Origin of the sequence: Spirosoma utsteinense (genome assembly GCF_014282275.1) — a bacterium.
Classification (GTDB): Bacteria; Bacteroidota; Bacteroidia; order Cytophagales; family Spirosomataceae; genus Spirosoma; species Spirosoma utsteinense.
In genome coordinates, this window is the sequence record NZ_VFIA01000036.1 from 1 (window position 1) to 57,671 (window position 57,671).

The window sequence follows — 57,671 nt, forward strand, 5'->3', positions numbered from 1 at the left end:
ATGTACTCAGGGCGGGTTCATCTGGGCATTCCGCCTGTCGCTCTTCAATGGATTTGTCGTAGATTTGGCGATAGGATTGCTCGAACCAACCCAGTAATTTAGCGAAGCGTTGATGGTCTAAACCGGTGGCCGACCGCCATTGGCGGTCAGTTTTTAAAGCCTTAATTGAGAGATTCATAAAGCAAAATTATGCCATTGCAACAAGTCTATTTTTTGTATTTCTATCATATGAATGGAATTTTCATATTTCTCAACAGCGCAGTTTTCATAATAAACCAGCCGGTAAATTGACAGGAACCAGGTGACTAATAGAAAGTAAATGACTTACGGTGACTTTTCATATTAAATGTTTTACAAGATTTATGATGGTCTATCAAGAGACAGTATATGTAGCTGGAAAATAATCTTCACAAACCTATTTTTAAACTAAGTACATTTCAGATAATTTAGTGCTGTTATTTCTACTCTCTCCTGCATATGAAATCACGTCTAGCTATGAATCTCCACCGTGAGCTTAGTCAAGTGGCCGTCAATGTTTCACCCGTTTCCTCATCTGAAAAAGAAATTGACCGAGTGAATGAGAACCAGAAAGATGATACGTTCAACACATTGTTCCGCCGATACAATCAACTTGTTCGAAGCAAGTACTGGTTTGTTGATGTCTCTTCTGACCCATCCGAAACAACACCCCTACCCCTCCTGTGTAACCAATATACCTTTCCAATTCTAATAGTCGATGACAATCCGGATATAGTATTTCTGATGAAAATGGTTTTCGACCGCATAACCCCCACCATTACTGCTACCTTTCTACCGAATGGCAACGAGTTGATCGATACCTTACAAAAGGCACCGGTTTTACCCCGGATCATTTTACTTGATCTGTTTATGGAGCCTTCCAACGGATTCGAAATTCTGAACAAAATCCGCACCCATGCGATTTACAAGCACTTGCCGATAGTGATATTCACGGCATCAGTCAATGAGGATGATCGTCGGAAGGCGCTGGCGCTGGGAGCCGATGAGTTTCTGATCAAGCCCTATACATTTAATCAGACCCTGGCAACCATTAATCTGCTGGTAGAACGATGGCTATAACAAAGTGACCCTGAAGCAGGGTGTCACGCAGGGCGATCCCTACCTCAGGGGGTTGGCTTCCTTGATGCCAGATTTGGCGTAATCCTAAAATTCGTTTGGTTTACCAGTCCATCATTCTGGAAACTGGCTCGTACAGGCGTGTATAGGCTATCTGGGCCGCCACAATCAGGAAAACAAAGCCAGTCGTTCGGTTGAAGATGGTAACGACACGGGGCGTAAAGAGCCGTTTGAGCCGGTTGGCATAATAAGCCAGTGCCATTTCGGTCACAAACACCCCGAGCAGGCTGGCCCCCATGAATCCGTACTGCTGCGCTACATCGTAATGCAGGTGCGACCGGATGTAGGCAACGATAGTCACCCAGGAAATGAAATTAACGGGGTTCAGCGCATTCAGAAAAAAACCAGTCGTCACGTAATAAACGGCATTACCAAAACGCGTTTTGGGATAAGCCAGACGGGGTGTTCCTCTCAGGATATTGACCAGTCCCATAGCCGTTAGAAACAGGACTCCCACAAAAGCCATCAGGTGTTCGAAGCCCTGTACTTTGGGAATGAACGACGTGCCCAGCAAGGCGGCCAGAATAAATATGGCATCACCAGCGACAACGCCAAACACGATTTTCATACCCGACCGAAAGCCATTATCGACACTGTTCTGGATGAGGGCAAAGAAGACGGTTCCAAACGTGAGGCATAACGCCACACCAACCAGGAAGCCGTACAGAAGAGGTAAAAACACAGGTGCTGAAATTGATTAGTGAGTTGATAAATGAGCCAGACAGTTGCCAGACGAGTTAGTATCTGTTCAACTGACTCCCTGCCGGCTAATTTGTTTAAATACCCCGCAGACGAGCTACCATCAGTAACCCACTAACGCTGAGGGCATCGGTAATACGGCTATCCATAACCATTCCAACGGCGTCGGCAAGGGGCAGCTTCCAGACGCGCAGGTCTTCGGTATCTTCGGGCTCGTGTTCACCCTGCACCAGCCCCTCGGCAATGTAAAGGAAACCTTCTTCGTCGGTAGCTGAGTTCGATGTATGGATACGGGCGATTTTGGTCCACTGGGTGGCTTCCAGGCCAGTCTCTTCTTTGAGTTCGCGTTTAGCCGATTCGAGGGGATCGGTACCCAGGGGGCAGCCACCTTCCGGTATTTCCCACGAGTACTCGTCCAGGGGATAGCGATACTGGCCCACCAGGTAGGTGTTCCCGGCTTCGTCGATGGGGATAACCCCAACGGCCTTATTTTTAAAACTAACGACACCATAAATGCCCGGTGTCCCGGCTGGAGTCAGCACCTCTTCGTGCCGGATGGTCAGCCAGTTATTCTCATACCTGACCGCTGAGTTAAGCGTTTGCCAGGGGTTTTTCGTCACGTTCATGGTGCCGAAAGTACGAACATTTCGGCTACGAATGGTTAACTTTGACGACGAGAAGGGGGATAGCCGACGCCCGCCAATCGTCTTCTTCACCCCATGATTACACCGCAACAAATCAAATACCGCTGGATGGGCGTCTCCCTGGGACTAAGCCTTATTCTGCTGGTTATTAAATTCACAGCCTACTTTCTAACGTCCTCAACAGCCATTCTTACCGATGCCGTCGAGTCTATCGTCAACGTCATCGCCAGCGGGTTTGCCTTCTACAGTATCTATCTAGCGGGGCTCCCCCCCGATCAAAATCACCCTTACGGCCACGGCAAAGTCGAGTTCCTGTCGTCGGGCTTCGAAGGAGCCATGATCCTGTCGGCAGGCCTGGTCATTATCTGGCAGGCGGTGCTGAGCATCTTCGAACCCCGCGAACTGGACAACCTCGACTGGGGACTCGCCCTGATTGGCGTTACCGCAGCGGCCAACGGGTTTGTGGGCTGGATGCTCATCCGGTCGGGACGGCAAACCGATTCACTGGCCCTCACCGCCGATGGCCGGCATCTGCTCACCGACACCGTCAGCAGTATCATCGTCATGGTAGGCGTAGGGCTCGTAGCGATGACGGGCCAGCGCTGGATCGATAGTGCGCTGTCACTGCTGCTGTCGGTCATTATCATTTATAACGGTTTTCAGATCACCCGCCAGTCGGTGGCACGGCTCATGGACGAAACCGACGCGCCGACCCTCGACCGGGTAGTTACGCTGCTGAACGTTCATAAAGACCATAACTGGATCGATGTACATAACCTGCGGGTTCAGAAATACGGGTCCGATCTGCACATCGACTGCCACCTCACTCTCCCCTATTACTGGGAACTGAGCCGGGTTCATGACGAAGTCCATCACTTCGAGAATACCCTCAAAGATGGATTCAAAGGCGAAGTTGAAATCTTCGTCCATACCGATCCCTGTATGAAGGAATGCTGCCACTACTGCCGCGTGGCCGACTGTCCCGTGCGGGCGTCGGCGTTCGTTCGCGATGTCGACTGGACGGCCGCTAACCTGCCGCTGAACCAGAAACATTTTGTACCGCTGTCGGTATAAGGAGCCTGAGCCATAACCTTCGTTTCTCCCCATACCGTTCATCCAAAACTTGAGTAGTCCTATCTACATACAATCTTATTAGGTCTTGTTCGGCCAAACCATTTGGCGAATCAGTATGCTTACTCAAGCACGATGATTACGTATTCGGATCTCATGAGCACCTTAAGTTGGGGCGGCAGCCGGTGGTTTTCTGCTGGTGGGGCCCTTCTGCTCACCGTCATGCTGAGTAGTCAACTGGCCGGTTGCCGCCAAACGGATGAGTTTTCGCCAGCACCCACGACGCCACCCCGTTCGGTAACGGTCACTCCCCCTGCCGCCGTTACCGTTATGCTGCCCGTAGTGTATGTAGGTAGCTTCGATACGTACCTGTATGCCATCGATACGACAACAGGCACTCAGCGGTGGGCCTTCCGGGCCGACACCTCAATTCAGTCCAGCCCGGTGGTTGCCTACGGGTTGGTCTACGTTGGCAGTAACGACTTCAACCTCTATGCCATTGACGCCACAACCGGCACCCGACGGTGGAGCTTCCGGCTGGGGGCCTATGTATTTTCCAGTCCGGTGGTCGTCGATGGCATCGTCTACGTTGGCTGTCAGGATGGAAAATTATACGCCATCAATGCCGAAACAGGTGACCTGCTCTGGCGTTTTACTACCGATTTTGGTCTCTATTCCAGCCCGGCGGTAGCTAACGGGCTGGTTTATATCGGTGGGCAGGATGGGAAGCTATACGCCATCGACGCGGCTTCAGGCAACCCACGCTGGCTGTTCAGCACGAGCAGTTACATCCTGTCCAGCCCGGTAGTGGCCGATGGGGTAGTGTATATAGGCAGTCAGGATTCCCGGCTGTACGCCATCGATGCTGTCACCGGCAAACAGCGATGGGCGTTTAAAACAGGGGCGTCGGTCGACTCCAGCCCGGTGGTCGCTGACGGGCGGGTTTATGCAGGCAGTACCGACGGCAACCTGTATGCGATCGATGCGGCAACGGGCAGCCAGCGCTGGTCATTCAAAACGGGCGGGGTCGTCTACGCCAGCCCGGTGGTTGCCAACGGCTTTGTCTACATTGCCAGCCGGGACCATACGCTCTACGCCCTCGACGCGGCAACGGGCAACCAGCGCTGGTCGTTCACTACCAACTATGACATATACTCCACCCCCGCCGTAACCGGCAGAACAGTCTATATCGGCAGTAATGACTTTAATGTCTATGCCCTCGACGCACTAACGGGTAAACAACGGTGGGTATTCAAAACAAAGGGTATTATCATTTCCAGTCCCGTGCTGGCGCAGACGACTCTAATGACAGGTCGCTACCCATCTATCAGCGGGGCCGGTCAGTGACGTGACACATACATGACTAGATATAGCATCAAATCGCTCCTTCTCTTTTTGGGCTTGCTGGCTGCTCTGTATGCCTGCGTAGACGCCTATGATCCGGAACTATCGGCCAATACCGACCTGATTGTGGTGGAAGGAATCGTAACCGATCTGCCCGGCATACAGACGATCAGCCTTAGCCGCTCGCGGTCCAGCCGCGACAGCATAACCAGTTTACCCATTCAGCGAGCGGCTGTTACGGTCACGGTCAATGGTACATCGTCGCTACGCCTGACCGAAGTTCAGCCTGGCCTATACCAGTTTCCCGCTGGTTTCCGGGGGCAGACAGGCAGCACGTATCAGCTTTATTTCCGAACCGAAACGGGCGTAGCCTATGAATCATCGGTAGAGACAATGGCGTCGGTGCCGCCGGTCTTACGCGCTTACGACGAGTTCAATGAACAGGGCATCCAGACAACGGCCGATAGCCCACCGGTGCCAACCAACGATGTTTATATCGATTTTCAGGACCCGCCCAATCAGACCAATTTCTACCTCTGGCGCTGGCGGCTCTACGAATCGCAGCTGTGGTGTGCCACCTGCGAACAGGGACGGTACACGCTCGTGGACCTTGGTCCCGTAGGCAGCGGTCCCGTCAACGTGCTGGGCTGCGTCCGGGATACGACGCTGAGTGTCTTTAATCTGTTCGATTATCCCTGCCGGGGCCTTTGCTGGGATATCTTCTACAGCACCGGCGTTAACACCTTTGCTGATATCTACGCCAACGGTCGGTTACAGATGGGCCGTAAAGTGGCCAGCATCCCCATCTATCAGCGCGATCAGGCTTTGCTGGTCATCGAACAACTCTCTCTTTCGCCCAACGCCTACCGCTACTACAAGCTGTTTGCCGATCAAACCCAGAATACGGGGACGCTGGCCGACACGCCCCCAGCCCCTACCGTGGGCAACGTACGTAACCTGACCAATGCCAGCGAGAACGTAGTGGGCTATTTCTCGGCAGCCTCGGTAGCGGCACTTCCCTATAAGATCAACCGGAAAAATGTGACGACCGGCTCGTTCCGGGGCCTTTTCTATGCTGTCAACCGACGCCCGCCCAATGTAGAATCGTCCCGTGGGGGTGGTTCGGTGGGGGCAGGCGTACCGTCGGCCTTTTGTATCCCCAGCCGGACCCGCACGGATCTCGTGCCGCCGGGCTGGTAGTGTCATCCGTTTTTCAACCTTCCTATGAATCGATTGGTACAGTTTCTTTTGCTGTTTGCACTGACGTCTGCTGCCCAGGCTCAGGTAGTGGTTACGCTACAGGGAACCGTTCGCGATTCGGTGAGCAATCAGCCAATGGTGGGCGTATCCGTTGTGGTCGACTTCCGCAAGTCACTGACCGGCACCACCACCGATGCCAATGGCCATTATTCCATCAGGCTACCCATCGGTAATCACAGTATCGTATTTCGCAGCGTTGGCTACGTTCCGTTTCGCCAGAACCTGGATTTGACCGACGACCAGACAACAGTCGACGCCCTGATGGTCACCGTATCCAACCAGCTGGAGGAGGTGATCGTAACCAGCAAAGGGTTCGACCGTACTGTTCGCCAACCGCTGCTCGGCGTGAGCCAGATCAACATCACCACCCTGCAACGGCTACCGGCAGCACTCGGCGAAGTGGATCTCTTACGGGGCCTGCAAATGCTGCCGGGCGTAACGAGTGTGGGCGAAGCGGCCAACGGGGTCAACATACGGGGCGGCACCACCGATCAGACGCTGATCCTGCTCGACGACACGCCGATTTTCAACCCAACCCATATGTTCGGGCTGTTTTCGGTGTTCCCGCCCGATGCCATGAACGGTGTAGACCTTTACAAAGGCAATGTCCCGGCCCGGTTTGGTGGCCGGGTTGCCTCGGTGCTCGACGTATCGCTGAAAAACCCCGGCCTCGACCAGTTCCGGTTAACAGGTGGCGTAAGTCTGGTGTCGAACCGACTCATGGCCGAGATTCCGATCGTCAAGGGGAAATTCGGCTTGCTCGTTGCCGGTCGGGGTGCCTTTAACGACTTCCTGCTACCCCTGGCCTCCAGCCGGCTCGATAACATCAAAGCGAAATTTGGGGATGGCGTTGTGAAGGCGTTCTGGCGAATAAACAATCGCAATACCCTGACAGCGATGGGGTATGTCAGCTACGATTTTTTTCAAACTCAACTGCTGGGCAATCTGCCCAACGTGAACGGCACGGCTACGCAGTACGACCATCAGACAACCAACGCCATGGCCCGCTGGCTCCGTGTGCTGACGCCCCAGCTGAACCTGCAAACAACGGTCGTTTATGCCCGCTACGTACCACAGATCCTGTCGCCCGAGCTTAACTCCGACAATAAGGTTACGCTGCGGTCGGGGGTGTTGCAGCGGCAGGCGAAATCGAACCTGAACTACCAGTTGACCAACCATAAGATCGAGTTCGGCGTCGATGCCACGCACTACCGCATTGAACCGGGAACGCTGCTGCCCGGCTCCAGTCCAAGCGTCAACTTTGTGACAACACCTACCGAGAACGCCCTCGAAACGTCGCTCCACGCCGACGATGAGTTTGCCATTGGCGACGATCTGGCCATCTCGGCGGGCCTGCGCTATTCGCGGTTCCTGTCGCTGGGGCCATCGCTGGTGCGGCAGTATGCGCCCGGCCAGGCTGTAGACAACTTCTCGGTGATCGACTCAACACGCTACGGACCGGGAGCCGTATCGAACACGTATGGTGGGTTCGAACCCCGGCTTGGCATCCGGTATGCCCTGGGACCGAATGCGTCGCTGAAGGCAGGCTACAACCTGATGCGGCAATATTTACAGGTCGTCACCAACACAACGACACCCCTGCCCACGGCCCGCTGGAAAACATCGGACGCGAATACGAAACCCCAGATCAGCCAATTGCTGTCGGTCGGCTATTTTCAGACGATCAAACAGAACGCCTACGAGCTTTCTATTGAAGCCTATTACCGGGCCACACAGCACATCATCGATTATAAGCCGGGCGCTAACTTCCTCCTGCAGGCCTATCCCGAGACGCAGCTGTTGCAGGGCCGCAGCAAAGCCTTTGGGGTGGAGACGATGATTACCAAGAAAAAAGGCGAACTAACCGGCTGGCTAAATTATACCTATGCCCGCACGTTCAACCAGGTCAACCAGGGGGCGGGCGTTCAGGAGCGCATCAATAGCGGCCACTGGTACCCCGCCAACTACGACCGGCCACACAGTGTCAACGCATCGGTCAGTATTGTTGCCGACAAGCACAATACGTTCGGATTTACCCTGGCCTATAGCACCGGACGCCCCTACACCGCCCCAGAAGGATACGTTATTAGTCAGGGCCAGCCGTTTCCGTATTACAATGAGCGCAACCAGGCCCGGCTACCCGACTACCACCGGCTTGATTTCTCCTGGAATATCTACAACCCCAGCATGCGCCCCCGGCACTGGCAGGGCAACTGGGTATTTACGGTCTACAATCTGTATGGACGAAAAAACGCCTATTCTGTCTTCTTTCGCACCGAAGGCGGACAGACGCAGGCTTACAAACTTCAGATCTTCGCAGCTCCAATTCTGTCCCTGACCTATAATTTTGTGCTGAAATAGGGTGCCAGGCCCGATTACCGCAAAAAATCCTGCCAGTGGTCCAGACGCCCTGACAGGATTATGAACTACCAAAACAACTATGAAGAAATTCGTTTTTGTTACCGCCAGTCAAAGCCTGACACTGCAACAAATTTATACCGGCAATTTCATGTATAAACATGAGAACAGGCTTAAGATAAAATTAGAATTGGCTTAGAATGGTCAAAACAGCCGGGCCCGGTAAGGCAGCAGGCCACCAGCCGCCGTTCACCGGATACCCTCCGCTTCACGGGTTTGATCAGGCGGATAGAGTCGGCGGATCAGCCGTTCCATAGTTAGCCCCTGCCCCATCACCGAGGCCAGTACGACAGCATAAGTGATGGTCACGATCAGGTCTTTGTAAGGCACACTACTATCAATCGACAGCGCCAGGGCGATAGAAATACCACCCCGCAAACCACCCCAGGTTAGCATAAGCGGGGCTTTATCATCGAGGGTAAGCCATTTCCGGGTCAGGCGGTAGGGAATGATAATGGACACGTACCGGGAAAACAGCACTATTCCTATCGCCAGCAGGCAGATCAATGTATAGGTCGGCTCCAGATCGATAATCAGCAGTTCAACCCCGATCAGCACGAACAGCACGGCATTTAAAATCACATCGATCAGCTCCCAGAACTTGTGGACGTATTCCTCGGTAATGGCGCTCATGGCATCCTGCCGGGACGGAGCGCCCACAAACAGGCCTGCCACAACCATTGCCAGCGGTCCCGACACATGCAGGTAGTGAGCCAGCGCATAGCCCCCCATGACACCGGCCAGCGTAATGAGCACCTCCACCTGGTAGTGATCGACGGATCGCATCAACCGGTACATGATAAAGCCAATGACAACACCAAGAAACAGCCCCCCCACTGCTTCCTGCAGGAACAGCCACACAATTTCGCCCGGCGTGATGCTATCAACGCCATTGAGGACGATCTGGTAGATCGTAGCAAAAACCACGACCCCCACGCCGTCGTTAAAGAGCGACTCGCCCACAATATTGAGCTTGACACTTTCAGGTAGCTGAAACTTGGCCAGGATGCCCAGTACGGCAATCGGATCGGTTGGTGAGATGAGCGCCCCGAATAGCAGACACAGGGGGTATCCGAGCGAGTACCCTACCCAACCGGCAACGTAATACAAGCCCGTACCGACCAGAAAGGTAGAGATTGTCACACCCACCAGCGAAAATAAAATGACCGATCGCCGTTCGATCCGGAGTTTAGCCGCATCGGTGTGATACGCTCCCGCAAACAGCAGGAAGGATAGCATAACGTTGAATAAAATGGCGTAAAAGTCCAGTTGCTGAACCGTCTGCTTCACTACCATGAACCATTCCGGCCGAAACATATTGATGAACAGCAATAGCACCGAGAACACGACCGATACCATCATGATGCCAATCGAATCGGGCAGTTTCAGGAAGCGCACATTGATGTAGGAGAAAGCAGCGGCAATAACGATGAGCAGGCTTAGTAGATTAAGTATTTCCATAAATAGTTAGGTGAGAATCTGGGGGAAAACACAGCCGGCCGACACGTCCCTACCGTAACAGGGCCGGTACGTCGGTCAGGAATGCAATGAGCAGGGCCAGTAAAAACAGGCCGATCATCAGGATCAGTAAATAGTCTGGTTGCCGGGGCGGATTCGGCCCGGTACTCGAATCCGGCTGCTGGCCGGTCGTGCTCATCATTCGAAACATGGACCAAAACTATAGGCTATTACTTAGACCCGCTTAAGAAGCAACTTAGAATTTACTTAGAAAAAGCACAGAACTTGTTCTGGAACCGGATCAGCGGGGAAGCTCCACCAGAAAGATGGTTGGCTCGCCCTCCGCCGATTGTACGCTTAGCCTGCCCCGATGGAGCCGGACAATCTGCTGAACCAGCGACAGCCCAACGCCATACCCCCGTATGTCGGCTGTTTGACGGGCTCGGTAAAAAGGTTCGAAGATATAAGGCAGGTCAGCTTCAGGAATCGACTGCCCATCGTTTTCGATACTGATCCGAATGACCTCTTCCTGAAACCCTACCGCTACCACGGCCCGTCCTTTTGAGGAAAATTTACAGGCATTTTCGGTCAGGTTTTTCAACGCCGTGCGCAGCAGGGCCAGATTACCGGTTATCGTCAGCTCGTCGAAATCGTCGGGAAGCTCGCCCAGGTCGACCACCACATCATAGCGGGCGTTGATCGCGCTCACATCCTGACGAACATCCCAGATCACCTCATCCACCCGCACCGAATCTGTTAATAGAACGGCCGCATCGGCTGCGCTCACCTGCGAGAGTTGTAGCAGCTCCCGGGTCAGCGCCGACAGGTCCTGTACGTCTTCGAGCACCGACCGTATCGTTTGCTGATACGCTTCGGGTTCCCGGCGGTTCAGCAAGCTCACTTCCAGCTGGGAGTTGATCTGGGTAAGGGGGTTTTTAAGCTCGTGGGATACGTTAGCCACAAACATTCGCTGTAGCCGAAACGACTCTTCGATCCGGTCGAGGAGCCGGTTGATAGTAGCCGACAGCCGGCTTAGCTCGTCGTTCTCTCCACTCACGCGCAATCGTTCATGGAGCGTCCCGGGAAAAATAGCGCTCAGCTGGTGCTCAATACGCTGCATGGGTTCAAGGGCGTCGCCCGCATAAAGTCGCCCCGCAAAAGCAACGACACCCACGATCAGCAGAAACAAACCGCCGAATGCCCAAAGCAAGGTTCGCAGAAATACGTCGCCATATACATTTTCTGCACTGGCCAGCACGATGTAATTCCCCGAGGGCAAGCTATACCGGACACCCGTCACGTAGTAATGCTGCCACCGGAAATCCCGTCGGCGCTGTCCCCCGATGGCATTCAGCTCACGGGCTGGCATACCCAGAATGGCATCGTTTGTGGTGAAGATGGGGGTATTTCTGGCATCGTAAATGGTAATTTTCTGACTGGGCAGTTGATCCTTTCGCAACCGGTTGAACTGCCGAAGCACCTTTGCCTCCACCCGCTGTTTAAGAAACAGCTCGCCATAGGTATGGGCCTTCCGGTCGAGTCGCTGGTAGAAATCCGACGAAATATAGTACCAGCAAAATCCATACACACTGGCAAACGTCAGGGCCAGGATGGCCGAGACCAGGCCCGTGAAACGGATCGTCAGGCGCGTACGGATCGTCATTGTTGCGGGATAGATTAGGGATGAGAAGCCACTGGAGCGCACTGCGCTTAGGGGATCACTCATCGCTTTTCAACACGTAGCCCATCCCGAACTGGGTATGAATCAGCTTTTGAGGAAAATCCTTGTCTATTTTTTTTCGGAGGTAATTGATGTACACTTCCACGACGTTTGTACCCGTGTCGAAATTAAGATCCCAGACATGCTCGGCAATATCGGGTTTCGACAGCACCCGTCCCTGGTTGCGAAGAAGGTATTCGAGCAGGGCAAATTCGCGGGCGGTGAGTTCGACAGGCTGACCGTCGCGGCTAACGCTCTTGGCGTCCAGGTTCATTTCCAGACCCGCATACCGAAGCGTTTGCGCTGTCATGGCCACCATAGTACCCCGTTTGGTCAGCGACCGGACCCGCGCCAGCAGCTCTGCAAACTGAAACGGTTTGGTCAGGTACTGATCGGCCCCCGCGTCGAAACCACTGATCTTGTCGGCAGTTTCGCCCAGAGCGGTCAGCAGCAGCACAGGCGTTGACAGGCCACACTGCCGTAGCTCCCGTACCAGTTCAAAGCCATTCAGGCCCGGCAGAATAACATCCGTGATGATAAGGGCATATCCATTTTTCAACGCCAACCGTTTGGCAATCAATCCATCATACGCTATGTCTACTTCAAATTGACTTTCTTCCAATCCCTGCTGGATAGCATGCAGCGTTTTGGGCTCATCTTCAACGACTAAGATTTTCATGACGTAGGGGTATGCTTAGTCAACGTGAGGGTAACACTTCTTGTTTGCAAACGCTACGGGCACGAGCTGACATTTCACCCACAAACCCAGTCTACAACCTTGTAAGCCCATTAATATTTATGCGAATTATTGTATTAATTCTTTTTATTTGCCAATTTTGGTTCGCTTGCTGATCTGACAGACCGGCATCAGACATTACTTTTTTCAATTCAGGTTGTATTCAAAATCGGAAAGGCTGGTCGCACTACGACCAGCCTTTTTCTTTCCCGCGTTTTATTTCGATTAGCGCTATCGGCCACAGATGCCTTTAAAGTCGCAATACTGGCAGGTTTCGATCTGATCTGTTTTCCGAAACGGCCGTTCCATATCGAGCATCTGCTGCACCATCGTTCGCAGCAGGTCTTCTGAATCGGCAATATACTGGGCCGGACTATCGTCGGTTCCAAAGCGGACAGGGTTCGATTTGAACCCGCCACTGACATCCCGAAACGAATAGAAACCAGCTTCGACGGGTAGTCCCTCTGCCGGGTAAATGTTCTTCCGGGCCTTGTCGCGGGGCAGTCCGCCAACATCACTGATATTTTTCAGGGCGAGGTATCGATACAGCCACAACTGCCGCATCTTATCTTCGCTGCCGTCATTCAGTAATTTATCGCTCAGGTCTTTGGGTGTCTTGTCGGTCAGGTCGACCCGACCGGTTTTATAATCGACAATGCGGATCTGGTCGCCGAAGCGCTCGATACGGTCGATCTTACCGGCGATGCGCACGGTCAGGTCCTGCCCATCGATGGGTACGGTCAGGTAGGTCTCAAGCGTTTGCTCGGTGCCAATCACGGTCAGGCCCTTGAGTTCGCTTTGCTGCCGCTGAAACTCGATCATCAGCTTCTGAGCGAGTTCATAAAGCAGCAGATTCATGCCTGATTCGATCACCCGCCCCCGCATCGAACTGGCAAATTCTTCCTGCAACAGCTGAATGACCAACGGTTCATCGACGGGCAGATTCAGCAGCCGGTATTCTTTATCCAGCCGTTCCAGCACTTTGTGCAGCCAGTTACCGAACTCAGCCGCCCCCATTTTCTCCTCCATGTCCTCCTCTTCACTGATGTTGACGATGCGGCTGAAATAGAACGACATCGAACACCGGACATACTGGTTCAGGTAAGACGGATACAGTCCTTTCGTTGTCAGCAGTTTCATCAGGTCGGCCCGGATAGCCTCTGTTTTAGGAACGCTGAGGTCGGTGAGGTTGGCCACTTTGTCGACACCGGGCCGACCGAACCGAACCGTCGGGTGGCTGATGCGGATGAGGCCTTTCGCCCGGGGCACCAGTTCATGCTCGATTTGCCGGATGAAGCGGCTGGGTTCTCCTTTGCTGTTCCCGTACGCATCGGTCGAGGTGGTGTAGAGCAGCACGACCTCGCTGGCCCGCTGGAGCAGGCGGTAGAAGTGATAGGCCATAACCGACTCCTGCTCGCGGTAAGTCGGCAGGCCAATGACAGGGTCGGCGGCAATGTCGAACGGAATCAGTGAATTGAGTTTACGCGACTGAGGTAATACCCCTTCATTGACCGAGAGAATGATAATCCGGTCAAAATCCAGGGCTCTTGTCTCAAGCATACCCATAACCTGCAGCTGGCTTCGTCCTTCGCTCGTAAAGGGAATGCTCGTCTGGCGAATCAGTTCGTACAAAAACTGCTTGAAACTCCGCACCGTCACGGCAGCCTGCCCGTCTGGTCCCCGGCTGCCCGACTCGGCCTGACGGTTCAGAGTCGTTTCGAGTTGGCGCAGGAGGGAAAAGAACAGGTATAGGTACTCGGTCTCGATCGCATCCTGACTATCGCGGTATACGGCCCGCAGCAGGTCGATCAGACTATACAGGGTCCGGATGGCTTTCATCGGCTCCTCATTAGGCCAGCGCGCAAACAAGGTGCGAATCAATGGATCGTTCTGACCCAGTTCGAGCATCTCTTTTTCGGTCAGGTACACCCGCTGCTCTTTCACGATCGTCTTTGCAATCCACTGAAACAGCGGTTCGGGTGGCAGGATCTCTCCTTTTTCCGTGACCTCCCCCGGCCACTGCAAGGCATGGATCCGCTCATACTGCTTCACGAACGGATGGTTGAGCAGCTTGACAACATGGCGGTGGTGAAACTTCGGGATGCGCAGATCACGACCGTCTTTTGTCCGGAACTCATGAACGGTACGCTGCATCTCGAACAGCGTATCGACCAGCGTAAACAGCAGTGACGACCGCAGCGACAGCCCCATCGTTACGTTCAGGTCGGTAACGTTTTCATCCAGCGCATACAATACCGGTACCAGCAGTGTCTCGTCGGCCAGCACGATGGCGGTTCGGGAGGTGGAAGGGGGAGTCAGGGTATTTCCTTCCTCCTGCCACTCCTTATAAATCTTCCCCGCCACCTTCGCCTGCATACTGGCATTGGGAACGCCCACGACGCGGATGTTCTTTTGGGTGCCAAGCAGGTTGTTAAAATTCTCGCGGATATTTTGTTTGTTGTCTTTTGACAGCAGCCAGCCGTTATCGCGGTACCGGCGCAGGAAATCGCCGGCTTCCTGTCGCCGGTCGTCAAGGTAATATGGATCGGCGTCCCAGATCAGTTCGGCTTTCTGCGCTTCTACCAGCACCCGGATAACGCGTTCCTCAGCCGCGCTGAGGGCATTGAACCCAACAAAATACACCCGCTCATAGGCCGTATTGTCCCGAATCAGTGACTCGACATTCTCGGCCAGCTGCCGGTAAGCCATACCCCGGTAGGCCAGCCCCTGGGCCGTCAATCGTTTCTGTAAGGCTAGATAAGCGGCATGAAGGTTTTCAAAGAGCTTAAAATAGCGTGCCGTACCGGGCGTCTCGACCAGGGGTTGCGCCGATGGCGGCATATCGACCTGCCAGCGGTCCAGTGCCTTGGCTGCGGTGAGGTAGCTGAACAGGGCGTGGGGCTCGACCAGGTACTGGTCGATACGGTCGAAGTCGGACAGCAGTATCGACGCCCAGCCGATAAACTGCTCGAACTCGACAAGCGGGTCTATTTCGCGAAATACCTCGTAAAGTTCGAACAGCAGACTAACCGAATCGATCAACTGCACCCCCGCCGACTGCGTAATGAAGTCATCGACAGCCAGGGCATGGGGTGCCAGGAACGGCCGGTCGGAGTGTGACGCCAGCTCTTCCAGAAACACCGCTACGGCCCGGCGTGTGGGCAAAATCACCCATACGTCGCTCAGGCTGGGACCGTGGTTGTCGAATATTCGTTGGGCTGTTTGTTGAAGGAAAGTCATTTGGGTAGGCTGCGCGCCCGGGTCAATACAACAGTCGATGCGTGGGCCTGTCGGTTCGTTAATCAGTAAAGATAACCCACCAATGGTCGACTATTGCCCAAACCGGGCGACAAAATCATTGACCCGTTTGCGCGTTGGCCCGTCGTTCCTGCGCCCATTCCGGGCTAAGACTTTGACCAGCAGGTAGTGTCTGTCATGAATTGATGAGCTTGCCGGACTACCGGATTTTTACCGGCTGATCAGTGCATTCGGTCGCCCCGAACGTCTATCGTAGTCATGATATCCGCTTCAACCGCCAGAAACTCTTTCCAGCGGGCGCGAACACGTTCGGCAGGCACATACAGTTCGGCCAGTTCGATGAACGCCCGGTAGTGTCCCGCTTCGGATACCATCAGTTCGTGGTAGAATTTACGCAGACTCTCGTCGGCAATATGAGTAGCCAGCAGTTTAAACCGTTCGCAGCTTCGGGCTTCGATCAGGGCGTTGATGAGCAGGTTATCCATCATCTGCTCATGCTGATCGCCGATGGACCGGCGGAGCCTGGCCCGCAGTTCATTCACATAGATATCTTTACGCTGTCGCCCCAAGGGAATAGTACGTTTACGCAACTCCTTCAGCACCCGCTGAAAGTGCCCCCACTCCTCCGCTACGATGGGCGTCAATGTCTCTACCAGCGTTACTTTATCGGTATACATCACGATGAGCGATATACACGACGAAGCCGCTTTCTGTTCACACCAGGCATGGTCGATCAGAATATCCCCGATATTCATTCCGGCAATGTCGACCCAACGAGGGTCGGTAGGCAATTCAAGTCCTAATGTAGTCAGCGACATAATTTTCGATCGGCGTCCCCCACGTGGGTGGTGGTATGCCAAAGTTAACGATTGTTAACCCTACAAATGCAACCACCACAGCGGCTATGCTGTTGTTAACGCATGAAATCATTCGCATCGTTTTTATTTCTGCTGGTCTTGCTCACCGGCTGTCGGCAGCGTCCCGGCAATACGGCCGAAAACGCTAAAGACAACAGTCCCGCTAAATTGCCTGCACTACAACCCGGCGAATCCGTGGCTACGTTTGCGGCCGGTTGTTTCTGGTGTACCGAAGCCGAGTTCGAATCGTTGCGGGGAGTTCGGGAGGTCGTTTCGGGCTATGCCGGGGGCGAACTTGCCAACCCGACCTATGAGCAAGTGGGTGCTGGTCAGACGGGCCATGCCGAAGCCGTACAGGTGTATTATGACCCAAAAATCGTTTCGTTCGACACGCTGGTCAAGGCGTTTTTCATTGGTCATGATGCGACGACGCTCAACCGGCAGGGTCCCGATGTGGGCACCCAGTACCGTTCTATCGCCTTTTATCGGACACCCGCCGAAAAAGCAGCCATCGAAACCATTATTCAGCAGGAGACCGCATCCGGCAGGTATGGTAGCCCCATTGTGACGCAGGTAGCGCCGTTTGCTGTTTTCTACCCCGCTGAGGTCTATCACCAGGGCTACTATTACACGCACCCCAATGAGCTATATGTCAGCACCGTTTCAACACCTAAAGTGGAGAAATTCCGGAAACGCATGGCCGATAAGCTAAAGGACAACATTCAGCAGTAACGTTCCGGGTTCGTTTCCAGAAGCCCGGCTGTCTGATAGGCAGTCAGACAGCCGGGCTTGCAGGATTAGTCGGTAAGCAATACTTTACATGTTTGGCGGTCCGTTCCCCGGGTCAAAACAAGGATATAGGGGCCTCGCATCAGGTGCTCTACGGATAACTGAATCAGGTTGTTGCCAGCCGCAACCGGGTGGTTCGACTGCAGTACCGACTGAGCCCGCATGCTGACCAGTTCTATAATTGCTTCGCCGGCGGCTTCGGCATAATAACGCACCTGCACTGTTCGCTGCGCGGGTGTGGGATACACCTGCATCCCCAACTCAGCACGCCACTCAGTCGTCTCAACGCCTACCCGCCCATTCGATACGGCGGGGTATAACCGGTATTGGGGTACAATCTGCTCCGACTGGCCTGGGTATGACCAGTACAGTCTGGACAAAGCACCACCTACATTTTCGGAATACTCCACCCGGATATCGTATAACTGCCCGCCTACTAACGTAACAGGCAGTCCCTTGTTCGTTGTTGGCGGATGATCGTTCCAGTCGTTGATCAGCAGCGTACCGTTCACCCAAACCCGTATGCCATCGTCGGTGTACGTCTTGAAGAGGTAGATGCCTGTTACCGGGGCCTGAACCCGTCCCGTCCATCGGACCGAGAAGTTATCCGTGTTGACCTTGCCGGGCGCGGGTGAGCCCACACCCCAGTCCATATCGATGCTGGCATCTGTCCGGGTTAGTACGATCGGTCCGTTCAGGTTTTTGGTATTGAAATAGTCTGCCCGCAGCCCCGTTCCACTACTTATCGTCGCCGTGGCTGGCGAACCGGCCGCGGTCGATACGCGCCAGAAAGAGGAAGCCGGAATAACCTGCTTGCTTAGTCCCGGTCCGCTGTAGCTTGCCTGGAGGGACTCGTCTCCTCCCCCTTCCATGTACGTCAGGGTAAACGCGTGCCGGCCGGCCTTGAGCCCAATGGTACCCGACCGCTCCTGAACGGGGTGGCCGCCATCGTTATTGACAACCTCGGTACTGCCAATGTATAGCTTGCTGCCATCGTCGGAGTTGGTGAAAAACGTGTAGATACCGTCGGCGGGTACGGTGATGAAGCCCGTAAAGCGGAAAGCAAAGTTATCATTCCGGGAACGCGCCTGTAGGTCAGGTTGTTGAACAACGCCGGATTTTATGGGGCTGAGCGCCTTGAAATCGGGCAAGTTAGGCCAGCTGCCTTCGTAGTAGCTGTAGTCCAGTCCGGCTACGGCATTGGCCGGATTATCGGCCTCGCGCAGTGTCGCCGGTGTCTGGTTGTTGTCCTTCAGCAGGATGATCGATCCAAATGCCGGAAGCGTTACCTGATTGCTGTATCCCTTGTTGCGGACATCACGGTACACCCCGTTCAACGTAATCGTAGTCGGATTGGCAGTTGGGTTAACGAGGCATTTTATGTAGTCGTCGGGGTTACCAGACGGGTAGGAAATTGGGCAAACGGTCGATGTCATATCCATACCGTACCGGCCCTGCCACTGGCTGAGCGAATAGGCAGCACCGATTGTCCGGTTATAAACGGCCAGTATTTTATTGGGTCCATTGAACGGACGAGCATATACGTTGTTATCGAACTGGCCGTAGCTACCCAGGTCATCCTGATACGATTCGTACTTCACATCGAACTGGTTGGCTGGCAAACTCACCAGTATGTTGTTTCGGATGGTATTGGTACGCGGCTGGCATCCGTTGGCACTCATAATGGCCAGTTGGCCCTCGCCGTTGTTACAGGCCGTGTTTCCGCTAACGTTGATGTTCGACGACCCGTGCAGGAATATGCCCAGTCCCCGGCAGTTGTAGACCGTATTATCGCTTACGTCGATGTTCGTGGTACAGTCGTCGAGGTAAATGCCGTGGGCACCCGAAGAGGTTCCGGCAGGCGTTCCCTCCGAAGCTCCGATGCCGTTGAAAATGATGTTCGACACCAGTCTGATGTTGGATTGCGGCTGCTTGTTGCCGTTCCAGATGTACAATCCGCTGCCGTCACTTTTGGTGACACAGAAGTTGCTGATCTGGTTGCGCTGAACAACGGTGCTGCTCGCGAAATTAAGAGCGTTGTAGCCAATATTATCCAGTACATTATTTTCAATCAGCGTATTAGCCGTCGACGTCGACTGAAATCCAACGTAGGTGCCGTCTCCGCTCTTGCCCCGACCCGGAACAAGGCCAATACGCCGGATGGTGTTGCCCCGGACGGTTACGTTCTGATAATTCCCGATGTAGACACCGTTATTGTTGATGTCTTCGATACTGTTGTTTTCTAGTAGCAACTGGTTCCCGTTGCCCCGAATAACCAGCCCATCTTCGCCCGATTGACTAATATCGGTATTGGTTATAGCCAGATTGGAGCTGTTTGTAGCCAGCATACTGGTCGATAGGGCCTGTTTGATCTGAAGGTTTCGAATGCTTACATACGACACATCCGTGAGTTGAACCACCTCGGCATTTACGGTAGCCGTAATCGACTGATCGTTGGGGTTTGCCTGATTGTCGTAGAGCAGGATCGTCTTGTTGGCCGGGTTGTAATACCACTCCCCCTGCTGATCGAGGGTAGCCGGGTGGTTCTGGACAAAATAACCCCAGTTATTGGTAATGTCGTACGAACCGGAACCGTCCAGATTCAGTATGTTACCGATCTGTCCGGTAATGCGGGCCCGGTTCAGTATCCATTGCACCGGGCGGAATACCGCTTCGCCACCCTGCCAGTTCGTTGGTAACGACTGCTGACTAACGAGCTGCGTTTTGCCGATATGGGCTTGTACCGTAAGATAACCTTTGTTGGCTGCGTCTGGATTGGGATATCGACCCAGCGGGAGCGTAACGTTGTCGCGGTACAGACCCGTTACCTGATCGCCACAGGACAGACAGGACGCCTGCCATAGGTTGTTGCCGAGACGGGACCAGCTGGTAACGGGCACCGATCCGGCCAGCACGGGCTTACTTCCCGATCCATACGCATCGATCACGATGGGCTTTGGAGCCGATCCCGACTGACGTAGTTTGAGGCTACCCCGAAAGGTGTCACCTCGTCGGAATAATACCTGATCGCCGGGCTGCAGCAATAAGCTGTTTACCCTGGCTATCGTCTGGAAGGGCGTATCGCCTGAGCGGCCGGAATTACCGTCGTTGCCGGCTGTCGATACATAATAGATTGTCTGGCCGTGGGCCGTTGACAGGCCAAAAATGGCGCACAGGGAAGCGGGCAGGTAACTAGCTACAGCTACCAGACCCTTAACGAAGATTTTTTTCAAGTTACGGTCAAAAAGTTATTAGCTAAGTAACGACCTTTTACTTACTAAAATAACTTTTTGCCAATTTATTATTTACTTTTTCTTAATATTAAATACATTTTGTAATTTTTAGTTATCATTATTAATTTATTGTAAACATAAATAGGTATTTATTTGCTTGACTGGTCGCTTATACGTCAAGGTCTCCCGGGCGATTGAGTCGGGAACCAACCAACACCATATCCCGTATGATGGAATTCCTGCCGAAGAGACGCCAGCGCTTTTTCATGGGCAGGCAGGCTCCTGAAGCATTGCGCTGTCTATTCTGGTAAAACCGTCATTCCCTACAGCAATTTGTCAGTCCCGGCAACCGTTCGGCCAAAACGAATATTGCGGGTTTGGCATGAACCTCGTAACATTGCTCAGTCTTTCACCAACGACTGATACCCATGCCTGAGTCCGATCAATCCATTGGCCGTAAAATTCTGGGTTTCTTCATCAAGGAAGAGTCCGGCACCGAGTCTACCGGCACCCCAGCCACTGGCAAACCAGCTGCCGGAGCGCCACCAACGGGAGCATCAACCCCGGCTGTACCGCGAATACCGGTCAATACGGGGGCATCCAATCCCACACCTGCCAGCCCGGCTTCTGGTGCCGTAGACCCGAAATTTGCCCAGCATTTTGCCGACGTTCTAGCTCAGAACAATCCAGCGGGTCCAGACTATTTTGAGTTCCGGGAAACGCTGCAAAGCCTGGCCAGTCTCGGCTTAACCGAGGAAAAACAGTTTCAGGCGGCCTGGGCCAGCTTCAAAGCACTCGCCGGCACGACCGACGTGTCGAAGCTGACAACGACAGCCAACCAGTATGTGGGCGCGCTCACCAAAGACCGGGACGCCTTCGGTAAAAGTGTCGAAGCGGCCGTTGCCGAACGGGTGGGGGGATTACAAAACGAGCAAAAACGCCTGCAAACCGAAAACGAATCGCTCGCAAAACAGTTATTGGCTATTCAGCAGCAGATCGATGCCAACACGAATCGACTAACGGCTATTGGTGGCGACATCACCGAACAGAGTGCGAAGATCACGCAGAACCAACAGAACTACGAGGTTACCTTCGCGCACTTTACCGATCAGATCAAGGGCGATATTGCCAAAATAACCCAGTACCTGAAATGAGGTGATAAGGTCAGTACACTGGTAAGCTATACACTTGGCTTTCCTGACGATCCTGATACGTATTCACCCTTATCAACAGACAACTATATACCTTTTTCAACATGGCTACTCCTGATTTTTCCCAGATTGGCGGCAGTACAGAGGTCGAAAAACGATCGTTCTGGAGTCGACCCGAGGGTATTCTCGGCATGATCGTGCTGGCCGGAATGGCTGGTTTCGGCTTAGTGTATTTCAACCGGATCGTCGAGTTCCTCATCCGGGCCACCTCCAATCTCCTTGAGCTGGCGCTACTGCTCGGGGCCCTGGGCGTACTGATCTTTCTGTTCACCAGCCGCGATGTACGAACGGCCGTATTCTTTCTGTTCAAGTCGCTGATGCGCTCGCTGACCGGCACGGTTATTCAGCTGAACCCGATTGCGATCATGAAGATCTACGTAGATGATCTTAAAGATAAACGGCAGAAAATGCAGGGGCAGATCAATACCCTGGCGGGTCAGCTGGTCAAGCTTAACAAGAAGATCACGGAGAATAACGAAGCCAGCAAGCAGAAATTCGCTGAAGCCAACAAGGCCAACGCCATGACAGACAGGCCGGGTATGCGCGAAGCGGCTCAGCTGGCAACGATCGAAGGCGCGGGTTTGCAGGAGATGAACGAAAAACTCATGCCCCTCCAGCGGAATATGAAAACCGTACTGGCCTTCATGGAGAAGGTAAACCAGAGCGCCGACTATATCATTAAGGAAACCGAGATCAAAGTCCGGCTCAAGGAAACAGAATACCAGATTGTAAAGGAAAGCTCAAACGCGCTCAAAACAGCCGTCAGCATCTTCAAAGGAGACCCTGACAAGCGGTTTTATTTCGATCAGTCGATGGAATACATCCAGGACGACATGAGCAACAAACTCGGTGAAATGAAGCGGGCGATGGACCTGTCGATGGACTTCATCAACGGCGTCGATATCCAGAACGGTATCCTCTCCGATAAAGGAGAGGCCCTACTGGAAGCGTACAATAAAGGGGAGTTCAAGATGGTCCAGTCCGGCGTGGATTCGCTAGATGGACCCTCCGCCAACCCCATCACCGCGCCCATTCCCGGTCAGGCAGCCCCGGCCAAAGATGCTGGCTACCGGAATCTGTTAGACTAACCTGTTACGTACCAATGAGCCAGTGAGTGAATGAGCGACTAGCCACTCATTGGCTCTTAGTGAACCATTCGCTCATTCACTTATTTTAACTTATAACCCTATGCAACGTTTAACCGTAGCCGGTCGGCTACTTATCACGGCCCTCGTCCTGGCCGCTATCTTCTTCGGATTCCGTTATTTCGGTGGCAATGAAGCGCTGCGCAAGCTGGCACCCAAAGACCAGAAAGAAACGGAATACTCCGAGTCGCAAACAATGCCCCGCGCCGACAACGAGACGGCTGAAGCCGTAGTGGATGAATCGACCGCATCGGATGACAACAGTTCGTCAGGCGGTACCGCCAGTGCTACACCCCGGCAGGCGTTTACCTATACGCCCCCCGCTCCCCAGAATGGCAAGCTGAAAGGTGTGGTGGAACTGGGAGCCAGCGGCTTTAATTCATTCATTATCCGGGTCGACGATCAAAAGCGGTGGAAACTCGAAAAGGCCGAGTTCGGCAATAGCCTCGTCATGGAAAACATGGCGTCGGATGACGACATCCGGGCGGGACTGAAAAGTTACATCGGCAAGATGCTCGACTTCGGTGTGGGCGGGCGCGACATTCATTTCGTTGTTAGCTCAGGCGCTGTCAAAGCGGAGGGTACGCAAAAAATTACGAAAGCGCTGAAAGCGCTGAACTACGTAGTCAACACCGTAACCCCCGAACAGGAAGGTTCGCTGGCCCTGCGCTCGGTATTACCCGCCGATTACGCCGACAATTCGTATGTGGTAGACATTGGTTCGGGCAATACCAAGATATCCTGGAAAGACGGGGGCTCGACCAAAGCGCTGGAAACCTACGGAGCCAAGTACTTCCAGAATAGTACCAGCGACGAAACCGTAGCAACGGAGGTAAAAGCCAAAGCCAAACAAATTCCGGCCGATCATCGTAAGACGTGCTTCATCATTGGCGGTGTGCCGTTCGAACTGGCCAAGGCCGTTCGGAAAGACAAGGAACGGTACACGGTCCTGGATGCTCCTTCGGGGTACACGCTTAGTGAAGCCAAATCGAAAGCGGGCCTCAACATCTACCGGGCCATCGCCGAATCAACCGGCACCAACCAGTTCGTGTTCGACTGGGACGCCAACTTCACCATTGGCTATCTGCTGACGCTTAAATAAGGAGGAAAGGAGGAAGGAGGAAAGGGAGCTGGCGCACGCATTTTCCCTTTCTTCCTCCTTCCTCCCTTTCCTCCTTTCCTCCTTCCTCCCTTTCCTCCTTCCTCCCTTTCCTACTTTCCTCCCTTTACTCCTCTCCTCCTCCCCTCAAATCCTGCTCTGCAACCGCTGGATGAGCAGGGTTGTTATACGCCGGGTAATTTCGGCTTCTTCCCCCTTGTAGGTCGACCACTCGTCGGGGGTAAAATGACCCAGAACCATACCAAGAAGGGTTAACCGAAGACGCGTATCCTCGCGAACGGCCCGTTCGATATAGGCTATTTTCTCCTGGTTGTTAAAGCGGTCGTAGGGCGTTTTCCGCTTGGGCCAGTGGTGGTGCCACAGCGTTTGAATACCACCGTCGAGTAACTTCAATAGTGGTCGGACAGTCTGGTTCTGAAACTGTTCGGCTGTGCTGACAGCCGTGGAATCGGTCACGACCTGAGGCCGGACGGGATTCATGCGTTCGTTCGTTTCCATTGGGTAACATGACAATCAAACGCCGGGAATGGTTGCGCGCTGGACCAATTGTTGCTCACTCGTCTCGAAGCCAGTATCTTGTCGAGTCAGTTTTATCCACCGCACCATGAATAGTTCCGGCGTTCTCACCTGCCTACTGACCGCCCTCATCGCGGGTGAAGCTTGTCAAACCCGCACGGTAGCTCCTGACCCTGCCGGTTACGATTATTTTCCCCTCCAAACCGGTCATTACATTGTTTACGATGTACAGGAGCAACGGTATCTGCCGGGTGCAACGATACCCGTCGATCGAACGTATCAGCTTAAAGAAGTGGTTGGAGCGGCCTATACCGATATTACCGGGCAGCAGGCTTACCGGTTGTTGCGTTACCATCGTCAGGCAGACGGAAAACCGTGGCAAACAGACTCTATCTGGTCGGCCCGGCAGACCGACAGCGAGGCTATCCGTACCGAAAATGGACTGGATTTTGTCAACCTTCGCTTTCCGGTCAGCGATCGGCTTCGCTGGAACGGCAACCGGTACAACGCCCTGGGCAACGACGAGTATGAGGTGCGCAATAGCCAGCAGCCTTACCGCGTTTCGGATAAACAGTTTAGCGAAACCGTTACCGTTGTCGTACAGGAAGACTCAACGTTACTGGCGCAGGACAAACGCATGGACGTTTACGCCAGAGCCCTGGGGTTGATTTATAAAGAACGTATCCGGCTACAGTATTGCGCAACGACGCCGACCTGTATCGGCCAGTACCAGATTGACTATGGCATCCGACAAATTTACCGCATTCGTTCGTCCGGCAGTGAGTAAGACGGGCTGGCTCCTGGGGTTACTCCTGCTGGGCCAGTACACCGGCTATAGTCAGGCCGCTTCCCGTAAGTACCTCGTCCTGTTACGGGATAAAGCCAACACGCCTTACAGCCTCAGCCGGCCTGAGCAGTTTTTATCGCAACGGTCGATCCTTCGTCGTCAGAAGCAGAATATTCCCGTGCTGGAGCGCGACCTGCCGGTTAACCCGGCTTACATAACCCAGCTCCGGCAAACAGGAGCAAAAATAGCGTTCCAGTCACGCTGGCTCAACGCGGTGCTGGTCGAAGCAACCGACGCTGTGATTGCCAATGTCCAGAAACTGGCCGTAGTGAAGGGGCTGGAGTTTGGCCGGTCGCTGTCTAATGCGCGCCTAGAGGCCAGCGTACAGGCCATTCCGGCGGCTACGGCCAGCCAGGCTCGAAAGCTTGGCGCGTTGGAACCCCTCAGCTATGGCACCTCGCTGAATCAGGTGACGCAGCTGGGTGTCGACAGGATGCACGAACAGGGATATCATGGCGAAGACATCTTGATTGGCGTCATGGATGCTGGCTTTCTGAACGCTGATAAAGTTACCTTCCTGAAACCCCTGTTCGACGAACAACGGGTTGTGGCTACTTATGACTTCGTCGATAAAGAAACCACCGTCTACGAAGACGATTCGCATGGACTCTCCTGTCTGTCGGCTATTGCCGGTACGGTCGACAACCAGCTGTATGGGACGGCCTTCAAGGCCCGTTTCGTGTTGCTCCGCACCGAAGACGTAGCTAGTGAAAGCCGCCTGGAAGAAGCGAACTGGGTGTTCGGCGCGGAGTATGCCGACAGCGCCGGTGTCGATGTGATCAGTTCATCGTTGGGGTATACCCAGTTCGACGATGTATCGACAAGCTATACCTATCAAAACCTGGATGGCAAAACCGCCCTCTCGACCCGTGCCGCCCAGGTAGCGGCTGAAACAGGCATGGTCGTTGTCGTGGCGGCTGGCAACGAAGGCAACGACAGCTGGCGTTATCTGTCGGCCCCGTCCGATGCGGCATCGGTGCTGGCGATCGGAGCCGTCAACCAGACCGGACAGCGGGCAACGTTCAGTTCGTTTGGGCCATCGGCCGATGGACGCGTGAAGCCTGATCTGGCGGCCCGGGGGCAGGGAACGGTCATTGGCGATCCGGGGGGCAGCATCGTACTGGGCAATGGCACCTCGTTTGCTACACCTCTGGTAGCCGGTCTGGTAGCCGGGTTCTGGCAGGCCCACCCCCAACTGACCGCTGCGCAGGTGACAACGGCCTTACGCCAGTCGGGTAGTCAGTTTGGCAACCCGGATGATGCATTAGGCTACGGCATTCCCAATTTCGAGCGGGCGTCGGTACTAGCCGAGTCCTTCAGTGAGTTACTGATTTATCCCAATCCGTTCAGTGATGTCGAACCGCTTTCCGTATTCTGGGGCGAAGTAGCACCCAACGTCCCCCTCGATGCGACCCTTACCGACCTAAGCGGACGGGTTGTCTGGCAGAGGCAGTACAACGCAGGGGGGGTAGCTGCTTTTGCCCTGCCAAATTTAAACCTGTCGGCAGGGCTGTATGTCATGACGCTGGTAGCGGGCGACAAAAAACGAACCGTCAAGCTCGTTAAACGATAACGGCTCCCCGGCCGATCATAGATTTTTAACGGGGATTACTCCGGCAACGCGCCTGGCTGGTTTTCGTCAGGAAGTAACCTGCTCCAGCCAGCGCTCGCCCTGCGAATAATGAGCATCCTGTAGCTCGGCAAGGGCCTCCCGGTAGTTGAGCAGTACACCCCATACATCCATAACAAACCGGTTTTCGTGGCGCATCTTCCGGAAAAAGTCGACCGCTTCGGCATGCGACAGCCCACCCACTGTTTTAGCAATATTCATCAATACGGCAAAAACATCGTCGGCCATTTTGGCGTCACCACACACATAGTAGTGGCAGTCGGGCTGCAAAAGCACCTCCCACATGTCCTGGCTCTGCTGACCAATCAAATGCTGTACATACACAGTTTGTTCGCCAAGGCGGGAGAAGGCCACATCCAAATGGGTAAGTACCCCCGCATCGCGCCAGTTCTCCAGTTCCTGCTGGTATAAATAATCGTTCAGATTGCGACAGCCGAAGTACAGCCGGGCCTGACCAAGTTGCAGAGGCTTCGGACTTGTTTCACCGCCAGCAGGCGTCCCATATCCGCGGGCGCTGTGATGCTGTGCATCGCGAAGGGCGCGGAGCTGCACCTCGCGGTGTTGCAGAAAACCAACCAGGGGCGACAGGCCGGTACCCGGTCCTACCAGCAGCATCGGCGCCTGTGGATCGAGGGGGGGGCGGAAGTTGGAGGTTCGCACCGCTACCCGCACCGTCGCTTCGCCCGGTACCAGGCCAGCCAGGTAATTAGAGCAAAGGCCGGGTCTGGTCTGGCCGGCATCGGTGGTTATTTGAACAACGCCCACCGTAACGTGTATCTCGGTGGGATAGACCAGCGAGCATGATGAGATCGAATATAACCTTGGCTTCTGGCTTGGCAGCAAATCGATGACCTGCACAAACGAAAGCGACGCCGATGGAAACGCATCAAGCAGGTCAACGATGGTGACGAACGTATCGGTAATGAATTTCTTTAACGTCTGGCAGGCCGCGTCTTCTTCACCCCGGCTCAGTAGTTCGGTCCATACGTCGAGTTGCTCTCTGTCGACCGGGTCCGATGCGGTGCCCAGGAGGGCCGTGATCAGCTCATTGACGGGCTCCCGGAGCGTCAGGTCCAGGTCTTCGGTCAGCACCTGCCACACCGACACCGGCTGGGGATAGGCATGCTCGCCCTCCACCGCGTTCCCCGCCTGATCGACCAGCGCGGTCGTAAACCAGCCATCGATGTCGATACCAAGCCGGTCGCACAGATGCTGAACCAGCGCGGGTGAATTTTTTGGGTAGATAGCCACGTGGTCACCCGTTTCGTAGATCAGGTCCGTACCCGCGATATCGAACGCCAGGAAGCGCGTCGACCGGCTTCCAACAATAACTTCTTTAAGTAATTCCCGATTGGCCACAATCGGCACGTCAACCCCCGACAACCGGCGTCTGGGCAATTCGTGGACCAAAGCCGGTCGTTGACCACCGTCCAGAAACGAAACGGTCAGGCGCGCAGCATTGGATTGGGAGCCATCGGTACTGGTAGGGTCTTCGCCCAACAGGCGAGCGACCAGATCGAGCCACTGATGGAACGTATCGGCCTGGCCTTTTATCTCATCGCCCTGGTGCATATCAACCATCCGGTTACCACCCACGCGGGCCAGCTCACGGTCGACGGTTGCCCCGGCGGCACAGAAGTGCGGATAAATGGTACTTCCCAACGCCATTACCGAGAAGTGCAGTCGGCTGAGCGTCCCATCGGGCAATTGCTTCAGCCGGGCCAGGAACTTCATGGCGTTACTGGGTAGTTCCCCATTGCCAAACGTCGAGGTGACGACCAGTACGACCCGTTCCTGATCCAGCTTTGTCGTATCATACTCATTGAGGGTCATCACCAGCGGATGATGCTGGTTGAGCCGGCGGGCCGTTTGTCGGGCGTAGCTCTCGGCCGTACCCGTTTCCGACCCATACAAGATCAGTATCCTCCCTGTCTCCGACGACGTTTCAGCTGCGCCGTTCTCTCCCGCAAGCACCATGTCCGTATCAACGACCATCCACTTGTCGGCTGCGTAGTGGTAGCTGGGACTCAGGTAAAAATCGCGCATTTCGTGGTGCCAGGCGGGGGTCGAACTGCCCCCCGCCGAGGGGGTTACCCACGACCACTGTGCCGGGCATTCACGACCGGCCCGCTTTTCGCGCTGGTCATGCACCAGAAACTGGCGGGACGCGGTCTGATGGTCGACCAGCGTTACTTTGGCTTTCGTGAAGGAATGCAGCACGGCTACGTTCAGTTCCAGAAATGCCCGGTCGCGCCAGAGCGTCTGCTCGCTGGATGTATCGATACCCATAGCGCGCGCTACGTCTTCCGCTTTGCCGTAACGCCCTTCTTCCCAGATGTTACGGGCAATTTCGGTTTCCATGAACCAGCCATTGAACGGAATACAGCCATACTGCACCCCGCCAATATTCATCCGAAAATTAGAGATTGCCGGAATGGCACACCATTTCAGGTCCAGGGCCGCGAACGCAGGATAAGCCGGATGTTCGAGCGGCACAGTCAGCACGTCGTCGGCATCGAAGCGGTACATGCGGGGAGCCTGGCCGGGCACATCGATCACCAGCGGCAGGCAGTCGAAGGCCGTTTTTCTGACGGGCGGAATCCACCCCTGCCGCATGAGGGCCTGCGTCAGATCGACATTGGCTTTGTCGCCCAGGATGGTGCCGTCCTCCTGCTGGTAGGCGGCAAACCGGATGTACTGGCCATTCCAGATGCGTGGTCCCCAGCGTTCCTTCGGCTTTTTGGGCCGAAAGACATTCATCACAATTTGTAGATTTCCTCCGTTGGTAGCCAACCGCAGGTGTTCGGCACATTCGCGGAACATGGCATCGGGATCGGTCACGTGGCGCAAGTCGCGAACAATCATGTTTCGCCAGGCAATACGGCCAATGCATTTGGACGCGTTCCGCCAGGCCACCTGAGCCCCGTAAGCCAGTTCTTCATACGTATGCGTATAGGTGCCCGTACTCCGCACCTCCCGCTCAATTTCATTCCACCGTCGTTCGTAGTTGGCCGGTTCCCAGGCCATTTCTTCGGCTACCAACCGTAAAAACTCGCTTGCCTGACCCAGTATGCGATGCTGATTGAGTACGGGTTGCCGCAGCACGTTGCTTACCCGTTCCAGGAGTACCCCCCAGGCATGTTCCTGTTCGCTGGAAAAGTCGGGGATGCGCTGCTTCATGACGCTCAGCAACGGGCCGTTGATCTTCACGTAGGCGTCGGCGGGAACGTTGGCCGCTGCGTGGATGCGGGCCAGTTCGCGCAGTTCGTAGCTCATGTCCCGGCCTTTCTCCAGCGACCGGATGAGAAAGCCAATCGTCTGCATGAGGTGGGTCGCCAGCTCGTCGACATCGGCTCGGCCGAAGTAGGGTATTATTTCGGGATGGGTCTGGAAAAGCAGGCGGTAAAAGTCGATGCCCGTCGCCAGCGCATCGTCGGTGAGCCACTCGCCACCCCGGCGCATCTCGCTGATCATAGCGGGTGTCAGCGCCGTATCGTAGCGGTCAATGGCCGACAGGGCCGGGGGTAAGATATACAGCGTAAAAAACCGGTACGCGGCCGACAGGGTACCTTTGTCCAGGTTTTCGCGATCGTATTCTTCGAGGTGCGGAACGTGGCCCAATACCCACATCCAGACCCGTCGGGCAGTCACCCAGTGATGGGGCCGCATGCCCAGATCGGCCAGTAGCGTGGCAAATTCAACTACTGTTTCCGGCCCCTGAAGCTGAGTGGGATAAATGCCCCGGTAGCTCTCGCGCAGTACCCGTTCGGTATGGGGCAGCAGCTGCCGGACGCTCAGATCGAAGAGCCCGGCAAAGTAGCCGGGTACCAGATCGATGGCATCGCCGAAGCAGGCGGGTAAGTCAGTCTCTTCGTGGAGCAGCCGCTCGAAGAACAGTTCGACAAGCATGTCCTGATACGCCAGGAACTTGTTCCAGGTATCTTTGACGAGCACCTGCTCGGGCTTCGTCAGGGGGGCCAGCCCATCGGTCACATCGGTCTCAATACCCACCGGGGCATCCGCAGGTCGTGTGGGCAGTTCGGGCGTCGTTCGCCCGGCAAAAAACGGGCAGCCCGAAGCCGCCGGTTGCGGTGTCTGAGCAATCGACAGGCGAATCTGCAGCTGAAGATCGGGGGCTTCCGGCCAGCCTGTAACCGGAAGATCGACGACCGTACTGCTCTGGCCGTCGAGGTATGCCTCCGGGTACATCTGAACCGAACCGGCATCCTGCCAGCGCTGCGCGTCGTAGACCCGGTATTGCAGCACCAGCTGAAGCTGTCCCTGTCCCGACTGCCTCACATTGACCAGCCATTCCGGCTTTCGTCTGCCTGGCAGAGCATGTTCTGAGAGGAGGTTTCCGGAAAGGTCGTAAGCCTGAATCAGGCCCCGATAGTCATAACCCGTTTCCGGATAATGGAGCGCGACTACATCCGATATAGATACAGTACGACTGTCAGGTGGAGTAGATGTTGGACTTATGGGCGGTATCACAGATTGGGTTAGCGAAATAGTAGGCTCATAACAGATTCAACCGATTCATCAGCTCCGGCTTGTTGGCCCGGCTAATAGGAATAACCTTATTACTAATGACCAGCGTATTCTCTTCAATGTCAACGATTTTATCGAGGTGGACAATGTAGGAGCGATGCACCCGCAGAAATTGTGTTCCCAACTTTTCTTCGAGATACTTCATCGTTGAATAGACGATATGGGTCTGGCCATTAGTGTGAATTTTTACGTAATCGCCGGTATTCTCGATGTACATTATATTTTCAAAAGGCAAACGAATATAACGGCCATCCGTTTTAATATAGATTTCCTTTCGTTCTGAACTTGGTCCGCTCTTCAATCGGGTGTTCAGTTCCAGCACTTTCTCAACGGCAATATTAAAGCGGGGCACCGATATTGGCTTCTTCAGATAGTCGGTTACCTGGTACTGGAACGCGTCGAACGCATACTCGGTCTTGCTGGTCGTCAGCACGACATATGGTATAAAAGGCAGCCGCTCCAGCAGCTCCAGTCCCGATAAGCCCGGCATCTCCACGTCGAGCCAGATTAAATCGACCATTTGTTCGGCCAGAAAATCAAGGGCTCCCATGGCGTTGTCGAAGGCAGCTACGACGTCCAGCGATCCGTGTTGTTCACACAGGCGCTGTAGTGCCTTGCGGGACATTAGTTCATCCTCTACAATAATACAGTTCAAACTCATGAGTTACACCTGAGACAGCTTTTGGGTTTCTTTTTGGAGCACAGGTATCATTTGATTTACACCCGTGATGATATCAGTACAATACTGTTCGATTATCTCTTTTTCTGCGCCCTGCTTCAGCTTCTTCTGTAGTTCCTCCATTTTTTCTTCGAGCCACGATAACCCCACCATCCCCAGGGTTGGCTTTAGTTTATGCGCCTTGCGGGCCAGCAGGGACCAGTCCTGAGCCCGGCAGATGGCCTGCAAGCCATAGATTTCGGGAACAACGTCGGTTAGAAACAAATCGAACATCTCCAGTGGATACGCTTTGTCCGTTCCGTATAACTCCTGCAGGCGTTTCTGATCCAGGGCTTTAGGTTCGCTGTCATCGGCAGAGACCTTGGGGGCATACCGTTTGAACAGCGCCATCAGCTGGCCCGGATCGAAGGGCTTGGTCAGGAAATCGTTCATGCCCGCTTCCATCGCTATATTTTTATGGTCGAGCATGGCCGATGCCGTGAGCGCAATGATAGGTACGTGCTGGTTAGGGTTATGGGTACTCCGGATGGCAACGGTTGCTTCATATCCGTCCATGATGGGCATTTGAATGTCCATCAGGATCATATCGAACCGCTGATTTTTGGCTTCTTCAACGGCTCGCTTGCCATCCATAGCCAGGGTGTAGGGAATTTTCCATTTGGACAGCAGTCCGCCAATGTACTTCTGGTTCATAAGGTTATCTTCAACAACCAGCACATGACGCATGAGCACCACATCGGAGGAGGCCGACGGGGTTTGGCTCTGAACTACGGCTTTGGCTTCGATCAGAACGGGCGACTTGGCAAAAGGCAGGGTAAACGTGAAGACACTCCCCTCGCCAATTTGACTTTTAACACTAATTGATCCTCCCTGAATATCGACCAGCTCTTTGGTAATCGCCAACCCCAATCCGGTGCCCTTGTGCTTGTGTCCCTGCGGATTCACCTGCTTGAACTTCTGAAACACCAGGTCGAGCTTTTCGGCGGGAATGCCAATGCCGGTATCCGAAACACTGAACTCGATCCAGCAGCCCGTCTCTTCATCCTGTTTGAGTTTGGCCGTAATCTGGATATTTCCCTTCTCGGTAAATTTATCGGCATTACCCACCAGATTCATCAGGATCTGATTGAGCATCACATCGTCGCCGATGAAGTCGCCCGTGATGCGGGCATCCAGCATCACGTCGATGTCGACAGGCCGCCCTTCGAGCTTCATTTCGAAGACCTTCTGGGTAGCGCGCAGCAAGCCAACGAGATCAAAGGGACGGGGGTGTACCTCAACCCGGCCCGCTTCAATTTTTGTCATGTCGAGCAAGTCAGAAATCAGACTATGCAGGAAATCGGCTGATGTTTTCAGAATATCGATATACTCACGCTGCTGACGACTGGGCTGCGTATCGAAGAGCAGGTGCGACATACCGATAATGGCGTTGAGGGGTGTTCGGATCTCGTGACTCATATTAGCCAGAAACTGCTTCTCGGCCTGGCGGGCTTCTTCGGCAATCTGCTTGGCCATAGCCAGCTCTTCTTCGAGCACTTTTCGTTCGCTCAGGTCATAATGGATACCCATCGATCCTACCAGAACCCCGTGCTCATCATTGATGGGAACACCGCTGACCAGCACCCAGATCCGGCTACCATCTTTACGGATCAGCTGCAACTCATACGAACCGGCGCTACCTTCTTCGCGCTGTCGTTGCTGCCGCTCAATTACGTTCTGGAACTCAAGTGGAACCAGTAGTTCGGTGGCATTTTTACCAACAAGCTCTTCTTCGGTATACCCCAGCATGTTGCAGCACCGCTCGTAAGCCCGCATAATGTTCTGCTCATTATCCACTTCGAGCAGCCCCAGCTCCATGTTGTTCATGATGCCCCGGTACTTCTCTTCGCTTCGCCTGATCTGTTCACGCGCCTGGTACTTTTCGGTCACATCGCTGTATCGCCACAGTTGACCCATGTACTTGTCATCGAGCAGAATCGGGATATAATCCAGCTCTAGGATTCGCCCATTGAGCATGCATATCTCCTCGCCAACGCAGGTTTGCCGGTTTTGCAACAGTTCATTCATGCGCTCGATGAACGCGTCTGGCTCAACGAAGAGCCCTTTCACCTGCTCCCGCGCTTCACCACAGTCGTGACCAATGAGTTCGTCGGGCGTAGTCGGAATGTCAAAAATGTCGCAGAATAACTGATTGACCAGGATAACCCGCCGGTTCTCATCTTCTACCATTACTCCCGACTGAAGATTGGTTATGAGCGTCGACAGCCGGGTTTGCGTTGTTTGTAGTGCGGTCTCAGCCTTTTTCCGGTCCGATATATCACGGGCTACAGCAACCAGTTCGAGTACCTCCTCATCTGACTCTATGAGCCGGGCCGTTTGGCCGATCCAGACAATCCGGCCATCTTTGGCAACTACGGGAAACTCGGTATAATTACTGTCCTGTCGGTTTTTAAGCATCAGCAGATAAAAATCCAGTAACTTCTGGCGGTAGCCAGGCTGAATAATTGTCAGGAAATGCATTTGCAGAAACTCCTGCTCGGTATAGCCCAGGAGTTGTTCGATACCCGGACTGACGAACGTAAAATGGCCGTCAGTGGATGTTTTAAAGATAATATCCTGGACTGATTCGATGAGCTGGCGGTAGCGCTGTTCGCTCTGGCGAAGTTCGGCCAGTTTGTCGCGTATCTGCTGCTCCAGATTTTCATTCAGGTGCCGGAGCTGCTCGTTGGCATTGTAAAGTTCCAGCGCCTTTTCTTCCAGAATGACCTCAGCCTGTTTCCGAGCCGTTTTTTCGCGTAGCAGCCGCCTGTTCAGCTGGTCAATATTGTTATCCATATCCTCCTAGGTTTTAACAATATCGAACAGTACAATACTTCCGTCATCGACCAGGTTTCGCTTGGTAATCGTTGCGGTTTCACCAAAATGAGACAGGCAGCCCTCAATGAGCCCATGCGCAAAATCAGATAGCTTCCGCTCCGACTCATAACGCATAGTCAGGTGATTTTCAGAAGGCTGCTCAACCGTAAAATGCGGCAACTCGGCATCTGGATATAACTTTCGAACTTCGACATGAACATGATGATGAACGGATTGCAACAAGGCGAACGCCGAGTCGACACGATCGACAAAAGGCCTGTATCCCCGGGTAAATGACCTGAACATATAGCGACCGTAGATGCGGAGAAGATCTGGAACGGGTAACTGCGTTTTCAGACTCAGCTTATCGACCAGTGTAATCATCTCGGCATGATCGTAGGTACCAATAGCGGTATAGACACCACCCGACGGCAAATTACTTTCAGTTAGTAGCGAGTCGACTAGTCCATAACCATACTGATCCTCGATCATTTCCAACAGTTCAGTAAATACAATTCCTTTCATTAAAATGGGGGGTTGAAGATCGAAGCAATTTACTATAAAAAGTAACAATTTATAGCAAAATATAGGGTATCGGTAATTTAAGTGATTTTTCTATTTGGGTATTACGCCGAAAAAAGGGCAAATCCTGCAGTTCATCGAAATTCCAGGCAATCAACGACAAACAGATATCACCTTTGTTTCATCGAAGGGCACAAAAACAAAGAACAATAACCTAACGAGTTCTATTCCTACCATTATAAGCTATGAAAGTCAACCTGAACGACGAAGAGGTAATCCGGCAGTATCTGAGTACAAGCCCGAACGATTGCTTTGAAACCTTGTACAACCGGTATGTTGGTAAGGTCTACAGCCGGTGTTTATCAATGACGAAAGACACGGAAAAAGCACAGGACTTCACACACGATATTTTTATCCGCATGTTTGCCCGGCTCGACCGTTTTGAAGAGCGTTCCACATTTTCTACCTGGTTATATTCCATCTCGTATAACTACTGCGTCGATCAGCTGCGGGTATCCAAGCGCCTGACAACGACGGCATTGGAAAGAGATATCGACTGCCAGCTCCCACCAACCGACGATGCCGAGCGGGCAGAATACAGCTTGCAGCAGCTTACCCAGGCCATGAGCAGCATTGCTCCGCAGGAAGCCCTTATCTTGCGACTCAAGTATCAGGAAGGACTGGACGTGCAGCAGATTGCGGCCAAACTGGACCTGAAGAACAGTGCTGTAAAAATGAGGCTCAAGCGGGCTCGCGACCGGGTCCGTGGTTTATGCGAAGCTTCCGGCGTTCAACTGTAACAAGCCATTCCACACCAACCATAGCGCATAAAAAAAACCACCCGGTTATCGGGTGGTTTTTTTTATGCGATGGTAACGATCACTAATCGCCTACAGCCGAACTATCGTCACTGCGTTTTTTCCTCTTGTTGGCCATATCCGAACGCGTTGCATTCGTTGGCTGAAAAGGCCGTTGAATTTTGTAGTTACGATCTGCCACATCCGACGATGGCGTGTGATCGACGGTTACCCCACCAACCGGTGCCTGATTAGGAACCTGCCGTTTGTAGTTAGCCAGATTCGTGTTCCCGGACTGGGGCTGCTCAACCACAACACCCGATTTAGATTCCCACTGGCGGGCCGTAGCCGCCTTGTTGGGGTGTTTGTAGTTATGGGTCGAATAAGTTGGGTCTTTGCGCAACTTCGACTGGCTGTCCTGCCCTGATACCTGACCGGCAAAAGCCAGGAGGCCCAGAACAAGAAGGTATGACTGTATCGTTTTCATGATTTCAAGTGGTTTTGTTGTACTGCAAATCTATTGATTCCGTTCACATTAAAAACATATTAAACCACTACTATATTTCTAGTTTTTCACTTTTTTTCGCGCCATTCTCGAAATAGACTCCGAATCAGCATAAGAAATGGCTTCTTTTGCCGAAAACCATCGAATATTCTTAATTTCATCAGAAAAGCCAAATGCTTCTTCAGGGTTGGCTTCGACCAAAAACCGGATGTCATAGTGCAGGTGTTCCGGTATGTCTCCCCGAGCGGGTATAGTGTGAATATCGACGTCGAAAACAGGGACGTTACCCGTGGCGTCTTCAACCAATTGCAGCGAGGTAAGCCCGGTTTCTTCCTGTGCCTCCCGCAGGGCTACGGCCGCTACATCAGAATCACCATCAGCATGACCGCCGGGCTGGAGCCAGCGATCGAGTTTGCGATGGTGGATCAGCAGAACCTGTTGCCGGTCTGGACTTACGATCCAGGCCGAGCCGGTAATATGGCCTATGCGCAATGATCGGTCAAAACAGTTCGGATATTCTTCCACAAAAGCAATGGTAGCTGCGGTCATTCCCTGTTCATCGGCATCGACAGGTGTGTATGATTGGAGTAAATTCAGGAGCGGCTGGCGGTGCATGGGTTGGGGTTCTGCGTAAAAAGCCGCAATTTCGCCCTGTTATCTAACATAATCGTCAATAAAGTAAGTAAGGATCATGCGTAAACTCGTACTCAGTGGTGTTACCCTGTGCCTGGTGGCTCAGTTGGCCACCGCTCAAATTAAACTTCCCTCCCCTAGCCCTGGTGCTACCATCGTTCAGACCGTTGGCACCACCGACCTGACGGTGAAGTATTCACGGCCAAGTCTTAAAGGCCGGACGCCTTTCACTGACGCCTTCGTGCCAACCGGCAAAGTATGGCGCACGGGTGCGAACCAGGCTACCGCTTTTACTACGTCGACCGATCTGATGGTCAACGGACAGACCTTGCCAGCGGGCACCTACGCTATCCTGTCCATTCCGGCCATGGACAACTGGACGCTCATCTTCAACAAGGATATGACCGTAACGGAGCAATCCTACAAGCAGGATAGCGACGCGCTGCGCGTTCAGCTGAAGCCTGTCAAAGGGGGCCAGCCGGTTGAAACATTTACTATTGGGTTCAGTGATCTGACCGACAGCACGGCGAAGATGAATATCATGTTTGCCGACGTCACTGCCGCTGCCGACCTGAAAGTTGACGTTAACACCAATTCGGCCGCAAACGTCGATAAAGCCGTTGCCGAGAAACCTGAAGATCCGGCCGTATTGCAGGCAGCGGCCAGCTACAACCTGTCGAAAGGCCGCAATCTGGAGCAGGCGCTAGGCTGGATCGATAAATCCATCACGGCAAAGGAGACGTTCCGGAACCTGTTCGTCAAGTCGCAAATCCTGGGTAAGATGGGCAAAACGGCCGAAGCGCTGCCACTGGCTCAAAAAGCCCTGACCTTGGGTCAATCGTCGAACGACACCTCATTCCCCTTCTTCAAGGAAGGCATCGAGAAAAGCATCAGCGAGTACACCGCCAAGATGCCTGCTATGCCCGCCATGAAAGGCAAAAAGGGAAAGAAAGCATAACAAAACAGTACCGACAAGCAAAGCCCACTGGATTATATCCGGTGGGCTTTGCTTATTTATATCCCCTCACAACTGTCCACCTGCGGACACTAACTGTACGATTTCGGACGCTGGTATTAGAAGAAAAGTGCCTGACAACCTCAAAAAAGCTTATTATGGAGGCTGGCAGGTTGTTTGCAGTCCAGACAGCATACTCATGTCCGGACTGGTATGCTACGCAACTATTTCAAGATTGCCTTCCGAAATCTGGCCAAACACAAAGGTTTTAGCTTCATCAACATTACGGGTGTAGCCATCGGACTGACGTGTTTTCTGCTCATCTCACTCTACGTGCAGGATGAGTTAAGCTATGACTGCTACAACACCCATGCCGACCGGACGTACCGACTGACAAGAACGTTTCTGTCAACGGAAGGTACCGCTTCGCTGCGACTGGCGCAGGCGGCACCGCCCTTTGGTCCGCTTATAAAACAGGACTTCCCGGAGGCTGAACAAGTCGTGCGAACCATCGACAACGGGGGACTGCTGCGCTACGGCGAGCACTCGTTCAACGAAGAAGACATATTCTTTGCCGAAGCGAATCTGTTCAAGGTGTTTGACATCAACGTGACCAGCGGCAACCCCGAACATGCGCTGGTGAACCCGTTCTCGATTCTGTTCTCCCAACCCATGGCGGAGAAATATTTTGGCCAGGAAAATCCGGTTGGCAAAACCGTTCGGCTGTATGACCAGTTTGACATGACCGTAACGGGTGTCTTTGAGCCGTTGCCCGCGCAGTCGCATTTTCACCCTAGTTTTCTACTGTCGTTTTCCACCTTCAACGACCCCCGCGTTTACGGCGCTGAACAGCTTCGGACCAGCTGGAGCAACAACTCCTTCAATACGTATGTGCTGCTGAAGTCCGGCGACCCGGGCAGTCCGCAGCGAATGGAAGCCGCTTTTCCCGGTTTTCAGGATAAATACGTTCCGGCAGAAGAAGGGCGCAAAGCGTCGTCGTTTTCGGTTCTGAACCTGCAAAAACTCACCGATATTCATTTAAAGTCGCATACCGATTCGGAGGTGGAGCCTACCGGCGACATGAGTTATATCTATTTATTTTCGGCCATTGGTTTATTCATTCTGCTCATTGCCTGCATCAATTACATGAATCTGGCAACAGCCCGGTCGGCTGGCCGGGCCAAAGAGGTTGGGATGCGCAAAGTTGTAGGGGCTTTGCGTTCCCAGCTCATTGGTCAGTTCTTAAGCGAGTCTATTCTCCTGGTGACGTTTGCCCTGGGCATTGCGATCGTGTTGCTGATCCTGTGCTTACCGGTGCTGAATACCTTCACGCAGAAACAGTTATCGTTTCAACAACTCCTTGACCCAGTCTTTCTGAGTATCCTTGTCGGCATTACATTATTGACGGGTTTAGTGGCCGGTAGTTACCCGGCTTTCTTCCTCACTTCCTTCCGGCCACTTGGCGTACTGAAGGGGCAGATTGCCTCGACCATGCGTACCGGCAAACTGCGGCAGGTGCTGGTCATCACCCAGTTTGCCATTGCCATTGCGCTTATCATCAGCACAGCCGTTGTCTATAATCAGATGAAGTACATTCAGAATTACAGGCTTGGCTATGCCAAAGACCAGGTGCTGCTTATGCCCGACATTGGTGATTCGACAACGAATTACGAAACGCTCAAACAGCAACTCGTGCAAACGGGCATGGTGCGCGATATGGGCCGCTCGTCGCGGGTACCGTCGGGGCGGCTGCTCGATTCTTACGGCGGTATGGCCCTGAAAGGCGACAGTATGGCCCCTGTCAAAATCAACCTGCGGGGACTGCGTGTCGATCATGACTTCATTCCGGCCTATCAGATTCAGATGGCGGCCGGGCGTAATTTCTCCCGGGCCTACACTACCGATACGTCGATGATTGTTCTCAATGAAACGGCCGCCCGGCAGCTGGGCTGGACGCCGGAGCAGGCCATTGGCAAACCGTTTCAGTATGGACCTGTCAAAGGCCAGATTATTGGGGTAACAAAGGATTACCATTTTGAGTCGCTGCACCAGCCGGTGGCGGCACTGGCTATGATCCTGGTGCCTGATCAGCTTAATTGGCTCTCTATACCGCTCAAGGGCAGTACACCAGCCGCCATTCGGCAGGTTGAATCGGTCTGGAAGCGTTTCTTCCCGCAGCGTCCGTTCGACTATCAGTTTCTGGACACCCGCTTCGACCGGCTTTACGCCCGTGAGCAAACGCAGCAAACGCTGTTCACCATCTTTGCGAGTGTGGCCATCCTGATCTCCTGTCTGGGGTTGTTCGGGTTGTCGATGTTCATGGCGGAGCAGCGCACCAAGGAAATAGGCATTCGCAAAGTACTGGGTGCCTCTGAGCTGAGTCTGGTGGCTTTGTTCTCTCAGGACTTTATGAAGCTGGTATTAGTCGCCTTGCTGATTGCCTCGCCGGTGGCGTGGTACGCTATGCACACCTGGCTCAGCGACTTCGCCTACCGCACCGACATTCACTGGTGGGTATTCCTGCTGGCCGGTGGCCTGACGGTAGGGATTGCGTTGTTAACGGTAAGCTTTCAGAGTGTGAAAGCCGCGTTAATGAATCCGGTGAAATCATTAAGATCAGAATAAAGACCAATGTTATGCTTACAAACTATTTCAAAATTTCGTGGCGAAACCTGATGAAAAACAAGGTCTTTTCATTCATTAACATTGTAGGTCTGGCCGTCGGGATTACCTGCTGTATTCTGATTGCGGCTTTCGTTACGGATGAGCTTAGTTATGACCGCTATCCGGCGCTGGCAAACCAGATACATCGGGTAGAGCTTCATTTGACAGAGAATGGCGGCATTACGGATTTCTCTACTGTTGATGCAGCTGTTGGACCGGGTATCCGGGCTGCGTTTCCGGAAGTACTGGCGGTTACCCGCCTGGTACCGTGGAGCCAGGTATTTATGCGCTACCAGGATAAGCAGTTCAAGGAGCAATCCATTGCCATGGCCGACTCTAACTTTCTGGAAACCTTCTCCATTCCCATGCTGGAGGGCGACATAAAAACTGCGCTAAAAGAACCTGGTTCTGTGGTGGTTACGAAAGCCTTTGCGCAGAAATATTTTGGTACAAGTCCGGCCATGGGCAAGGCACTCTTCTTCGGCAAAGGGCAGGAGGTGCGAAAAGTGACCGGCGTTATCGACAGAACCCCGGCCAACACGCACTTTCAATTCGACGCATTCTTAAGTATGGCTGATTTGCCCACGAAGTCGCCGACCTGGAGCAATGTCGGGTTTTACACCTATTTAGTCCTGAACAAAGCCGCAGATCCGCAGAAACTGGAAGCTAAATTTCCCCAATTGGTAGCCAAATACGTGGTGCCGGAAATAAAGGCTGATATGGGCGTTAGTATGGCCGAAGCGCATAAATCGGTGAATATATTCCGGTTTTTCCTGATGCCATTGACCGACATTCACCTCCATTCAGCATCTAAATATGAACTGGCGGCCAACGGCGATATTAACTCGGTATACATATTCAGCATTCTGGCGATCTTTATTCTACTCCTGGCCATTGTCAATTTCACCAACTTATCGACAGCGGGGGCCGCAGGGCGCTCAAAAGAAATTGGCATTCGTAAAGTAATGGGTTCGGTCAAAACCCAGTTGATCCGGCAATTTTTACTTGAGTCTACTTTACTGACGTTCATTGCCCTGCTCCTGGCTGTTTTTGCCGTTTGTTTGCTATTACCCTCCTTCAATGAACTGGCTGGGAAAGAGATTTCGATTCGTAGCTTACTGTCGGTAGAAAGCCTTGGTATGCTGCTGGCATTTGGCATTTTCGTCGGCATTCTGGCGGGTGCTTACCCGGCGTTTCTACTCTCTTTTTCAAAAATAACAACGGTTTTAAAAGGCGGATCAGCGGTGCAAACCAGTCGTCGCAGCAACCTCAGGAGTGGGCTGGTAGTGTTCCAGTTCGCTGTTTCCGGAGCGCTGATCGTAGCCACGCTGGTTACGTACCAGCAGTTGCATTTCATGCAGAACAAGAAAGTTGGTTTCGATAGAGATCAGGTGCTGATAATTCAGGATTCGTATATGCTGGGGCAAAACGAGCCCGTTTTCAAACAGCAGCTTCAGCAGGACAGTCGCGTCATTCAGGCCAGTCTTTCGGGCAACATTCCGGTTGGCATGAGCAATATGGATGGGTCAGTGATCTACGCCAAACGGGAGAACGACACGAAAGGCCACGCCGAAATCACTACCCATATTTATCATGTCGACGAAGATTACCTAAAGACGCTGGTTATGGAATTGACCGAAGGCCGGTCTTTTTCCAAAGATTTTTCAACGGATTCCACCGCCACCGTTATCAATGAAACAGCGGCCCGTGAGTTAGGGCTGGGAAATACCAGTCCGCTCGGCAAAACAATTGTTCGTTCCGGACAACACGAGTTCACCATCATTGGCGTTGTGAAAGACTTTCATTATGCGTCGGCCCGGCAAAAAATAGCCCCGCTGATGATGCTCCTAGGGCGTAACTCCGGCGCCATCATCGTGAAAGTTAAAGCGGCCGATATGTCTGATGTCGTCGCGTCGTTCAGGAAACAGTGGGAATCGTTTAACCCGTCGGCTCCGTTCACCTATTCATTTCTGGACGATCGGTTTGCGTTTCTCTACAAAACAGAGCAGAAAACAAGTCAGTTGTTCACCGTTTTTGCGGTGATATCCATTGTCATTGCCTGTCTGGGCCTGTTTGGCCTAGCTGCGTTCACAGCCGAACAACGGACGAAAGAAATTGGTGTTCGAAAAGTACTGGGCGCATCCGTTGTCAGCATCATTGCCCTTTTATCCAAAGATTTCTTAAAACTCGTGCTGATCGCTATCGTCCTGGCCGTACCCGTCGCCTGGTTTGCCATGGATCGCTGGCTGGACGATTTCGCCTACCGGATTGATCTTTCCTGGTGGATGTTTGCCCTGGCGGGATTACTGGCCGTGGGCATTGCACTGTTGACAGTCGGTTTCCAGAGCGTGAAGGCCGCCCTGATGAATCCGGTAAAATCATTGCGATCCGAATAATGTAGAGACGCAACCCTTTGCGTCTCAGCACCCGGATGGTTCAACACCCGGATAATTTTTGCTGACGCGACATATTGCTGACGCAAAAGATTGCCGGTCCGCCGGTGCGGTCTCTACAAAAAGACAACCCCATGCTCACAAACTATCTAAAAATCGCATTACGCATCTTCAGGAAGGATACAACGTTCTCGCTCATCAATGTGGTGGGGCTGGCCACGGGTTTGGCCGTGGCGTTGCTTATTATCCAGTATGTACGCTTCGAGTTGAGCTATGAAAAGACGAATCCGCTGGCGAATCGGATTGTGCGGCTTACCCTCGATTATATGAACGGCGGCACGGTGAACTCCCAGGACACAGAAACCAATCCACCGGTTGGGCCTAAAGCCAGGCGGGAAATGAGCGAGGTCGTCAATTACACCCGCGCTTACCCGATTGGAGAACCCAATGTGACGGTTCAGATTGGCGAGAAGTATTACCTGGTCGATAATGTCTTCGCGGTCGATTCTTCCTTTTTCTCGATGTTCAACTACCCGCTGCTCCGGGGAAGCCGAACCAATCTCTTTACCAGACCACGACAGGTTGTGCTGACCAAAACGATGGCGTTGACCTACTTCAATACGCTGGAAGTGCTGGGCAAAACCCTGAAAATCCCAAAGCCGGAAAACACTGTCCTGCTGGAAGTCGTGGGGGTAGTGCCGGACAGCCCGGCCAATACGCACTTGAAATTCGATATGCTTTTCTCGTACCCGACGATGCTGTCGGACTTTAACGAACGGGAAGATAACTGGGACGGAAACAACACCCTCACCTACCTGCAACTGGCCGATAACGCCAGTTATGAAGGGTTTACAAAATCGCTGGTGGCCTTCAACAACCGGTTGATCAGCGAAAAGAAGGTAAGAAATCATCGGGTGATCGGCCAGAAGATCGGTGACATTCATTTGTATTCCCACAAAAACTTTGAAACCGAACCGAACGGCGAAGCACGGTCGGTGTATTTTCTGCTGGGTGTGGCATTCCTGGTACTCCTGAGCGCCCTTGTCAACTATGTCAATCTGACCACGTCCAAGGCCCTCGACCGGGCGCGGGAAATTGGCATGAGAAAGGTCGTTGGCTCCACCCAGAACCAGATCAGAACCCAGATTTTCATTGAAACGGTGCTGGTCAATGTCGTTGCCGGAGCGCTGTCGGTGGGGTTAGTCGTTGCCCTTCGGCCGGTGTTTGTTGAGGTGGCAGGGCTACCCGAAGGCTTTACCGTTTTCCGGGACGTATTTTTCTGGGAAAGCGTGGGGGCGTTTCTGCTGCTGAGTGTCGTGCTGTCGGGGTTTTATCCGGCCTTCGTGCTGTCGTCGTTCGACCCGATTGCCGTTCTCAAAGGCAATTTCTCGCGCTCTACCAAAGGTGTATTTCTTCGTAAGTCGCTGGTGGTTTTTCAATTTGCCATTACCCTGATTTTACTGGTGCAAACATTCGCCGTTTACCGGCAGGTCAACTTTCTGCGCCAACAAAACCTGGGGGTCAATATGGATCGTACGCTCGTAGTGAAAGCCCCGGTGGGCAACAAAGCCCGGAAGGATTACGATACGTTTCGGCAAATGCTGCTAAACCAGTCGCAGGTAAAAGCGGTATCCCTTTCCGGTACTGTACCGGGCATGGGATCGACCCAGATGAATACGACAACCGGTATTAATCTGTCGGATGTCGTCAAAAAAACCTCCTACAATTATTACCTGACGCAGATAGACACGTCGTTTATCGGGTTGATGGGCATCAAATTGCTGGCGGGCAAAAACTTCGACGCCACGACCCGGCCCGGCTTTGCGGATACAACAGACCGTCAACTCATTGTCAACGAAGAAACCCTCCGGCTCTGGGAAATCCCGACGCCAGAAGAAGCGATCGGCAAGCGGGTAGACCTCTGGGGGCGTAAGGCAACGATCCGGGGTGTTGTCAAGAATTACCACTACGAATCGCCCAAGGCCGCTTACATTCCGATCATCCACATGTACTCGCCTACCTTCGATTCGTTTGCCAGTGTGAAGTTTGCCGGGGGCAATGCCAAAGAACAGCTCGCGACGCTGAAGACGGTTTACGAGGCCAATTTCCCCTATTCGCCGTTCAGCTATTTTTTTATGGACAGTGAGTATGATAAACAATACAAAGCTGACGACCGCTTTCAGCAGGTGTTTGGTGCCTTGACCGGCTTCGCCATTCTGATCTCCTGCCTGGGCTTGTTCGGGCTGGCTACGTTTACCGTTTCCAAACGAACGAAGGAGATTGGTATTCGGAAAGTAATTGGTGCCAGTACGACAAACCTGATGATTTTACTGTCGAAAGATTTCATTAAAACTGCCCTGCTAGCCATCCTGATCGGCCTGCCCGTTACCTATTTTCTGGTCATAAACTGGCTGGCCAATTACGCGGCCCGCATTGAACTGAGCTGGTGGCTTTTTGCGGCACCCGCCCTGTTTATCCTGCTGCTGGTACTTGTATCCATTGGCAGCAAAACGATTGCGACGGCCCTGATGAACCCGGTGAAATCATTACGAAGCGAGTAGAGACGCAACCCTTTGCGTCTCAGCACCCGGATGGCTTTTCACCCGGATGGCTTCTCACCCGGATGGTTTGGGCTGACGTAACTATTGCTGACGCGAATAAGCCGCAAAGGGTTGCGGCTCTACACAATCCCCATAAAATTATGCTAAAAAGCTATCTCACTACCGCCCTTCGCGCCCTGAAGCGTAACTGGAATTACTCCACCATCAATGTATTGGGCCTGACCCTTGGCCTTGCCTGCTGTTTGTTGTTGTTCGTGGCCGTCCGCTATGAACTGAGCTTCGACAAGCACAACGCCAACGGCGACCGCATTTACCGAATGCTTGGTGCCAACAAAACGGACCCTACCGACAAGCCGAATACGGGCATCACGTTTCCGGCGCTGGCTGCCCTCCGAAATGATTTCCCGGAACTGAAACATCAGCTTACCCTGGTTACCCGGATTAAGTCGGCGGTGGTAGCCGTGCCGGGCAAGGCGGGTACCGAAACCAAACGTTTTCAGGAAACGGATGGCGTAATTGCCTTTGCCGAACCGGAGTATTTTACCCTCTTCGATTATACCTGGGAAAAGGGCAGTCCGCAAACGGCGCTCACTAACCCGAATACGGTGGTTCTTTCGGAGCGAATCGCCCATAAGTACTTTGGGGATGTCAACCCGATGGGCAAAACTATTCGGATCGAGAATAAGATGGACTTTGTGGTAACGGGCGTTATTCAGGACCCACTCCCGACGAGTAGTATGCCGTTTGATGTGTTCCTGACCCACGCGTCTGTGCTAGCGTATGGTCTCACCTCGCCCCCCGACGACTGGAAATCGACTTATGGCGGAGCCCAGCTGTATATGATGCTGCCCCCGGCTTCTGCCGGATCGGAGACGCCCGCGGCCCGGATGGAACGTCAATTGGTGGGTTTTGTCAACAAATACCACGCCCCGGAAGATGCCAAAACGCTGGCGTATGTTTTACAGCCGCTGACCAATATCCATTTCGCAACCAAAATCACGAATTACGCCCAGCGAAGCATCAGCATCGAAATGATCTGGGCGATGGTACTGATTGGTCTCTTCATTCTGGGAACGGCCTGCATCAACTTCATCAATCTGGCCACGGCACAGGCCATCCGCCGGTCGAGAGAAGTGGGCGTCCGGAAAGTGCTGGGCAGCACCCGTGGGCAACTGGTTCGTCAGTTTCTGGGCGAAACCAGCGTGTTGACCGGAATAGCGGTTGTCCTTGCGCTACTGGTTGCTCAGGCTGCACTCCCCTACGTTGGTGAGCTGCTCAATATAAAGCCGGGAGCCGTAACCTTATTCAGCCCCATCGTGCTTGGGTTCCTGCTGGCGCTGGGTATACTGACCACCGTGCTGGCGGGCTTTTATCCGGCACTGGTGCTGTCGGGCTATCAACCTATTCTGGCCCTGAAAGGAAAAGTACAGGAAACAGGGACGGGCCGGTATCTGACGCTCCGGCGCGGGCTGATCGTGGGTCAGTTTGCCATTTCCCAGCTCCTCATTATCAGTACGATCATCGCCTACAACCAGATGAGTTTCTTTCGCTCCGCCGATCTGGGCTACGACAAAGACGCCGTTTTGACGATACCCTTACCCGACAATGATGCGGGGAAGATCACTAATTTACGCGCCAAACTTACTGGCCTGCCGGGTGTGCAGTCGATTAGTTTCGGCATGACCAGCCCCTCCTCGACCACCAACTGGACAACGGGTTTCCGATTTGGGAACGACGACAAAGACCCCGGCTACGGCATCCTGATGCGCCCCGCCGATACCGCCTATGTGCGTACCTATGGCCTGAAATTACTGGCCGGGCGGATGTACCAACCCGCCGACTCTATCCGTGAACTGGTAATAAACGAGACGTTCATGAAACGACTGGGCTTCCAGAAACCCGAACAGGTACTTGGGAAGCTGATGACCATAGCGGGCGAGAGCGTGAAAAAGCCCATTGTGGGCGTGGTAAAAGATTTCAACATGTTCTCGCTGCGGGAACAGGTCGAGCCAAGCGTCCTGACCACCCAGTTAGGCAACTACCGGACCATCGCCATCAAACTATCGACCCGGCAGGGCGGCACCGAAGGCATCAGCCAGCTCCTGAAGCAGGTCGAAACCGCATGGACAGCTACCTTCCCCGAATTCGTCTTCAGCTATGAATTTCTGGATGAGACACTGGCGAATTTTTACAAGAGCGAAGAACAGATGTACGCCTTGTTCCGGTTGCTGGCGGGCATCGCCCTGTTTATCGGTTGCCTGGGTCTTTATGGCGTCGTGGCGTTCATGGCCGAAACCCGCACCAAAGAGGTGGGCGTACGAAAGGTGCTGGGCGCATCGACGGCCCACATATTCGGTTTGTTCTCCATTGATTTCATCCGGCTCGTGTTGATTGCGCTTGTGATCAGTTCGCCGGTAGCCTGGTACGTGATGGATAAATGGCTGCAAAAATTCGTCTACAAGATCGACATCGAGTGGTGGATGTTTGCCCTGGCGGGTCTGCTGGCCGTGGGCATTGCCTTATTGACGGTGAGTTTCCAGAGCGTGAAAGCCGCGTTAATGAACCCGGTCAAATCGTTACGATCTGAATAAACCCTCATCAAGACCATGTTCAGAAACTACCTCAAAATCGCCTGGCGGAATCTGATCCGCAACTGGTCGCTCAGCACGATCAATATCGTTGGCCTGAGTGCGGGACTGGCCGCCGTCATGTTTATTATGCTGTTTGTGCAGGACGAATTTTCATTCGACCGGTTTCATGCGCAGGGCGACCAACTCTACCGGGTGGTCCTGAACACGACAAGCCCGGAGGGCAATGAAACCGCGACCGGTGCTACGGGACTACCACAGGGACCGGCGTTTAAGGCAGCACTTCCGGAAGTGGCCGATTTTTGCCGGATGCAGGGCTATGAGATGCTGTTTCGTCAGAAAGACGAAGGCATTTACCAGCAGGTCATGTACGTAGACACGTCTTTCTTTCGATTATTCAGTTTCGAGCTACTGGCAGGCCAGAGCGCCGGACGGGATGCCCGAACGTTACTGAATGACCCCGGCAATGTGGTGGTCACGGATGAAATCGCGCTCAAATATTTCGGCACCACCGACGTACTAAACCGGTTCATGACAATCGACGCGGGTGGCCGTTTCGAAAAGTACCGCATCTCGGGTGTCGTGAAAGCGCCCCCCATGAATTCGAGCATCCGCTTCGATGTGCTGCGCCCATTCGTCGCGTCGCTACCACCCAACCGCAGCGACTGGAATGAGAACGACTGGTCGGACGGCTTTCTGAATACATTCGTGCTGTTACGCTCCGACCGGAACGGCGCATCAGCCAACCCCATTACGGTTGAGGGCAAGATGGCCTCGGTATTCAACAGCCACGCCAGCCAGCAACTTGCCAAACTCAGGAGCGAATCCGGCCCGTTCAGCCTGACGTATCATTTGCAACCGTTCACCGACATGCACCTCAATGACCGCTACGACCTGAGCAACGGGCTAACGCGGGGTTCCTCGTCCGTGTATTCCTACGTGCTGAGCGGTATTGCCGGACTCATTCTGCTACTGGCCTGTATCAACTTCGTCAACCTGACGCTGGCCCGGTCATTACGCCGGACCAAAGAGATCGGCATTCGGAAAGCCACGGGCAGCACCCGCGCCCAGCTCATCGGGCAGTTTGTCGGCGAAACATTCCTGCTCACCCTATTGGCGTTTGTACCTGCCGTACTTCTCGTGTATGCCTTGCTGCCCCAGTTTTCGACACTGGCTAACAAGGCCCTGCAACTTGGTTTTTTGCTTAATCCACAAACGCTCGGTCTGTTTGCCGGTCTCGTCATTCTCGTTACGCTGCTGGCTGGTTTTTACCCGGCACTGGTGCTGTCCGGCTTCAACCCAACGCAGGTACTGTATGGTCGGGTACAACTGGCGGGGCGCAACAACGTAGGTAAATCACTCCTGATTTTACAGTTCGTGATCGCCATCGTGCTGCTGATCGGGACGGCCGTTTTGCATGGCCAGTTTAACTACATTCAAACGGCCGATGTGGGGTACGAACGGGCCAACCGGGTACGCATATACGTTCCCCGGGGTCGTGAAAAACAGGGCGAACTCGTGAAGCAGGCCCTGCGGGGTCAACCCGGCATCGAGTCGGTAGCGCGGAAATCGGGGGGCCATCGATCGAGTACGTTTTACATCCGGAACAAACCCGTTAAGTCGGCCAGCGAGTACATTGACGATCAGTACCTGGCCTTCGTCAATGTGCCCATTCTGGCGGGGCGGGCTCTGAACCACGTCAACCCGGCCGACAGTATCTCCAACATTCTGGTCAACGAAACCTTCGTCAGGCAGTTCCTTTCGGCCGACCAACCCGCTATTGGGCAGGTGGTGCAACGGGAGGACAATACCATCCGCCACGATCTGACGGTGGTGGGCGTGGTGCGCGATTACCAGTACCGTTCCCTGCGCGACAAACCCGAGCCCGTTCTGTTGCAATTGGGTAAGCCCGAGCAGATGAATCAGTTGTACGTTAAGCTAGACCCGAAACAGACATCCGCAGGTCTGCAAACCATCGAGAGCCAGTTCAGAAAACTGATTCCGTACCAACCGTTCAGCTTTCACTTTATGGAAGACGACCGGCTGGAAAGTTACGCTGACGATGCCCGCTGGAAGGAGCTTGTTACCAATGCCGCCTTACTGGCCGTTCTGATTGCGGGATTGGGGCTGTTTGGTCTGGTGTCGCTGATGATCGAACAGCGTACCAAGGAAATCGGCATCCGGAAAGTACTAGGCGCTACAACGTTGGAAATAACCCGTCTGTTATCCCTCAACTTCCTGAAACTGGTGTTGATTGCGTTTCTGATCGCCACCCCTATCGGTTGGTACGCGGCCCGAAACTGGCTCGATACGTTCGTGTACCGAATGGACTTGAGCGGCTGGCTTTTTGGCCTCGTTGGCCTGTCGGTACTGAGTGTCGCGCTGCTAACCGTAAGTTTCCAGAGCATCAAAGCCGCCCTGATGAACCCGGTGAAATCATTACGAAGCGAGTAGAGACGCGAGCGCATCGGCGCCCCGGCCTTCGCGTCTCATACCCCGGATGGCCCATACCCCGATGACTCATACCCCGGATGGTTTTTCACCACTAAAAAAAAGCCGCAACCGGTTGCGGCTCTACATATGATATGATACAAAACTACCTCCGAATTGCTATTCGAAACCTGTGGAGAAACAAGGTGTTCTCCGGCATAAACATCGTCGGGCTGGCGGTGGGGCTGGCCTCGTGCCTGCTGTTGTTCATTTACATTACGCATGAACTGAGCTACGACGACTTCCAGCAGAAAGCCGACCGAATCGTGCGCGTAACGATGGAGTATAGCATGGAAGGCCGAACCGCCAAAATACCCCAAACGGGTACGAAAGTCGTAAAAGAGTTTGGGCGACAGTTTCCGGAAATAGAATCGGGCGTTCGGCTCATTAACCGGGATGGCGTGGTGAGTACCGGCGACCGGCAGTTCAGCGAAAAGCGCATCGTCTTTGCCGACTCAGCCTTCTTTACGCTGTTTTCGTTTCCGCTCCTAAAAGGCAATTCGCAAACCGCACTGACCGGGCCGAACCTAGTTGTGCTGTCAGAAAGCACGGCGCACAAATACTTTGGCGACGAGAACCCAGTTGGTAAAACGCTCCGGATCAACACAGGCGGGTCGTTTCGGGATTACGCCGTCACGGGCGTAGTGAAAGACAGCCCGGCCAATTCCCAGATCAAATATGATTTGCTGACTTCCTTTCTGACGCTGCCTGCCGCCAAAACCGAAGAGTGGTATTCGTCCAACTATGCCACCTATTTGCTCCTCCGTAAACCCGAAGCCATGGCCGGACTACAAGCCAAAATTCCGGGCTTCATGAAAACGCAGTTCGGCAAGGAGGATACGTCGGCAGGTAACTACCTGACGTATAATCTGGAATCACTGCGTCGGGTGCATTTGTATTCGGATGTAGAGGGCAGTTTCGAACCAAACGGCGACCTGACCTATATCTACATCTTCGGGTCGATTGTCCTGCTCATTCTGCTGATCGCCTGCGTCAATTACATCAATCTGGCTACGTCGCGGGCCGTGGAGCGGGCGCAGGAAGTGGGCGTTCGGAAAGTGATGGGTGCCATGCGCGGGCAACTTTTCGGCCAGTTCATTGGCGAATCCATTATTGTTACGTCCATTGCGCTGGTGTTAGCCCTGCTGCTGGCGACCCTGACGCTACCGCTGTTCAATGCCCTCTCAGACCGGCAGTTTACCGTACAGGTCTGGTTCGAACCCCGCAATCTCCTGTTATTGCTGGGTGTTGGGTTGGTCGTTAGCCTGATAGCGGGGAGTTACCCGGCCCTGGTGCTGGCCCGTTTTGAGCCGGTTCGCGTCCTGAAAGGCCATTTAAAAACCACTGGAGCCGGTCAGTTTAGGCGGGCGTTAATCGTCTTTCAGTTTGCCATTACGGCCTTCCTCATCATCAGCACACTCCTCGTTCGAAATCAGCTGGCCTTTGTCCAGCAAAAGAAATTAGGCTACACCAAAGAGCATGTACTGCTGCTTCCCGTCGACAAGCAGGTTAACGAAAAAATTGCCGCCATCAAAAGTGAGTTTCGGCAAAATGCGGACGTACAACAGGTTTCGCTGGCGTCGGAGTCGCCGGTGTTTGTTGGCGGTGGGTACAGCATGCGTAGCACAACGATGGCAGCCGGGCAGCACAAGATGGTAGCCGGGGTGTCTATTGACGAAGATTATGTACCCACGATGAGCTTGAAACTGATTGCGGGTAGCAATTTGACAGCGGCCGATATGGAGCGTATCTCGTGCACCGACAACGACAGCCTGACCCGAAGTCGGTTTATCCTCAACGAAGCCGCCGTAAAAGAACTGGGCTGGACACCCCAGCAAGCCATTGGGCAGCGGCTGGACATGAATGGGCGGCTGGGCGAAGTGAAGGCCGTTGTTGCGGATTTTCACTTCGCGTCCATGAAACAGAAGATTGGCCCGCTGGTCCTTTTCCCGCAGAATGGCGGTGAAATTCTCCTGGTCAAATTATCGGGCAGTCAATTGCCTAATACACTCCGGTTCCTGGAAAGCAAATGGCGGACACTCATTCCGGAACGCCCTTTTTCCTATGAATTTATGGATGAAGAATTCAATAAACTCTATGCCGCCGAAACCCGGACCGGGCGAATTTTCAGCGTTTTTGCGTTCCTCTCTATTTTCTTGGCCTGTCTGGGTTTGTTTGGTTTGTCGGCCTACACAACCGCGCAACGTACCAAAGAAATCGGCGTTCGGAAAGTCCTCGGCGCTTCCGTGTTCAGTATTGTAGGCTTGCTCTCCAAAGACTTTTTAAAACTCGTTCTGGTCGCGCTGGTCATAGCCTCTCCCATTGCCTGGTATGCCATGAATAACTGGCTCAAGGACTTCGCCTATAAGATCGACATCGAGTGGTGGGTATTTGTCGTCGCGGGCTTGCTGGCGGTGGGTATTGCGCTACTAACCGTAAGTTTCCAGAGTATCAAAGCCGCGTTGATGAACCCGGTGAAATCCTTAAAAACGGAGTGAAGAGGGGGGAAGAGGAGGAAAGGGAGGAAAGGGATTGCTGACGCTGGCTCCTCCTTCCCCCTCCTCCCCCTCCTCCCTTTCCTCCATCCTCCCCCTCCCCCCCTATACCCATGCTAACAAACTACCTCAAAATCGCCTGGCGCACGCTCCGTAAACAGCGGGGGTTCGCCTTTATCAACATTTTCGGACTGGCGATTGGGCTGGCCTGTTGCCTGCTCATTATGCTGTATGTGCTGGATGAGCTTAGCTACGACCGCTACAACGCCCATGCTGACCGCATTTATCGGGTACAGTCCGACATCAAGTTCGGGAGTAACGACATGCACTTTGCCACAACGGCCGACCCGCTGGGGCCAACCCTGAAAAAAGACTACCCGCAGGTGGAACAGTTTGTCCGGTTGCACCAGCGCGGAAACTGGCTGGTGAAGAAGGCAGGCGAAGCAACCAATATCCGGGAAAACGATATTACGTTTGCCGATTCTACGGTATTCGATGTCTTCACGCTACCCTTTGTGGCGGGCGACCCTAAACGGGCACTGACGGAACCAAACACGGTCGTTATCAGCGAGTCGGCGGCTAAACGCCACTTTGGTAACCAGAACGCCCTGGGTCAGACGCTGGTCTTTGCCAACAAAGAGAACTACAAAGTGACGGGCATCATGCGCGACATGCCCCAAAATTCGCACTTCCGCAGCGACTTCTTTGTGACGATGCTCAGCGACAACTACCCCTGGGGGCAGTGGCTCAGTAATAACCACCACACCTACATACGGCTGAGACAAGGCAGTGACCCCACCGCATTTTCGCAGAACTTCGATGCGGTTGTTGAGAAATATGTGGGGCCGCAGTTGCTGCAAATGACGGGCTCAACAATGGAGCAGTTCCGGAAAGCCAACAACCAGATGAAATTCTGGCTCATTCCCATCACCGACATCCATCTGCACTCCAAACAACAAGTTGAACTGGCGCCCAACGGCGACATTCAGTACGTCTATATTTTTTCCGCCGTAGCCCTCTTCATCCTCATTATTGCCTGTATCAACTTCATGAATCTGGCCACCGCCCGCTCATCGAGCCGGGCCCGCGAGGTTGGCGTCCGGAAGGTCATGGGCTCCGAACGGCAGCAACTGGTGAGCCAGTTCATGACCGAATCGGTGCTGACAACGATACTGGCTATGGGACTGGCCCTTGTTATTGTGGCGGTTGCGTTGCCGGGCTTTAACAGTATTGCGGCCAAGGCCATTAGCTTGTCTCAGTTGATGTCACCAACGCTGTTACCGCTGCTTATCATCCTGCCGATTATTGTAGGTTTGCTGGCTGGCAGTTACCCGGCCTTTTTCCTGTCTTCCTTTCAACCCATTGCGGTGTTGAAAGGTCGGACAAACACGAGCTTCCGAACGGTCAGTTTACGGAGCGGGCTGGTCGTGTTTCAGTTCATGATGTCGGTCGTGCTCATTGTTGGCACCATCATCGTCTATCGGCAGCTCACCTACATCCAGACGACGAGCCTGGGCTTCAACCGCGACCACATCCTGACCGTCAACGATCTGTATTCTATGGGCAAACAGGGCGAAGCCTTCAAGCAGGAAGTGCTGCACTTGCCGGGCGTGGTGAGTGGTAGCCTCTCCGGTTACCTGCCCACCCCCTCCGACCGCAACAGTACCGTATTCTTTCCCGAAGGTCAGACGAACCTGAATAAGGGAATTAGTGTGCAGAACTGGGGCGTCGATTACGATTACGTGAAGACGCTGGGCATTCAGGTAGTAAGCGGGCGGGGGTTCTCGCAGACCTTCGGTTCCGACTCCTCGGGTATACTGCTGAACGAAGCGGCTGTCAAAATTCTGGGATTCAGCCAGCCGATAGGCAAGCACGTCTGGCGCTTCGATGATGCCGAGGGGAAAATCCGCAAGACGTACACCATCATTGGTGTGGTGAAGAATTTCCACTTCGAGTCGCTCCGGCGTAACATCGGGGCGCTGTCGCTGGTGCTGGACGCCAACCCGGGGGCAGCTTCCTTCCGGGTAAGCAGTACGAACCTGCCGGGGCTGATGCAGCAGATCGAATCGACATGGAAGCAACTGGCTCCCGGCCAGCCGTTCAGCTACAAATTTATGGACGATAGTTTCGACGAAATGTACCGCGCCGAACAACGCATTGGCACCATTGCCCTGACGTTTGCGGCACTAGCCATCCTCATTGCCTGTCTGGGTCTGTTCGGTCTGGCCGCTTTCATGGCCGAGCAACGTACAAAAGAGATCGGCGTCCGCAAAGTACTCGGGGCCAGTGTGCCCAGCCTCATCGGCCTGCTCTCCAAAGACTTTTTGAAGCTGGTCATCATCGCCATTCTCATTGCCTCCCCCCTGGCCTGGTATGCCATGAACCAGTGGTTAAGCGACTTCGCCTACAAAATCGACATCGAATGGTGGATGTTCGCGCTGGCGGGCGCAGTGGCCATCGGCATTGCCCTGCTGACGGTGAGTTTCCAGAGTGTGAAGGCGGCTTTGATGAACCCGGTGAAGAGTTTGCGGAGCGAGTAGATTAGGGCAGGGGAAACTTTCGTATAGATAATAGTTATAGGTCAATTTTATAAGACGACACGAACAATGACAACAAAAACATTTATTGAAAAGCTGAACATGACAATTACAGTTGAAGGGCAGACTTTGATGCTAGACTTTTTTATAATTTTTTCAAGATTCGAATGTGCTTTAAAAACTTCAAATTTTTCTTCAGGTGACGCAGACAAAGTTTCAGCAAACTGGGATACGTTTATTGCCTCAATTAGGAATACTTTTAATAAAGAGAAAAATGCACAATTAAGACAAGCCGTTGATTACCTTGTTCAACATCCTCCAAGAATTCAAATGATTAATAATGGACAACTTGGTTGGAGAGACCGAAATTTTAACCTTAACGAGCCTGAAATAAACAAATTAAGTCTATCAATACGAGATATAAGAAACAATCTTTTTCACGGTGGCAAATTCAGCGGACATTATCAGGCTGACATTTCAAGAAATTACATATTGCTTAAAAATGCGATAATAATTTTAAATGAATGGCTTAGCTTAAACAAACAAGTAAGACACAATTTTTTGGAAACAATATCTTAAGCAAGTGATAAAAGAGAAATTAATACCAGTAGAAATATTAGAGAGCATTTGTAAAGTTCTTGGAGACCAAAATACTAGTTCTCAAATAGAATATTGTCTAGCACAAACTGGTATAATAGACACAGACCCCGGCATCACAAAATGGAAACGACTTTATAATGCCTTTATTAACTATCAAAATAATAATCAGGAATCAAACAAGATTTTAATATTTATTCATAAAATTTTAAGCCCTGTTAGATATGCAGACAATCATGAACAGTTTGAGCATTATAGGATAGACATTAATAAAAGAATTTTATTTATTGGACTTGAACTTTTGGATAATGGTAAGTTTCGAAAAGTTGTAGAAGCTAAAACAATTTCCGAAGCACAACAGCGTGCTGACAATTTAAAGGCGAAACTCAGAGATAGAAAAGTTCATTCAGACGTTTTGTTATTTTGCCGTGCAGAACTTTTACAGGACAATTACTTTCACGCTGTTTTTGAAGCAACTAAAAGCGTTGCTGATAAAATCAGAGATAAATCAGGCTTGACAATGGACGGCGCCGACTTGGTTGACAAAGCTTTTGGACTTGGACAACTCAAAAATCCAAAACTTGCTTTCAACACTTTAACGACCGAATCCGAAGAAAGTGAACACAAAGGATTTATGCATTTAATCAAAGGACTTTTCGGTATGTTTAGAAATACGACTGCACATGCTCCAAAGATTAAATGGACAATTCACGAACAAGATGCATTAGACAGTTTAACAC

At 53.2% G+C, this 57,671-nt stretch carries 38 protein-coding genes (1 of these 38 running past the window's edge); 22 read left to right on the plus strand and 16 right to left on the minus strand.

The genetic code is table 11. The features are described from left to right. The first annotated feature begins 477 nt into the window (after positions 1–477). Complete coding sequence (locus tag FH603_RS22010) at positions 478–1,098, plus strand: response regulator (RefSeq protein ID WP_186740050.1); 621 nt, start codon at positions 478–480, stop codon at positions 1,096–1,098. 100 nt (positions 1,099–1,198) lie between these two features. Here FH603_RS22010 and FH603_RS22015 read toward each other — a convergent pair whose 3' ends face one another. Both FH603_RS22015 and FH603_RS22020 read right to left on the minus strand, forming a co-directional pair. Then, entirely contained in the window at positions 1,199–1,837 is a 639-nt protein-coding gene (locus tag FH603_RS22015; protein WP_186740052.1) for a LysE family translocator, read from the minus strand. 94 nt (positions 1,838–1,931) lie between these two features. Then, positions 1,932–2,480, minus strand: coding sequence for an NUDIX domain-containing protein (locus FH603_RS22020; protein ID WP_186740054.1), 549 nt, complete (start codon positions 2,478–2,480; stop codon positions 1,932–1,934). A 93-nt stretch (positions 2,481–2,573) separates the two neighbouring features. On the opposite strand from FH603_RS22020, the gene FH603_RS22025 reads away from it, so the two are divergent. The 4 genes from FH603_RS22025 (at position 2,574) to FH603_RS22040 (ending at position 8,534) form a co-directional block, all read left to right on the plus strand. Then, positions 2,574–3,572 (plus strand): cation diffusion facilitator family transporter, encoded by a 999-nt coding sequence (locus FH603_RS22025; RefSeq protein ID WP_186740057.1) that lies wholly within the window; start codon positions 2,574–2,576, stop codon positions 3,570–3,572. Between the two features lie 153 nt (positions 3,573–3,725). Beyond that, the gene (locus FH603_RS22030) at positions 3,726–4,916 is read left to right on the plus strand and encodes a beta-alanine-activating enzyme beta-propeller domain-containing protein (RefSeq protein ID WP_186740059.1); all 1,191 of its coding nucleotides are present in this window, start codon (positions 3,726–3,728) and stop codon (positions 4,914–4,916) included. Between the two features lie 12 nt (positions 4,917–4,928). Continuing rightward, positions 4,929–6,113 (plus strand): DUF4249 domain-containing protein, encoded by a 1,185-nt coding sequence (locus FH603_RS22035; RefSeq protein WP_186740061.1) that lies wholly within the window; start codon positions 4,929–4,931, stop codon positions 6,111–6,113. Positions 6,114–6,137: 24 nt separating this feature from the next. Beyond that, entirely contained in the window at positions 6,138–8,534 is a 2,397-nt protein-coding gene (locus FH603_RS22040; RefSeq protein ID WP_186740063.1) for a TonB-dependent receptor, read from the plus strand. A gap of 246 nt (positions 8,535–8,780) precedes the next feature. Here FH603_RS22040 and FH603_RS22045 read toward each other — a convergent pair whose 3' ends face one another. From FH603_RS22045 to FH603_RS22070, 6 genes are all read right to left on the minus strand, one after another. Then, positions 8,781–10,052 carry a cation:proton antiporter gene (locus FH603_RS22045; protein WP_186740065.1) on the minus strand — a complete coding sequence of 424 codons (1,272 nt, stop codon included), beginning with the start codon at positions 10,050–10,052 and terminating at the stop codon, positions 8,781–8,783. A gap of 49 nt (positions 10,053–10,101) precedes the next feature. Continuing rightward, positions 10,102–10,251, minus strand: coding sequence for a hypothetical protein (locus tag FH603_RS22050; RefSeq protein WP_186740067.1), 150 nt, complete (start codon positions 10,249–10,251; stop codon positions 10,102–10,104). Positions 10,252–10,350: 99 nt separating this feature from the next. Beyond that, a complete protein-coding gene (locus tag FH603_RS22055) occupies positions 10,351–11,712 on the minus strand; it encodes a sensor histidine kinase (RefSeq protein ID WP_186740069.1) in 1,362 nt (453 codons plus the stop codon). A 55-nt stretch (positions 11,713–11,767) separates the two neighbouring features. Next, the gene (locus tag FH603_RS22060; protein ID WP_186740071.1) at positions 11,768–12,448 is read right to left on the minus strand and encodes a response regulator; all 681 of its coding nucleotides are present in this window, start codon (positions 12,446–12,448) and stop codon (positions 11,768–11,770) included. Positions 12,449–12,736: 288 nt separating this feature from the next. Further along, positions 12,737–15,745 carry a PD-(D/E)XK nuclease family protein gene (locus FH603_RS22065; RefSeq protein ID WP_186740073.1) on the minus strand — a complete coding sequence of 1,003 codons (3,009 nt, stop codon included), beginning with the start codon at positions 15,743–15,745 and terminating at the stop codon, positions 12,737–12,739. A 239-nt stretch (positions 15,746–15,984) separates the two neighbouring features. Next, positions 15,985–16,581, minus strand: coding sequence for a MiaE family protein (locus tag FH603_RS22070; protein ID WP_186740076.1), 597 nt, complete (start codon positions 16,579–16,581; stop codon positions 15,985–15,987). Positions 16,582–16,683: 102 nt separating this feature from the next. On the opposite strand from FH603_RS22070, the gene msrA reads away from it, so the two are divergent. Next, a complete protein-coding gene (msrA, locus tag FH603_RS22075) occupies positions 16,684–17,352 on the plus strand; it encodes a peptide-methionine (S)-S-oxide reductase MsrA (RefSeq protein WP_186740078.1) in 669 nt (222 codons plus the stop codon). Between the two features lie 65 nt (positions 17,353–17,417). Here msrA and FH603_RS22080 read toward each other — a convergent pair whose 3' ends face one another. Then, on the minus strand, positions 17,418–20,642 hold the full coding sequence (locus FH603_RS22080; protein ID WP_235985461.1) for a PA14 domain-containing protein: 3,225 nt from the start codon (positions 20,640–20,642) through the stop codon (positions 17,418–17,420). A gap of 428 nt (positions 20,643–21,070) precedes the next feature. On the opposite strand from FH603_RS22080, the gene FH603_RS22085 reads away from it, so the two are divergent. The 3 genes from FH603_RS22085 to FH603_RS22095 all read left to right on the plus strand — a co-directional run bounded on the left by FH603_RS22085 (position 21,071) and on the right by FH603_RS22095 (position 24,100). Then, positions 21,071–21,796 (plus strand): hypothetical protein, encoded by a 726-nt coding sequence (locus FH603_RS22085; RefSeq protein WP_186740080.1) that lies wholly within the window; start codon positions 21,071–21,073, stop codon positions 21,794–21,796. Between the two features lie 101 nt (positions 21,797–21,897). Continuing rightward, positions 21,898–22,941, plus strand: a complete 1,044-nt coding sequence (locus FH603_RS22090; protein WP_186740082.1) for a hypothetical protein — start codon at positions 21,898–21,900, stop codon at positions 22,939–22,941. A gap of 100 nt (positions 22,942–23,041) precedes the next feature. Next, the gene (locus FH603_RS22095; RefSeq protein WP_186740084.1) at positions 23,042–24,100 is read left to right on the plus strand and encodes an acetate and sugar kinases/Hsc70/actin family protein; all 1,059 of its coding nucleotides are present in this window, start codon (positions 23,042–23,044) and stop codon (positions 24,098–24,100) included. A gap of 144 nt (positions 24,101–24,244) precedes the next feature. Here FH603_RS22095 and FH603_RS22100 read toward each other — a convergent pair whose 3' ends face one another. Next, the gene (locus FH603_RS22100) at positions 24,245–24,616 is read right to left on the minus strand and encodes a glyoxalase (RefSeq protein WP_235985460.1); all 372 of its coding nucleotides are present in this window, start codon (positions 24,614–24,616) and stop codon (positions 24,245–24,247) included. Positions 24,617–24,722: 106 nt separating this feature from the next. Here FH603_RS22100 and FH603_RS22105 point away from each other — a divergent pair, with 106 nt between their 5' ends. Both FH603_RS22105 and FH603_RS22110 read left to right on the plus strand, forming a co-directional pair. After that, positions 24,723–25,421, plus strand: coding sequence for a hypothetical protein (locus tag FH603_RS22105; protein ID WP_186740086.1), 699 nt, complete (start codon positions 24,723–24,725; stop codon positions 25,419–25,421). Beyond that, positions 25,375–27,054, plus strand: coding sequence for a S8 family serine peptidase (locus FH603_RS22110; protein ID WP_186740088.1), 1,680 nt, complete (start codon positions 25,375–25,377; stop codon positions 27,052–27,054). The genes FH603_RS22105 and FH603_RS22110 overlap by 47 nt, the downstream gene beginning before the upstream one ends. Positions 27,055–27,120: 66 nt before the next feature. Here the strand turns inward: FH603_RS22110 and FH603_RS22115 are convergent, their stop codons facing one another. Genes FH603_RS22115 through FH603_RS22130 form a run of 4 tightly spaced genes read right to left on the minus strand, consistent with a single transcriptional unit; the run spans position 27,121 to position 35,719 of the window. Continuing rightward, positions 27,121–31,602, minus strand: a complete 4,482-nt coding sequence (locus FH603_RS22115) for a nitric oxide synthase oxygenase (RefSeq protein ID WP_186740090.1) — start codon at positions 31,600–31,602, stop codon at positions 27,121–27,123. Between the two features lie 25 nt (positions 31,603–31,627). Continuing rightward, positions 31,628–32,320, minus strand: coding sequence for a LytR/AlgR family response regulator transcription factor (locus FH603_RS22120; protein ID WP_186740092.1), 693 nt, complete (start codon positions 32,318–32,320; stop codon positions 31,628–31,630). Between the two features lie 3 nt (positions 32,321–32,323). Continuing rightward, on the minus strand, positions 32,324–35,173 hold the full coding sequence (locus tag FH603_RS22125; protein ID WP_186740094.1) for a PAS domain S-box protein: 2,850 nt from the start codon (positions 35,171–35,173) through the stop codon (positions 32,324–32,326). Positions 35,174–35,179: 6 nt separating this feature from the next. Continuing rightward, on the minus strand, positions 35,180–35,719 hold the full coding sequence (locus FH603_RS22130) for a heme NO-binding domain-containing protein (protein ID WP_186740096.1): 540 nt from the start codon (positions 35,717–35,719) through the stop codon (positions 35,180–35,182). Positions 35,720–35,961: 242 nt separating this feature from the next. Between FH603_RS22130 and FH603_RS22135 the strand changes: the two genes are divergently transcribed. Next, the gene (locus tag FH603_RS22135; protein ID WP_186740098.1) at positions 35,962–36,516 is read left to right on the plus strand and encodes an RNA polymerase sigma factor; all 555 of its coding nucleotides are present in this window, start codon (positions 35,962–35,964) and stop codon (positions 36,514–36,516) included. Between the two features lie 82 nt (positions 36,517–36,598). Here FH603_RS22135 and FH603_RS22140 read toward each other — a convergent pair whose 3' ends face one another. Together FH603_RS22140 and FH603_RS22145 are read right to left on the minus strand one after the other, a co-directional pair. Further along, positions 36,599–37,000, minus strand: coding sequence for a hypothetical protein (locus FH603_RS22140; protein WP_186740100.1), 402 nt, complete (start codon positions 36,998–37,000; stop codon positions 36,599–36,601). 78 nt (positions 37,001–37,078) lie between these two features. After that, positions 37,079–37,633: an NUDIX hydrolase gene (locus FH603_RS22145; RefSeq protein ID WP_186740102.1), complete on the minus strand. Its 555-nt coding sequence runs from the start codon at positions 37,631–37,633 to the stop codon at positions 37,079–37,081. 76 nt (positions 37,634–37,709) lie between these two features. Between FH603_RS22145 and FH603_RS22150 the strand changes: the two genes are divergently transcribed. The 10 genes from FH603_RS22150 to FH603_RS29140 all read left to right on the plus strand — a co-directional run. Beyond that, the gene (locus FH603_RS22150; protein ID WP_186740104.1) at positions 37,710–38,609 is read left to right on the plus strand and encodes a DUF2911 domain-containing protein; all 900 of its coding nucleotides are present in this window, start codon (positions 37,710–37,712) and stop codon (positions 38,607–38,609) included. 210 nt (positions 38,610–38,819) lie between these two features. Next, positions 38,820–41,231, plus strand: coding sequence for an ABC transporter permease (locus FH603_RS22155; protein ID WP_186740106.1), 2,412 nt, complete (start codon positions 38,820–38,822; stop codon positions 41,229–41,231). Between the two features lie 11 nt (positions 41,232–41,242). Further along, on the plus strand, positions 41,243–43,666 hold the full coding sequence (locus tag FH603_RS22160; RefSeq protein WP_186740109.1) for an ABC transporter permease: 2,424 nt from the start codon (positions 41,243–41,245) through the stop codon (positions 43,664–43,666). A 131-nt stretch (positions 43,667–43,797) separates the two neighbouring features. After that, on the plus strand, positions 43,798–46,224 hold the full coding sequence (locus tag FH603_RS22165) for an ABC transporter permease (RefSeq protein WP_186740111.1): 2,427 nt from the start codon (positions 43,798–43,800) through the stop codon (positions 46,222–46,224). Between the two features lie 140 nt (positions 46,225–46,364). Beyond that, the gene (locus tag FH603_RS22170; protein WP_186740113.1) at positions 46,365–48,815 is read left to right on the plus strand and encodes an ABC transporter permease; all 2,451 of its coding nucleotides are present in this window, start codon (positions 46,365–46,367) and stop codon (positions 48,813–48,815) included. Positions 48,816–48,830: 15 nt separating this feature from the next. After that, complete coding sequence (locus FH603_RS22175) at positions 48,831–51,266, plus strand: ABC transporter permease (protein ID WP_186740116.1); 2,436 nt, start codon at positions 48,831–48,833, stop codon at positions 51,264–51,266. Positions 51,267–51,397: 131 nt separating this feature from the next. After that, positions 51,398–53,800, plus strand: a complete 2,403-nt coding sequence (locus FH603_RS22180; protein ID WP_186740118.1) for an ABC transporter permease — start codon at positions 51,398–51,400, stop codon at positions 53,798–53,800. 110 nt (positions 53,801–53,910) lie between these two features. Next, positions 53,911–56,337 (plus strand): ABC transporter permease, encoded by a 2,427-nt coding sequence (locus FH603_RS22185; protein WP_186740120.1) that lies wholly within the window; start codon positions 53,911–53,913, stop codon positions 56,335–56,337. 66 nt (positions 56,338–56,403) lie between these two features. Beyond that, entirely contained in the window at positions 56,404–56,913 is a 510-nt protein-coding gene (locus tag FH603_RS22190) for a hypothetical protein (RefSeq protein WP_186740122.1), read from the plus strand. A gap of 4 nt (positions 56,914–56,917) precedes the next feature. Beyond that, positions 56,918–57,671 carry the 5' portion of a TIGR02391 family protein gene (locus FH603_RS29140; RefSeq protein ID WP_186740124.1) on the plus strand. Its footprint extends 53 nt past the window's final position, so only the first 754 of its 807 coding nucleotides appear in the window; it begins with the start codon at positions 56,918–56,920; its stop codon lies beyond the right edge, outside the window.

Bases quoted from the DNA above. Each gene is read 5' to 3' on its own strand.
- FH603_RS22010 (WP_186740050.1), top strand. From the start codon at position 478: ATGAAATCACGTCTAGCTATGAATCTCCACCGTGAGCTTAGTCAAGTG.
- FH603_RS22020 (WP_186740054.1), bottom strand. From the start codon at position 2,480: ATGAACGTGACGAAAAACCCCTGGCAAACGCTTAACTCAGCGGTCAGG.
- FH603_RS22025 (WP_186740057.1), top strand. From the start codon at position 2,574: ATGATTACACCGCAACAAATCAAATACCGCTGGATGGGCGTCTCCCTG.
- FH603_RS22030 (WP_186740059.1), top strand. From the start codon at position 3,726: ATGAGCACCTTAAGTTGGGGCGGCAGCCGGTGGTTTTCTGCTGGTGGG.
- FH603_RS22035 (WP_186740061.1), top strand. From the start codon at position 4,929: ATGACTAGATATAGCATCAAATCGCTCCTTCTCTTTTTGGGCTTGCTG.
- FH603_RS22040 (WP_186740063.1), top strand. From the start codon at position 6,138: ATGAATCGATTGGTACAGTTTCTTTTGCTGTTTGCACTGACGTCTGCT.
- FH603_RS22045 (WP_186740065.1), bottom strand. From the start codon at position 10,052: ATGGAAATACTTAATCTACTAAGCCTGCTCATCGTTATTGCCGCTGCT.
- FH603_RS22050 (WP_186740067.1), bottom strand. From the start codon at position 10,251: ATGATGAGCACGACCGGCCAGCAGCCGGATTCGAGTACCGGGCCGAAT.
- FH603_RS22055 (WP_186740069.1), bottom strand. From the start codon at position 11,712: ATGACGATCCGTACGCGCCTGACGATCCGTTTCACGGGCCTGGTCTCG.
- FH603_RS22060 (WP_186740071.1), bottom strand. From the start codon at position 12,448: ATGAAAATCTTAGTCGTTGAAGATGAGCCCAAAACGCTGCATGCTATC.
- FH603_RS22065 (WP_186740073.1), bottom strand. From the start codon at position 15,745: ATGACTTTCCTTCAACAAACAGCCCAACGAATATTCGACAACCACGGT.
- FH603_RS22070 (WP_186740076.1), bottom strand. From the start codon at position 16,581: ATGTCGCTGACTACATTAGGACTTGAATTGCCTACCGACCCTCGTTGG.
- msrA (WP_186740078.1), top strand. From the start codon at position 16,684: ATGAAATCATTCGCATCGTTTTTATTTCTGCTGGTCTTGCTCACCGGC.
- FH603_RS22085 (WP_186740080.1), top strand. From the start codon at position 21,071: ATGCCTGAGTCCGATCAATCCATTGGCCGTAAAATTCTGGGTTTCTTC.
- FH603_RS22090 (WP_186740082.1), top strand. From the start codon at position 21,898: ATGGCTACTCCTGATTTTTCCCAGATTGGCGGCAGTACAGAGGTCGAA.
- FH603_RS22095 (WP_186740084.1), top strand. From the start codon at position 23,042: ATGCAACGTTTAACCGTAGCCGGTCGGCTACTTATCACGGCCCTCGTC.
- FH603_RS22100 (WP_235985460.1), bottom strand. From the start codon at position 24,616: ATGGAAACGAACGAACGCATGAATCCCGTCCGGCCTCAGGTCGTGACC.
- FH603_RS22105 (WP_186740086.1), top strand. From the start codon at position 24,723: ATGAATAGTTCCGGCGTTCTCACCTGCCTACTGACCGCCCTCATCGCG.
- FH603_RS22110 (WP_186740088.1), top strand. From the start codon at position 25,375: ATGGCATCCGACAAATTTACCGCATTCGTTCGTCCGGCAGTGAGTAAG.
- FH603_RS22120 (WP_186740092.1), bottom strand. From the start codon at position 32,320: ATGAGTTTGAACTGTATTATTGTAGAGGATGAACTAATGTCCCGCAAG.
- FH603_RS22125 (WP_186740094.1), bottom strand. From the start codon at position 35,173: ATGGATAACAATATTGACCAGCTGAACAGGCGGCTGCTACGCGAAAAA.
- FH603_RS22130 (WP_186740096.1), bottom strand. From the start codon at position 35,719: ATGAAAGGAATTGTATTTACTGAACTGTTGGAAATGATCGAGGATCAG.
- FH603_RS22135 (WP_186740098.1), top strand. From the start codon at position 35,962: ATGAAAGTCAACCTGAACGACGAAGAGGTAATCCGGCAGTATCTGAGT.
- FH603_RS22140 (WP_186740100.1), bottom strand. From the start codon at position 37,000: ATGAAAACGATACAGTCATACCTTCTTGTTCTGGGCCTCCTGGCTTTT.
- FH603_RS22145 (WP_186740102.1), bottom strand. From the start codon at position 37,633: ATGCACCGCCAGCCGCTCCTGAATTTACTCCAATCATACACACCTGTC.
- FH603_RS22150 (WP_186740104.1), top strand. From the start codon at position 37,710: ATGCGTAAACTCGTACTCAGTGGTGTTACCCTGTGCCTGGTGGCTCAG.
- FH603_RS22155 (WP_186740106.1), top strand. From the start codon at position 38,820: ATGCTACGCAACTATTTCAAGATTGCCTTCCGAAATCTGGCCAAACAC.
- FH603_RS22160 (WP_186740109.1), top strand. From the start codon at position 41,243: ATGCTTACAAACTATTTCAAAATTTCGTGGCGAAACCTGATGAAAAAC.
- FH603_RS22165 (WP_186740111.1), top strand. From the start codon at position 43,798: ATGCTCACAAACTATCTAAAAATCGCATTACGCATCTTCAGGAAGGAT.
- FH603_RS22170 (WP_186740113.1), top strand. From the start codon at position 46,365: ATGCTAAAAAGCTATCTCACTACCGCCCTTCGCGCCCTGAAGCGTAAC.
- FH603_RS22175 (WP_186740116.1), top strand. From the start codon at position 48,831: ATGTTCAGAAACTACCTCAAAATCGCCTGGCGGAATCTGATCCGCAAC.
- FH603_RS22180 (WP_186740118.1), top strand. From the start codon at position 51,398: ATGATACAAAACTACCTCCGAATTGCTATTCGAAACCTGTGGAGAAAC.
- FH603_RS22185 (WP_186740120.1), top strand. From the start codon at position 53,911: ATGCTAACAAACTACCTCAAAATCGCCTGGCGCACGCTCCGTAAACAG.
- FH603_RS22190 (WP_186740122.1), top strand. From the start codon at position 56,404: ATGACAACAAAAACATTTATTGAAAAGCTGAACATGACAATTACAGTT.